This window comes from Flavobacterium branchiarum (assembly GCF_030409845.1).
Lineage (GTDB): Bacteria > Bacteroidota > Bacteroidia > Flavobacteriales > Flavobacteriaceae > Flavobacterium > Flavobacterium branchiarum.
Genome location: NZ_JAUFQQ010000005.1, coordinates 346,029 through 403,699, shown reverse-complemented (window position 1 = coordinate 403,699; position 57,671 = coordinate 346,029). Strand labels below are relative to the sequence as shown.

Genomic DNA, 57,671 nt, shown 5'->3' with positions numbered 1-57,671 from the left:
GTTTTATATAATGAAAAGTTCGAATTGGGAGCTGCTTACAGGGTAAATGATGCAGTTAGTGTTTTAATGAATGTAAATGTTACAAAAGCAATTCGAGTGGGTTATGCATATGATTATACTACAACCAATTTTGGTCAATTCAATTCGGGAACACATGAAATTATGCTTCTTTTTGATTTGGATTTATTAGGTAAGGGATATGATAAATCACCAAGATTCTTTTAAAATGAAAAATATGAAAAAATTACTAGTTATTATATTCGTATTTTCAATACAGTTTATAAATGCTCAAGCTCAAGATGTGGCTCGAGCAAAACGCTTCTTTGATAAGACATATTACAGTGAAGCTATTCCGTTATATGAAAAAATAGTCTCCGAAAAACCTTCGGCGGAAGCCATAAAAAACTTAGCCGACTCATATTATTACACTAATAACCTAAAGAAAGCCCAACAATATTATAGACTTCTGATTAAAAGTTACGATAAAGATTTAGATAGAAATTATTATTTTAAATATGCCCATACGCTTAAAGCAACCAATAGTAATGAGGAAGCAAATGAAGTGTTGAAGCAGTATTACTCTAAAAACAGTCAAGATTATTTAGATTTTCAAAATGCTACAAAAGAACTGGAGAATATTTCTGCAATTGGAGACAGATATACGATTAAAAATCTAGCCATAAATACTAAAAACTCAGAGTTTGGAGCGGTAAAATATGGAGATAGTTTGGTTTTTGCAGCAGTAAAAAAGAAGCCCGGATTATTTGATAAAATGTATAAATGGGATAATGAAACCTATCTTAATCTCGTTTCGGCACCAATAAATAAGATTAACGCAGGAGACTCTATTGCTTATTATTTTGCAAAAGAATTAAAAACTGGAATGCATGAGTCTAATGCGGTTTTTACAAAAGATGGTAAAACGATTTATTTTACGCGAAATAATTACAAAAATGGGCGAAGAGGAAAAAACGAAGACAAAATTTCGAATCTTCAGATTTTTAGAGCCGAGCTTATAAAAGGGAAATGGAAAAATGTAATATCACTTCCATTTAATAGTGATAATTATTCGGTAGAACATCCAGCATTGAGTTCAGACGAAAAAACATTGTATTTTGCATCAGATATGCCAGGAACATTAGGTTCATTCGATATCTTTTCGGTAGCCATAAATCAAGGTGCCTATGGAAATCCTAAAAATTTAGGAGCATTAATAAATACAGATAAAAGAGAGCAGTTTCCGTTTGTTTCAAAAGATAATAAACTCTATTTCTCATCAGATGGGCATTTGGGTTACGGCTCACTTGATGTTTTTGTTTCCGAAATTAAAGATGGAACGTATTCAAAACCTGTAAATGTAGGTTTACCATTAAATTCAAATTTTGATGATTTCTCTTTTACTATAGATTCAGATACCAAAGAAGGGTATTTTGCATCAAATAGAGTAGGAGGAAAAGGAAGTGACGATATTTATCAATTTAACGAAATCAAACCATTAGTAATAGAGGATTGCAAGCAACTTATTACAGGAATAATTACAGATGTTGATACGGAATTACCGCTAGAAAATGCCGTGGTTATACTTCAACAGGAAGAAAGTAAGCAATTGCGAACGATTGTAACTTCGGTAGATGGTAAATTTAATTTTAATGTAGCTTGTGAGTTAACCTATACAATTTCGGCTTCAAAAGAAAATTACACAACTAATTCGAGAACCTTAGTTCTTGATAAAACTAGAGGTAAAAGCAATGATGCTTCGATGGCACTTAAATCTATAGCGGCTATAAAGCAAGAAGAGAAAAAACTGGCTGAAGAGAACAAGAAAAAAGAAGCCTTAGAATTGGTTGCTTTAAAGGCGAATGAAGCTAAAGCCAAAGCAAATGAAATAGCACAAGTCGAAATTAAGAAAAAAGAAAAAGTAGCGCAGGCAGTTGCAGACCAAAAAGAAAAGGTAGAGAAGATTATTGCACAAGAAAAGGATGTAATAAGAGACAAAGACCGATTAATTATCAAAACCGATCCTATTTACTTTGATTACGATTTGTGGTATATAAGAAAAGAATCTAAGGTTATTTTAAACAGGGTTTATGAATTAATGAAGAAATATCCAGATATGGTAGTCGAGATTGGTTCGCATACTGATTCTAGAGGTAATGATAAATACAATGCCAATCTGTCTCAAAAAAGAGCGCAATCGACCAAAGAGTATTTGATAGATTCGGGTATCGATAAAAAAAGAATCATTGCAAAGGGATATGGTGAGTCGGTGCCAATAGTAAAATGTAAAACAGACGACGCTTGTAATGAAGAGCAACATGAATTAAATAGGCGCAGCGAATTTGTAATTAAGAATTTATAAATTGATCTGTCGTTGGAAAATAAAAAGGCTTTTAAATAAATGAAAATTTTGTTTGGAAGCCTTTTTTTTGGTCAGATTTTTATTTAATTTTATAAGATATATGAACTTAAAATATTTAATTATGAAGAATCTAGTCCTGCCTTTTTTGCTTGTGTCTTGTGTTATGCTTCAGAGCTGCAAAAAAAATGAAACTCAGAAGGAAGCTGCTAAATCGGAAACGGAAAGTATTGTAAGTGTTCAATGTTATAAAGCTCTTTATGAAAAAGACACTATAGATTTAAAATTGAATACTCTAAAAGACGGAAAAATTAATGGAGATTTAGTTATGAAAATCGATGGTGCGCCACCAAAAATTGGAGAAGTTATAGGAGAGTTTAAAGGAGATACTTTATTTGTAGATTATACTTTTATTGAGGGAACAAAGAAAGAAGTAAAGTTTAAGAACCCTATGGCATTTTTAAAAAGAGAAAAACAACTTATTTTAGGTAACGGAACTATGGAAACCTATTTAGGTAGAACCTACTTTGCTAAAGGTAAACCTATAGATTTTGATCGCGTAAAATATAAGTTTGAAACGACGGACTGCGATGCTAAATAAAAAAAAGTAAAAGCAAATCAATAAAAAATGGCTTCCTAAAATTTAGGAAGCCATTTTGTTTATGGGAATTTAATTTGAATGCTAATTAGATACTTCTCCTTTGATTTTTAAAGCGATACGGCCTTCAGGGTAATTTACAGCATTAGTTTCAACAGTAATCGTTTTTCTTATTGGCCCTGGAGCCATATTAAATTTTACTTCAATTTTTCCTGATTTTCCAGGCATAATTGCAGCACTTGGTTTAGATACAATACTAATACCTGCTGTAGACTGTACTGATGTGATCATAAGGGGGGAATCTCCAGTATTAGTGAATTCAAAGGCTTTCGCTCCGTTGTCACCTTTACTTACTGTACCATAATCAATCGTATTATCCTTGGCAGCAAAATCAATTTTTGGGCCGTTTTGAGCAAGACCAATGGTTGTAACCATTAAGATTGCTATAAATGAGGCTACTTTTTTCATTTGATATTGTTTTAAGTTATTAAGTAAATATACTTTCTTTTAATTAATACACAAATTATTAATTCGCTTTTTATAGTGTACTTAATTATTTACTTTTGTCATCTATAATAAATACAAAAATCAAACCAAAGTGTAAAAGTTCATTTGTTTTCCCCTTTAAGCGTTTATTTAATTGATAAAAAGACGATTAAAAAAGAGAGGCAAATTGATGTTCAAACAAATTAACGATTAAATATATCCTAGATAAAATGACAATTCCAGCACAATTTGACGCTAAATCAATCGAAAACAAATGGTACGACTATTGGATGAAAAATAATTATTTTCATTCGGAGCCTGATCATAGAACGCCTTATACAATTGTAATTCCTCCTCCTAATGTTACAGGAGTCTTGCATATGGGACATATGCTAAACAATACAATTCAAGACGTATTGATAAGAAGAGCACGTCTTAAAGGCTTTAACGCTTGTTGGGTTCCTGGAACAGATCACGCATCCATTGCCACAGAGGCTAAAGTTGTTGCTAAATTAAAAGCCGAAGGAATCAATAAAAATGATTTAACACGCGAAGAATTCTTAGCGCATGCTTGGGAATGGACAGATAAATATGGTGGTGTAATCTTAGATCAGTTAAAAAAATTAGGAGCTTCTTGCGATTGGGAACGTACTAAATTTACAATGGATCCAGATATGTCGGCTTCAGTAATTCGTTCGTTTGTTGATTTGTACAATAAAGGATTAATTTATAGAGGTTACCGAATGGTAAACTGGGATCCTGAAGCGAAAACTACTTTGTCTGACGAAGAAGTTATTTACGAAGAACAACAAGGAAAATTATTTTTCCTTAACTATAAGATTGAAGGAACAGAAGAGTTTTTGACTGTTGCTACAACACGTCCAGAAACTATTTTTGGAGATACAGCTATTTGTATCAATCCAAACGATGAGCGTTTTGCTCATTTAAAAGGTAAAAAAGCAATTGTGCCTATTTGCGGAAGAGTGATTCCTATTATTGAAGATGAATATGTAGATGTAGAATTCGGAACAGGATGTCTTAAAGTTACTCCTGCTCACGATATGAACGATAAAACGCTAGGAGAGAAGCACAATCTAGAAATTGTAGATATCTTTAATGAAGATGCTACACTTAATAGTTTCGGATTGCATTATCAAGGAAAAGACCGTTTTGTGGTTCGTACTGAGATTGCAAAAGAATTAGAAGAAATTGGTGCTTTGGCAAAAACGGAAATCCACTTAAATAAAGTTGGAACTTCAGAAAGAACAAAAGCAGTTATTGAACCAAGATTATCAGATCAATGGTTTTTGAAAATGGAAGAATTAGTAAAACCAGCAATCAAATCAGTATTGGTTGATGGAGATATTAAATTACATCCAAAACGTTTCGAAAATACGTATGCTCATTGGTTAAATAATATTCGTGACTGGAATATTTCACGTCAGTTATGGTGGGGACAACAAATTCCGGCTTATTTTTACGGAGATGGGAAAGAAGATTTTGTTGTAGCTGAAAATATTGAAGATGCATTAAAATTAGCACAGGAAAAAACGTCAAACGCTAAACTTGAAATAAAAGATCTTAGACAAGATGTAGATGCTTTGGATACTTGGTTTTCTTCTTGGCTTTGGCCAATGTCGGTTTTTGGTGGAATTATGGATCCAGAAAGCGAAGATTTTAAATACTATTACCCAACAAACGACTTGGTAACAGGTCCGGATATTCTGTTTTTCTGGGTAGCTAGAATGATTATTGCAGGATATGAATATGCAGGCGAAAAACCATTTACAAATGTGTATTTAACAGGTTTAGTGCGTGATAAACAACGTCGTAAAATGTCTAAATCATTAGGAAATTCTCCTGATCCTTTAGATTTAATTGATGCATTTGGTGCCGATGGTGTTCGTGTAGGATTGCTTTTAAGTGCTTCTGCAGGAAATGATATCATGTTTGATGAGGAATTATGTAATCAAGGAAAAGCATTTTCTAATAAGATATGGAATGCCTTTAAGTTGATAAAAGGATGGGAAGTTTCAGAAACAATTCCGCAACCAGAATCATCTAAAGTAGCTATCGAATGGTACGAAGCTAAATTGCAACAAACATTAGTTGATATTGAAGATAATTTTGAAAAATACAGAATTTCAGATGCTTTAATGGCAATTTATAAATTGGTTTGGGATGATTTCTGTTCTTGGTTCCTTGAAATGATTAAGCCAGCTTACCAACAACCAATTGATAAAGCAACGTTTGATAGCGCTATCGAAATGTTAGAGAATAACTTGAAATTGCTTCATCCGTTTATGCCTTTCTTAACAGAAGAAATTTGGCATATAATTGCTGAAAGAACTCCAGAAGAAGCATTGATTGTTTCAACTTGGCCAGAATTAAAACCATTTGATGCTAAATTAATTGCTGATTTTGAAAACACAAACGAAGTAATTTCTGGAATTAGAACAATTCGTAAAGACAAGAATATTCCGTTTAAAGATACTATCGAGTTAAAGATTGTAAATAACGATAAGGCATCAACTTATTTTGATTCGGTTGTAACCAAATTAGGAAATATTACATCATTAGAATATGTTTTAGAAAAAGTAGATGGAGCATTATCATTTAGAGTAAAATCGAATGAATACTTTATTCCAATAACTGGAAACATTGACGTTGCAGCTGAAATTGAAAAACTGAATGCAGAGTTAGTTTACATTCAAGGATTCTTAAAATCGGTTCAATCGAAATTGGCAAATGAAAAATTTGTTGCTGGAGCGCCAGAGAAAGTTTTGGCTAACGAAAGACAAAAAGAGGCAGATGCTTTATCTAAAATTGCTACAATAGAACAAAGTTTAGCTGGTTTGAAATAAAAGCTAGTTTTGTTTAAAAAAATAGACCCGACAGATTTTAAAAATTTGTCGGGTTTTTTATTTTAGAGTTTTTTACACTCTAGCTATTTTATATGATTTACTCTTTATTTGATTTTCGATTTAAAAATTTAAATATAGGATAAGATACCACAGTGATACTAACTATGATTATGAAGCTTTCGGGGTCACTATATATAAATCCGATGAGTAATGCTAATGAAACTAGAATCGCCAATATGGTTGTCCAAGGATACCAAAAAGAGCGATATGGCCTTGGTAAATCAGGCTCTGTGATTCGGAGTTTTATAAGCGAAAAATAAGCCAATCCCCAAACAATAATAGAGGTAAAGGCAGCAAAGGAGAATAACACTTCAAAGGAACCGATACAAATTAAGAACAAGCTAAATAAGGAGGAAACTAAAAGAGCGACAATTGGTGTTCCTCCTTTGTTTACAGTTGTTCCTTTTTCGATAAAAAAGCCATCACGACTTAATCCGTACAGGATTCTCGGTGGGATCATCATGAATGCATTTAGTATGCTTATTAAAGAAAAAATGGCGATTATAGTGACTACTATTGCTCCATTTTTGCCAAAAATAATATTGGCAACATCGGCAGCAGCTAGATTAGAATTTGCTATAGTTTCAATTGGTAAAACATAGAAAAAAGCAGCATTTAATAATACATAAATGGCAATTACTAGTAGTGCACCACTAAATAATGAACGCGGAATGTTTTTGCTTGGATTGTCGTTTTCTTCTGCAAAAAAGCAAACACTATTCCAACCATTGTAAGTTCCGATGATAAGCTGTAGGGATTTAAAAAGACCAAATAGAAGTCCGATTTCAAAAAAAGAACCATCTTTCTGTATTGGAGGTAATTTTACTCCCGAGTACATAAAACAAGCAATAACCAAGGCAACAAAACAGATAACTTTAATGAAACTGGTAATTTGTTGAATGACACTACCGTTTTTTACACCACTTAAATGTAGTAAGACAAATGCAATCAATAAGGAGATTGCCATTTCGGTTGAATAGTTTGCTAGACTTGGAAAAAGGATAATAAGGTATTCGCTAATAACGATACAGTAAAATGCGGGCGGAATTACATTAGTAATATAATCAAACCAACCAGATAAAAATCCAGCATAATTACCAAATGCTCTTTTGATGTAATTATAAGAGCCTCCTGCTTTAGGTAGCATAGTAGCTAGTTCGGCAAAAGAATTGGCTCCAATTAAGATAAATAGTCCCCCGAAAAGCCATGAAGCAATAATTAGCCAATAATTATCTAACATGTTTGCGATAGTTCCGGGTGTTCGTAAAATTCCAACACCTATTGTTCCTCCAATTAATACCGCAATATTAAAACTCAGTCCTAGACTTTTTTTTAATTGGTTTTTTTTGGAATCTGACATATTTAAATTTTTGTTTTTTTTTATTATTGAGGCTGCAAAAGTAGTCTAAATTTCTGTATGTTTTTTGAAACAAAAAACCTCGTTTAGAAATAAACGAGGTTTGGTGTGATTCTATAGTGTTTTGTTTAAAAAACTATAGTTTTTTTCTTAGAATTTATATCTTAAGCTTGTCATTACTTGACGAGGTGCAATTGGGTTTACACTATAGTTTTCGTGAACTGTATAATTAAGCTCATTAGTGATGTTAGATAACTTGCATAAGATTGAGAATTTGTTCCATTCGTAACCTGCAGATACATCAATTGTAGTGTATGCTTTTAAAGGAATGTCGCGATCTCTGATAGTCACAACATAAGGGAATGTACCTGGAGCTGGAGCTGGATTAATTGGAGTCCATAAGTAATCATCATTCCATCCACCTAAGCGATCACCAATATAGTTTGCGATTGCACCAAAAGTTATACCTTTCAATAATCCTGTAGGCTGTTTGTAAAAGAAACTTAAATTAGCTGTGTTTTGTGGAGTTCTTGCTACGCGATCTCCCTCGACGAAACTTCCGTTTGTTCCTGAGGTATTTGTATAACGCATATCATTATAACTATAACCAGCGATAATGTTAAGTCCCTCTATAGGTTTAGCGGTAATATCAATTTCAATTCCTTTACTTTTTGTTCCTCCACCTAATACTTTTAGTTGAGAATCGATATTTTGTGTAATTCCATCAGCTTTAAACTCTGCAGTTTGCGCCAAGTTACTATTGGTAATTTGATAAACTGTAACATTTGTACTGAACATTCCACTAAGGAAATCTGTTTTAACTCCCACTTCATATTGGTCAATAATTGAGGGATCTAATGGTTTTGAATCTACGGTTGTTCCTGTATTTGGTGTAAATGAGCTAGAGTAGCTACCAAATAAAGAGATTTCTTTTGTAGGTTGGTATATTAATCCAACTTTTGGAGAAAAAGCATTATCTAATTTTTTATTACCTACAATAGGTACTGCGTTTTCAGGAGCTACGGTTTGAACTGATTTAATATAAGTTTCTTTATAAGTAGTAGCTTCTGCTTCTTGCCAAGACCAACGAATACCTGCTAATACTTTGAATTTATCTGTAATCGAAATCAAGTCTTGAAAATAAACACCAAAACGATTTGTATCTGTTTTTGCAATTTGAGTGGTTCTAGCATCAGGAATGTCATTTCTTTGAGTAGAAGGATCAAAGTCAAAAAGGTTGATTCTGTCATAAGTGGCAGGACTAAATGCATAAGTGTAGGCTGTTGCAAATGAATTTTCCCAATCTGCACCAGCAAATATTTGGTGTTTTACAGATCCGGTATTAAAGTGTCCTTGTACGCTTAACTGGTCTCCAAGAATTTGCTCTAAGTTTTTACCTTGAGTTAATCCTCTGTTCCAGTAACCAGGAATTGGATATAATTTGATATCATCTAAACCAGATAATTGAGCTGTAGATTTTTGAGTTCTGTCATAATTTTGAAAAGAAGCATTGAAATTAAGTTTCCAATTTTTATTGAAATCATGATTCAATAATGCAGAAGCACTAGCTGATTTTGTATTACCATTTGACCAAAGAGATCCGTAAAAAGCATTACGAGGTAAGTCAAGAATTTGTTTTCCTATAATTCCTGTTCCAAAATCGGGAGTCCAATCGGCTGTTAGGTAATCTCCTTGTACAGTAATTTGAGTTTTTGGATTGATAACAAACAGTAACGAAGGATTTACATATAGACGCTCATTTTTTACAACATCTCTAAAGCTTTCTGAGTTTTCATAAGATCCATTAATTCTAAAAGCAATAGACTTGCTAAGAGGACCATAAAAATCAAATGAAGGTTTGTAGAAAGAATAGCTTCCCATTTGCATTGATATTTCACCACCACTTTTAAATAAAGGAGTTTTAGTTACAAGATTTAGGATACCTCCTGGAGCAACATTTCCGAATAATAAAGCTGAACCACCTTTAAGGAATTCAACTTTCTCTAATCCAGAAACATCAGGAATAGAACCCGCATTATAACGAAATCCATTTTTAAACATATTGTTTGCTGACATGTCGTAACCTCTTGAGAAAAAAGATTCTTGAGCACCTCCACGAGCAGAACCTACATAAATACCATTTGCATTTTTGATTACGTCACTTAATCTAACTGCTTGTTGTTGCTCGATTATATCGCTACCTATTATTTGTATATTTTGCGGATTGTCCATTGGTTTTAAACCAGAACGAACTGCAGTAACAGGTTTAGGTTCTTTATTAGTTGTAATAACGACTTCGTTAAGAGTTTCGCCTTTTTTATTTTTTACTGTGTCAGTAACTACTGTAGCAGTATCTTGGTTCTCGGTTCTGTTTGTTCTCCCTTGAGCAAAACCTGTTAGACCGAATAGTAAACTTAGTGTGGGTAATAATATATATTTCATATTTGTTTATTTAGAATAAAAAAAAATAACGCTGCAAAAGTAATAGCAAAGTTTTTATTTTCAAAACTTATTTAGATTAATTACAATTAGTTTTTAACATTTTTTTATAGTTTATTTAAGAGGTCAAAAAAAAGAAGGAAACCTTTGTTAATATCAACTAAGGTTTCCTTCTTTATGTTTGTTATGAGTAATTTTACTTATTTAACTTGTATAGAATAAGTTGCCATTTTCCAAATTTCATCATATTTTTTTCCATTATGTTCGCCAGCACTTTTATCGGTGTGTGCAAACTCTACCATATATTGACCTGACCATATTGGTGTAAATTCAAATTGCCCTTTTTCGTCAGTATATAATTCTTTTTCCCATCCATTTGGAGCGATTACTTTAATTTTTTGTTCTTTGGCAACAACACCGTCATATAAAGCAACTCCAGATAATTTTGTGTTTTTCGTTGCTATAGCTGCATTTTCAGAGAATACACTAATTGAATTTTTGTTTGCTGTAGCATTATTACCCGCCGTTTTGTTTCCAACAGCAACAGTAGCACTTGAGTTATAATCTAATTTCATTGTTCCGTATACGTCCTTTACCGTATGTTGCATCACTACTGTATAAACTCCATCTTCATCTGGAGTAAAGAATGCTTGGTATTTTTTTTCTAAAGCAGTAGGAGTTAATTTAATTTCTTTTTTTGAAGGACTTACTAATACCAATGAAAAGTCTTTTAAGTCAGAAAACCATTTAGCTGCAGGAGTAACATCATTGTCTGAAAATTCACCAAAGTAAACTGAAATTTCTTGTGGTTTTCCTTTTGTTCCTGTTGCTTTTGTTTCGATCCACAAAGCATGAGCAAATAATTGAGGGCTTAGCAATACTGTTAATAAAACTACTAGAGTCTTTAAGGGAGTTAATTTCATAATGAAAGTATTTAATTTTATTTTTATTAAAAATTTATAGTGATTTCGTTAATCTTGAAATCGTTACCAAAATTATAATTTAATATTTGTTTTACAATATTTATTTAGACTAATTATTAATAAAGTTTTAAGTTATTCTTTTATATGTTCATGATAAAAGAACATAGCGGTACGGTTTTAATTAAAATATATGTGCGAATCTGGATTATAGTTTTATAAAGACTTAATTTTGCAGGCTTAATAAATTAAATTATCTCCATGATTATACCTTATTTTAAGAAACTACAGCATTCGCCTAAAGGATTTAGATTGGCTAATACGGTTTTTTTCTTTGTTTCTGGATTTGGATATTCTTCTTGGGCATCTCGAATACCGCATATAAAAGCACAATTGCATTTAACCGAAGCCGAATTTGGAGCTGTTTTATTTGCATTTCCCATTGGTTTAATGTTTACAATGCCTTTTACAGGAAAGTTGTTAAACAAATATAGTAGTCGGTACTGTATGCTTTTGGGTGCTGTTTTATTTAATATCGTTTTGGCTCTACCCGGTTTTAGTGCTTATGTTTGGCAATTGGTTATTATCCTTTTGATATTTGGTGCTTCGCGGAACATCCTTAATTTATCAATGAACGCACAAGCGCTAGAAGTACAAAAACTATATCCGAAGTCTATAATGACTACTTTTCATGCCGTTTGGAGTTTGGCAGGATTTGCAGGAGCGGGTTTAGGATATGTAATGGTTGCTCATAATATTGCTCCATCTTATCATTTATTAGGAATTAGCGTTGCTATGATGGCAATTACAGCTTGTTTCTATCCAATGAGTATTCTTACTGAACCCGTACCAGTTAAAAAGAAGTTCTTTTCGATGCCTGATAATAATCTGATGAAGTTTGCACTAATTTGTTTTGTTTCGATGGCATGCGAAAATACGATGTACGATTGGAGTGGTATCTATTTTCAAAATGTTTTACACGCTTCTCCCAGACTTACAACCGCAGCTTTTGTGTTCTTTATGACAGCGGTGACTCTAGGACGTTTCTTTGGTGATTATGCTGTAATGAGATTCGGTGTAAAACGTATTTTATTCTACAGTGGTATTTTTATCACAATAGGTTTTTTAATTTGCTTTCTCTTGCCTTTTATTTATCCAACAATTTTTGGATATCTCTTAATCGGAATTGGGGTTTCTTGTGTCGTTCCTTTGGTTTTTAGTATTGCAGGACGATCTACGACCTTGAGTAGCGGTTCTGCCTTAACTTCTATTTCTACTATTGGTTATCTTGGTTTTTTAATTGTACCGCCAATGGTTGGTTTTATATCCGAATTCTTAAGTATGAAATGGGCGTTTTTAATCATGGCTTTCCTAGGAGGAATGATGATTTTGATGGTGAATAAAATTGGAGAGGAGGAGTGACAGAGGCTCAAAGGCTCAGAGGTTTTTTTAGAGTTGCTGAGGTTCTGAGTTGCTAAGATTCTAAGGTTTTCTTGGCTTTGAGGATGAATTTTTTTGGATGTAATACAAGCTAATTTATTGATGTTTTTTATTTTCAAAAACACCTAGCATTTCACTTAAATAGTTAAAATCTTCTTGTGTGATTCTATTTTCTTGTTTGGTAGCAACAATAATATCAGTCACGTAATTATATTCTATTTCATTTTTTATTTTTCCATGCTTCAAGATTTTCCGTAGTTTGTCTTTTCGTATATAATCTAGGTCTTGATTTTTTATTTCTTTCCAAAAATATTCAACAAATTCTCCTGTTCCTTCTTGAAAAATAGTAAAAACATCTTCGGCTGTATATTTTAAAGATGCTAATTTTTTATATTTTAATTCTGGATTAAGTATTTGATCTTTCCATTCAAAATAACAATTTTTTATTTGTGTAAGATTTTCTTCAGTCCAATCGTAGGGAACAAATTTTTCAAAACTTTCTATCGCAATATCAATTACTCTTGAAAGTTTTATAGCTTCAGTTTCATAATTTTTCATTTGCTCTATTAGATATTTTAAAGGGGTTGGTTTTCGCAAGTGCTAATAAGACAATCTCTTTAGCAAGAGATAATGTATAATTTCTATGATTATTCTATTTTACCTCACATCAAAGTTGTACATAAAGTCGTTTAATTGATTATTAGAGCTTTCAAGTCCAACAATATCCATAAGTTCTTCGAAATATAGGCAAATTCTTTCTCGATTTTCAGTGTCAATTTCTATATAAATTTCAGAGAATCTTTCCAGACTTTTTTTTATAGCATTTTGATAATCCTCATCAATTGGATTTTTTGTTTCCGCTACTTTTTTAAAGTCATCTGCAGCTAAATTAATCTTATCAGTTAAAATTGGTTTCAGTTTTTGATCACCAATTCCTGGATAAAAAATGGAATTGTCTTCTATAAACTTGTCTTTATTTTTGAATTTCTCAAATTTACTCATTGCATCTACAGGAGTTTTTATTTGGCTTTGTCCACAACATGTAAAAAGCAATACAAGCATTATTAAAAATATCTTTGTTACTTCTTTTGTCATGATTATTTCTTCGTCATAAGATATTTTTCAGAGCTTGGTTTTCCTAATTGGATACCTGATATTTCGGCTGTTAAGCTGTTGTTGGCTCCTTTAGTATAGCTGATTTTTTGTGGATAATCGTGTTTTGGATTTTCGAAAACTAATCCTTTTTCTGTTGAATTGGTCATTTCAAAAGCTACTGCTTCGTCATTGTTTTGTCCTTTTACAGTTGCATTGTAAGTTAAGATTTCTCCTTTTTGTTGCAATTTGATCGTTTCAAAATGAATAGTGTCTTTTCCTTTTATGAAAAAAGAACTTCCTTGAAAAGTACTATCGTTTACTTTACTCCATGTTTCGGTTAATATTCCTTGTGGAGTAACATTCTCCCATTTTCCAATAAGCCAATCGGCAGCTTTTATTTTATCTTTCTCTGGAGTTTCTGCGTTCTTGCATGAAACAACCGCTAATAAAAGAAATGTAAGGGTAGTTTTTTGAAACATTCGCGTAATTATTTGATGTTGTTTAGAAGTGCTAAATTATAAAAAAATAGAATAGGTGGATGATGTTAAAAGTAAAATGTATAAATGTGAAATGAGAGATGTGAATTGTAAAAAGTAATTTGGGAAAGGTAGCATCTTTTATTACTCCATATTTCCAAACCTCTGCTACTTTGAACCTCAGTAATTCAAAAGCTTTTTTCGGCCACAGATTAAAAGGATTAAAAGGATTAAACTGTTTTATCAAAAAAATTGAATGCTTTTACCTTAGTAACTCAGAACCTCAAAAGAAGGACCATTGCTACTTTGAGCCTTCGAAGCTTATCAACTCATAACCTCAGTATCTCAGTACCTTTTTCAAAAACTTTTGCAACTTTGAGTCTTTGTTGCTCTGAACCTTTGAACCTTAGCAACTCAGAACCTCTCCTCTAAACACTTTCATTCAAAATAGAATAAACGAGTTCTTTGGTTGGTTTTTGATCTTTTAATTTTTCTCTAACCGTATCAAAAGTCACTTTAAAATCGCAACCCAATTTATAATTTCCACAACCATAAGCCGTTTTACCTTTCATTACTGTTCCTTTTTTACATTTAGGACACAGTAAAGTATCTGACGTTGATGCATCTTTTGTGGTTTTCGGGCTAGTTTTTTTCGGTTCTAATTTAAGTTTGTAATTTTCTTCAAAGCGAATTAAACCTTCTACAGTTCCTGCATCGGTTTTAAAATCTTTTAAATTTACTGTAGATCCTTTTTGAAGCAAACGCAAGTATTGGTTTTCTGATAATTTTTTCCCCTCAAAAACATAAGGTAATACAAAATCGCATCCCACTTTATAATTGCCACATCCATAAGCAGACTTTCCTTTTATAAGTGTTGCTTTTTTACATTTCGGACAGGTTTCTGCCAAAATTCCTGCAGCTTTCTTTTTCTCAACACTAGCAACTTGTTTTTGAACGCTTCCTGCGTGAGAGATATTAGCATGTCTGGTTTCGCTTCGTACTTCGTATACTAAAGCTTCAACCATGCGTTTCATGTTGATAATAAATGAACCAGCAGTATAAGTACCTTTTTCAATATCTTTCAATTGCTTTTCCCATGAACCAGTAAGTTCTGCCGATTTGATCAATTCGTTTTGAATAGTTTCGATAAGCTGAATTCCGGTTGGAGTTGGCAATACTTGTTTTTTATTTCGGACGATGTATTGGCGTTTAAAAAGCGTTTCGATAATATTTGCTCGTGTAGACGGGCGTCCAATACCGTTTTCTTTCATTAGTTCGCGTAAATCCTCATCATCTACCTGTTTACCTGCTGTCTCCATGGCACGAAGCAAGGTTGCCTCTGTGAACTGATTGGGTGGTTTGGTTTCTTTTTCTAAAAACGAAGGTTCGTGCGGCCCTTTTTCTCCCACAACAAAATTGGGTAATAAATCGGCTTCTTTTTCTTTTGCATTCGGATCTTCAAAAACAACACGGAATCCCTTTTTCAGGATTACTTTCCCAGTGGTTTTAAAACTCACATCGGCTGCTTTTCCTATAACTGTTGTGTTGGCAACCAAACAATCGTCATAAAACACTGCAATAAAACGCTTTGTAATTATATCGTAGACTTGCTGCTGATTGTATTGTAGGTTTGATTGTATTCCTGTTGGAATAATCGCGTGGTGATCGGTTACTTTTTTATCGTTGAATACTTTAGGCGATTTCTTTATTTTTTTCTCTAAAAGCGGTTGGGTAAGTGTAGCATAATTGGTTAAATTTTGCAAAATACCTGGTACTTTGGGATAGATATCGTTTGGTAAAAAAGTGGTATCTACTCTAGGGTAGGTAACTACTTTTTGTTCGTATAATGTTTGAACAATTTTGAGGGTTTCATCTGCCGAGAATCCAAATTTTGTATTGCAATATACTTGTAATCCTGTTAAGTCAAATAGTTTTGGCGCATATTCATTTCCGTTCTTTTTATCGATAGAAACAATTTCAAAATCGCTTTCTTTGACTTTATTAGCCAAAAGTTCTCCATCTTCTTTTTTCAGGAAGCGGCCTTCTTCATAACTAAAAAGTGTTTCTCTGTATAATGTTTGTAGTTCCCAGTAGGGTTGTGGTTTAAAGTTTTCAATTTCTTTAAATCGATCTACTACCATTGCCAATGTTGGAGTTTGTACTCTCCCAATAGATAATACTTGTTTGTAACCTCCGTGTTTTACGGTGTACAAACGGGTAGCATTCATTCCAAGTAACCAATCGCCAATGGCTCTGGAAAAACCGGCATAGAATAAATTATCGTAGTTGGCTGATGGTTTTAAGTTTTCAAAACCTTCTTTTATTGCTTCGGTGGTTAGGGATGAAATCCATAACCGTTGTACTTCTCCTTTATATTGGGCTTCGTTCATTACCCAACGCTGAATGAGCTCTCCTTCTTGTCCAGCATCCCCACAGTTTATAACTAGGTCGGCTTTGTCAAATAAGGTTTTTATGATTTTAAATTGCTTCTGAATTCCTGAATTTTCTACCACTTTGGTTTCGAATTTTTCAGGTAACATGGGAAGGTTATTCAAATCCCAACTTTTCCAATGGGGTTTGTAATCGTTTGGTTCTTTTAAGGTGCATAAATGCCCAAATGTGTAGGTTACTGCATAACCATTGCCTTCATAATACCCATCGTGTTTGGTATTGGCTCCTAAAACGGATGCGATTTCTCGTGCTACACTTGGCTTTTCGGCAATACAAACCTTCATTTTCTCCTTCTTTTTTGAACTCGCAAATTTACTAATTTTGAAGTTGGTATCGAAATTATAAACGACAAAGATGTTATGGTGCTGAGGTTTTTTAGGAAGGTGCTGAGTTGCTTAGGTACTAAGATTCTGAGGTTCAAAGCTACAAAGGTTTTTTGAAAAGGTACTGAGTTGCTGAGTTGCAAAGTTGCAAAGGTTTTTGAGGAAGGTTCTGAGATACTGAGGCTCTGAGTTACTGAGGTTCAAGCATTCAAATTTTGAGCAAAACAGTTATAATCCTTCTAATCCTTTTAATCTGTGGCTGGAAAAAGCTTTTGAGTTGCAAAGGTGCAAAGGAACAGAGGTTTTGAAAATGTACTTAGGTTCAGAAGCAAAATAGATATAATTCTTCTAATCCTTTTAATCTGTGGCTGGAAAAAGCTTTTGAGTTGCAAAGGTACAAAGGCAGTGTGCTACAGAGGATTTTAAATAAATATTCTGATGATTACATTAGCTCTAGCCCTGATGGAAACGGCATCCTTTTTCTGGCTTCTTTAGCCAGAAAAAGATACAGTGGACAGCAGGAAATTGCTCCTCGATATTTTGGAAATTGTGATTAATCGGTTTTTGACTAAGCTTTCTTTCTTCTGTTGGTTAGGTACTTTCGGATTGGAATGTCATAATAAACCATTGTTAGGTACGCAAAACCGACTAAAAGGATTGTTCCTATTGTGGTAATTAAAACGAATTGTGTTGTGTCGGGTTTGTAGGTGTTGTAATAATTGGCAAATATCCACATTACGGCATAGTGCGTCATGTATAAGGGATAGGATATTTTTCCGGAGAAGATGCACAGTTTTTTGAATCCTTGTTTTAATGTGGCTCCGGCTCCTAATGCAACTAATAATGGGAAATAGAGCAAGACGATTATTGGTTCGGTGAGCCAGTTCCAATCGGAAAATGGAGTGACAAAAGCCAACAAGAGCAATACTGATAGTCCTAGAAAACCTATTCGGGACTTTATAATCCAATTACAACGATAAATTAGCATTCCTGCTAAAAAGGAATACGAAATACGAGCAAAGCCATCCCAAAAGGTTTCTCCGCTCCATCCGCCCAATAGGGAACCTCCTGCGCGATTACTAACAAAACAAATTCCTACTGCGGCTAACAAGGTTAGTATAAACAGGCTAAGACGGTTTAGTTTATGAAGGAAAAGTACATAAAGGATATTGGCTACATATTCCCAAAACAACGACCATGCGGGTGCGTTTAAACCAAATAGATTGAAATATCGATCTGGCATTACTGGTTAGGTTTTCTGGATTCATAATGTTAGTTATTTTTGAATAGTTATAGTTTTAGTTTTCAGTCTCAGTTTTCAGTCTCAGTTTGCAGTTTAGCAGTTTAGCAGTTTGTCGCCAATCTTGAGCGCGTTTTCAATTTCAGTTTTTCGCCAACCGGGGTAGCGCGGATTTGCAATCCGTGCCCACAATTTTTACTTTATTTTGTCCAATCTTTGCGGGCACGGATTACAAATCCGCGCTACCGACACGCATATTGAAATGTGTATAAAATCAATTTTGTCGCCAATCGTGAATCAGTAATCAGTCTCAGTTTGCAGTTTGTCGCCAACCAGTAGCGCGGATTTGCAATCCGTGTTCGTGCCTGCAATTTATATTTCGTCAGCATAGATTTTCAGTTCCAGTTATGTTTACCAATTTTCAAAATAAATCCAACAAAACAACTTCTAAATCATTTTCTAAACCCGAATAATTTCTTGCTGAGCTATAATAATATTCTTCTGGAGAGCTTACTGTGTTGTTTACTAAAGGATTATTATGAATGTAGTTTATTTTTTGTTTAATAAACTTATTGCTATAAATATGTACTGCATGATAACCGTTTTGCCAAACTTTGTAGGTTTGATTTCTTTTTAAATGTTCTGATGCTTTTTTAAAATACTCCAACATCCATTCTCTTCTGCTTTCTGGTTCCTCTATTATAGTCTGAATAATTTTTTTAGATGTATATTTCTTGAAATCTCTAATAATATCAGATAATATATAACCATTGGTTCCTTTGCAAAGTAAATGGATATGATTACTCATTATACAATAGGAATAAATTTCTAATCCCTTATTAGTTTGACAATATCGTAAAGCATTTATTAAATTCTTTTTTTGATTTAATCTTGTAAAAATATCTATCCAACCTACGACAGTAATAGTTATGTAATAGGCTTCTTCTGTTGTTGTTGCTTTATATTTTGTTGACATAAAATAGTTTTATTCTTACAAATATATAATTTTTTACTCTACTTTGTTATTGTTTTAGTAGTTAATGACAATCTTTGCGATCACGGTTACAGTTTACAGTCTTCAGTCACAGTGACAGTCTCAGTTTACAGTTTGTCGCCAATCGGTAGCGCGGATTTGCAATCGTGCCCACAATTTTTACATTATTGTGTTCAATCTTTATGGGCACGGATTGTAAATCCGCGCTACCGACATGCATATTGAAATGTGTTATAGTTTACAGTTTACAGTCTCAGTTTACAGTTTAGCAGTTTGTCGCCAATCGTGAGCGCGGATTTGCAATCGTGCCCACAATTTTTATTTTATTGTGTTCAATCTTTATGGGCACGGATTGTAAATCCGTGCTACCTGCTTATTGAAAGGTGTTATAGTTTACAGTTTTCAGTCTCAGTTTGCCGCCAATCGTGAGCGCGGATTTGCAATCCGTGCCCACAATTTTTACTTTATTGTGTTCAATCTTTATGGGCACGGATTGTAAATCCGCGCTACCGACATGTATATTGCAACGTGTTTAAATTTGCTTTTTTTACAAATCTTTTATTAAATCACTTGGATTATGCACAGCAAAACGCACAGGTAAGCATGATAATTACACTTTAAAAAAATCGATTTTTTGCATCCAAGGGATTTCTGACGCTAGAAACTGAAGCTTTGTCTTAACTACTTTGGTTGTTTTGTCTCTTGGATTTTTAGTTACAAATCGGGCTTTAGAATTATTAAAGTCTAAAGTGTATTTTTCGTCAAAGTCTTCTTTTTTATCAGAAGAAAAAGTAATTAGATTGTCTTTTGCGCTCCATTTTCCTTTTCCGTATTTATTTACTTCAGGCGGAATTCCTCCTTGTATTTTAGAATAGGAATGAAACAGAAATGTACCATCTTGATTTAAGATCAATTTATATTCAATAATATGTTTTCCTTCTTCACTAAGCGAACGCGTATAATCGCCAGTGAAATTGTTCGTTTGTGCGAATACAGTTAGGTTGAAAATTAAAAGAAAGCTGGTAATTAATAATTTCATTTATCTGTTGTATTTGGATTATTATAATTGCGTAGAAGTTGGTTTTTTGTTGATTATAAACTGTTTGTATTGATTTTTTTTATATCAGTTGAATACAACCGATTGTATACAATCACACAAATATAGACTATTACTTGTAGTTTTGGTTCGATAAAAATAACAAGAAAAAGAATAAAATAAAATCATGGAAACACAACCTAAAGAATCAGCCAAAGCACTTTTAGAATTAATAAATAGAGGATGCTATTTTACTAAACTAAAGCAAGAGAATAATAACGATTCGTTTGACGTAACGTTAAAAGTATCTTGTTATAACGAATTGAATTTAATGGTTTCAGATTTGTTGAAAGCAAGTATTATTCTGCTTAACGATGATGCTCGAAATCTCTCTAATTCGACAATTGTTTCGGATTTTAATGTTATGACTTTGCTTGAAATCGCTGTACAGCTCTTACCTGATGAAGAATTGGTGTTATTGGACGATTTGCATAAGCTTCATTTGAAATCTGAAACTACATTCTCTAAATAGAAAAAGGTACAGCTTGATGCTGTACCTTTTTTTGTTTTGCTGTGCGAAGTTTTCCCACCGCATCGTTATATTCGGTCGTAATTATTTCAACACATAGAAACATAGTTTGACTAAATCTAAAAAAGGCGTTTCACTTAAAATAAATCAGATAAGACTATGTGGAAAAAACTATTTTTCTTGAATCTTCTTTATTAATGAATTCTATTCTGATGGCTATCGGAACTATGTCTCTATGTGTTAAAAAACATTTTCACGACTCGAGCGAATTTCGTACTGCAAACCTAGTTTGAATCAAATTATTTCGGAAGATGCGCAATCAATTCAACTTCTAATTTTGCGCTCTCCATGTATAATCGTTGTACTTGTACCCATGTAGCGGCAGGGAAATCTCCATTGTAGAATTTTTTTCTAGCTGAATTATATTTTTTCACTGCCTCAATATCTGTTGTGTATAAATTTTCTTTTACAACATTTTCGAATGTAGCACCATAACTCGCTAGTGAAGCTTTTAAATCGTTATAGACAGCTGTGATTCCTTGTGGAGTTATTTCGCTTGTTACAGCACCCGAAATGTAAAGTACATTGCCAATTTTTAAAACTTGTGCGTAACCAATAGCAGTGTCTTGTTTTGTCTCATTGTTCCAATGCCATTTTTCCTTTTTTATTTTGGCTTCTTGTGCGAAACTCTTACTGAAAATAAATAAAAATGAAAGTAAAAGTAAGTACTTCATAATTGGTTGGTTTTTAATTGGTTGTTGAATGTTTAATTGGTTATGTGCAAAGATATTTAAGTTTTAATATCCTTGTTGTGAATGATTTGTAAATCAGTTGTTAATATTAATGAGGTGGACTTTGGATAGTAGGTTTTTAGCTGAGCGAGGGTATAATGTAATGGCTTTGCTTAAGATTTCATTGCAGCTCTTGCCTGATGAAGAAATGGTGTTATTCGATGATTTGCGCAAATTTCACTACATTTTCTAAATAGAACAAGGTACAGCATCAAGCTGTACCTTGTTGTTCACATGATAGTGTGGAACTATTAGTTTTTTTATACTTTGAGCCGAGATTTATCCAATAAAAAGGTAAAACTCAAATTAATATTAACTTTATACAATTGAATTAGTTTTAATAAAACTTTTTATAAAATCTGTGATGTCGTCTACTCTTTTTGATAATTTAGAGTTTTTAGTTGAATTATCGAATCTTTCCCAATGATTGACGCCGATGGAATTATTTATCGGAAAGACTTTAATATTATAATGATTTGCAGTTAGAAATGCTATTGTACTTGCATGATGTCGTCCACTTGTTTGTTCTGCTAATATTATCATTTCCGGAAGGTATTCCCACTCTTCAAACCTTTTACTTAAAGGAATATCAGTTTCTGTAGGAGAAGCTGGTATACAGTAAAAAGATATTCTCAAACTTTTAAAAATTGGATTCAAAAATATTTGCTGCCATCCAGCTTTCATTTGTTTTAAATTTTTAAATCCAAATAGTTTAATCAGTTCTTTAATTGTTGAAGTTTTTCCTGAATTTTGTGTTCCTTCAATAATAATTGCTAATCTCATTTCTTTATGTTTTTTATTTAGTTAGATCAGAATAACTTCGCAGTACAAAGTCGGGTAACGGTTGTTATGTGTAGTTCTTTTAGTTAAGTTGTTTTATTACTTTATCATTACCTAAATTTATTAAATGATAAGAATCATTATCTAAATCTTCAACTAATTCATCTAAATCAATTTTTTCATCTTCATTCAATTGCTTGTCAATTGATGTAAAAATAATTGTTTGCTTATCCTTAATTTGTGAAGCCTTTTTAAAAAGAGCTTGTAAACTGCTTAATTTTGTTCTATGCTGTCCGGGTTCATCAAACATAATTAATCCAGGATGATTGACCCCATTATCACGTAAGGCTAAAGTATATGCCCAAATGTTTCTTACAAAGTCAGAGGCAGAAGAATTTATCCTTATTGATTGCGGATTTGTATCTTCTTTACCTCGTTTGTAAACAGGAAAATATTTAAATGGTTCATTTCTGTTAATTGAAATTTGATACTTCTGGTTACTGTCGTATTCGAATGCAAAAAGTAAATTTTTATAATTTTCTTCAAAAGAGATTAAAATGCCTTCATCATCAGATTTTTCTAGACCATCTAAAGCTAATGTTATATTATGGTATTTATTTGCTAATTCAATTAAATTATTTTTTAAATCATTTAACTGAACTTCAAATTGTTTTAAATTTTCTACTTCCTGTTGTAATTGTATTTTTTTCACAACTTCAGATTCAGATAATGCTCTATCGTCGGCAATTAAGTCTCTCGAAAGTGACTTGATAATATTTTCTTGTTTTCTTAGAGAGTTTCTGAAATATATTAGTAATGTATTTTTCTCATCAATTGTGTCACTTAAACTTTTAAGAGATGTTTGGATAATTTTTTTCTGACTAACTAAAAAACTCTTGTTTTCTTCAAGGGATAATTGAGGAATTGTAATGCTAACAGAAGAAAGAATATCTGCATCTACACTTTGTGTGCAAGTTGGGCATTTAGCGTGATTATTATTATTAAACAAATTATTATTGAATACTTTAATTAAATTGTTGTGTTCTCTAATTTCTTTTTCGATAGTATTCAGTTGACTGTTAATGTTTTGATGTTGTAGTTTTTCAATACTTAATCTACCTTCAAAATCACTAATGTATTTTTTTAATTCACCGTATTTGTTTTTATTTTCTTCGTATTCAATAAGCGTTTCTTCTCTGTTATTTTCAATAGTAACAAATGGCTTATTTTCTAATTCAGAAATTAAGGCTAATTTTATATCAATATATTCCGCATATGTTATTATTTCTTCTTCTCCAGTTTGAAAGTTTGAGTATATTTTTTCTATTTCTCTTTTTTCAGTGGTAATATTTTCTGGTACAGAAGTTATATTGGCATTATTTTGTTTTTCTAAATAAGAAAAAGCTTTAATTGTTTTATTCCAATTATCGATAATTCTGTTCTTTTCTTGATTAAAAACATCTCTTTTAGTAGAATTGTTAATTTCATCTAGGCCAAGAACAAATTCAACTACTTTTTCTTTAGGTCTGGTTACACCAAAAAATGGCATAGTTGCTACAAAATCTGACCATCCTTTTGTTTGTTCAATAAAAACAGAGGAAAAAATCATTTGAAGATATAGTAGACTATAATTTGAAGTTCTAGAACTATTAACTACCTCTGGCAAAGTAATACCTATAAAATTTGAAAACCATGCATAAAAACCATTTGAGTCATCATTATTACCTTGACCATTTACATAAAGAACTCCTTTATCTATATTCGAATTGATATCGTCTAGTTTTGATAGGTAAACCGTGATATTTGATGATTTTTCATCTCCATCAGAACCTTTTATTATACGTTCCAAACTAACAACATTACCTTCTTTATTTTCAATTTCTATAAAAACTTTTGACCTTTTAATTTCATGTGAAATTCCTTTTTCTTCTTCAGAGTCAACATTGTTTTCAGTTTTGATTATAAAGCTATCTTTTAAAGCTTTATCTAAGGCTTTACTATTATGTCCGCCCAACAATTCTTCCATACCTAATACATAAAAAATACAAGAATTAATAGTAGTTTTACCTCTTGAATTTTCTCCTGCAACAATATTCAAACCTTGATTGAAAGTAAATTCAAACCCATATAAATCATCTATGGTTTCACTTCTATTGGTTAAAATTTCTGTTTTTAATTTATTGATTTTAAGCATGTTGGTTATATTAGTTTCCAGTTGTTATTAGCTCTTTCTAAACGTGTTTTGGGTATTCTTCCGATGGTCTCAATCTTTTCTATTTCCTCTTTAAACAACTCATTTTCATTTATAGAATTTAATATTTCAAGACCTTCTGTCGTTAACACAATTTCTAATTGATTAGTTACAATTTTTTTATCAATATATTTTTCAATATAACCCAACGCTAGTACTTTTTCAAGTCCAAATTCAAATGACCAAGGAATTAACGTATTACGGTTTCCTTTTTTTAAATCATAAAGGACTTGATAATTTCTTTCATCTCTTAATGCCCAAAAAAGCAAATGAATTAATTGTAGATTTACTATATTCTTACTTCCACATTTATTAATAATTGTAAGCAGTAAAACAAGTTTATAATATGCATTATATCTTATAGATACTGAGGTTTTCTTTTCGTCTAGTATTATACTAATCATTATTTGTAAAATTTAAAGTGCAAACTCCCAACCATTCGATTATTTGAAAATCTGAAAAATCTATATCCATATTATTTGGAAGAAAATCTAAATCTTCTTTTAGTCTTTGCTGTAATTCATTTTTTTTATCAATAGCTTCGTTGTTATTATTAACAACTCTAGTATAATCATCTTCTACTTGATCAACATATCTTTTTACTATTTCTTTGAATTTTATGTACAAATTAGGGGCTTCATTATCAAGTTGTCTGATGTTGTTTAACATTGATAAATATTTTTTAATTTGCTTTGTTGTGACACGATTTGCTTTTTCAATTTCAGGATAAAGAACATTGTTTTTTCGATGTAATTTCTTAAAAAAATCACTTTCAGTACTTTCAAAGGCTTTAACTTCAAGCTCTGTATATGCTCTATCCAGATTCTCTGTCCAACTTCTTAATTCGGCTAAATCTGATAAATCAATATAATTTTTAAAATAGTTTCGAATATGATGAACGGAACAACAATCAATGTCACTGTTCCAAGCTTTTTCAGTAATAACAGAATTTAAAATCCCAATAAGAAAAGGAGTTTTATGTCTATAGACAAAGACGCCACTTCCTGAAAGTCCACCTGCAATATAATCTCCGTCTTCTCCTCCTTGCTGAAAAGTATCACTATCTGTCAAGGTAATTTTAAAACTATGAAAAGAATCGCTTCTTGTTATTACTTTGCTAGTAAAAGGCCTATACTCATCATTATTAACACCTTGATATCCACAAAATTTAACGTTTGTATCCGATAAAAAGCTATGTGCTAATTTATACTGTAATAATAGTTGATCTTCACCTTGAAAATCAATCTCTAAAAGTGCGTAGTCTTTTTCATAATCAAATTCTTTAATTGAGATAACTGATATGTCTTTAAATTCAGATTTGTAATCAGACTGTTTTTGAATTTTAATATTTTCAATGTTTGGTCTTTCTTCTCCTAAGCAATGTGCTGCTGTAAAAATATAAAATGAAGTTTCTCCTGCTATTAATACTCCACTTCCTTTTTTATCATTACATGTTATACGGACACAGTATTTTTCAGGTTCGTTATTTATCATCTTTTGTGAAAGTATTTTTATGTTCAATATTCCAATTTCCTTTTTCTAAATCTTGTTGTGTTATAAATTCTCCAATTTTATTTTTTATTTTATCAACTTCATAATTGGTGTAAATATTTAAAGTACTATCTGTTCTGTTGGTTTTATACACAATTCTGGCAATGGTTTCTCTGGAGGGGTGTTTATGATTTGAAGAACCACCATTTGTTGAAATTATATAGTTGTTAGATTTAATTAGAGATAATAATTCTTGAGAAGTATTATTTAAACTGCCGTGATGTGAAATTTTTACAAAATCTACTTCAAGAGGTTTGGTTTCATTATAGAGTTCTTTTAAATTATTACTAATAATTTCTGCTCTTGCATCTGCTAAAAGAAGGATGCTTAAATCTGGACACTTTAATATAAATGCAATTGATGATGAATTGTAAATGTCACTATTAATAGTTTTTTTTGGTTTAAAATCAATTTTACTAAGTTCTTCAAGAGATTTTGAATAACTTTTCATACTTGCACAAATTTGAGCTTTTACGGAGTGTACTTTATTTCTTTCTTTTAACCAGACTTCATACAGTTTGTTTTTAACTTCTAGAGTAGGTGATAATATTGTAAATTCTAAACCTTTAATATTTATCAATTTAGTTTCTGTAGTAATTTCTTTAATTATTACACTTTGCTTTTTTTGTTTTATTAAGGTTTTCCAATCTTCTGCTTGTGGTACATTAATCATTGCTTTTTTAGTCTTTTTCTGATAGAATTCAATATCTGGCTGATTGTACCAAATTTCTCCAATTTCAATTTTTTCTGATATACTATTTTTGAAAAAATTAATTAATCCTCCTATGTGATCATTATCTATATGGGTTAGTACAAGAATATCAATCTTAACGATATCTTTTAGATTTTTCTTTAAAGTATATTCAAATGTAGCTGGTGTTCCTCCGTCTATAAGAATTATAATTTCTTTATTGTTTTCATCATACGTTTTGATAAATATTGAGTCACCATTAAAAGATGGTAAGATGTTTAATTCAGTTTGAGTTCTAGTCATTGATAGAGGTGGTTATTAGAATTACAGATAATTAGTACATAAGCCTGATAAAACTAGATTTATTTGCCTTAATTTGGATAGATAGGTCTGATAAAGTAAGGTTTTAGTTTGATGGTAATATATAATTGTTTAATGTTAATTTTATTGTTGTCTGATTTGTATTTAATTATCTTTTTTTTTTCATAATCCCAACCTAAAAACAAACATCGTCTTTAATTTAAATTAACCACCCCGTATAAATACCTGATTTTATAATTATGCTTTGGTGAGTTATGATTTACATCAATTATAAATTAACTATGATAATGTTGATTAGGTTTTATATTAATAGGCAAACGTAATTGCTTATAATTCATAAACTTTACTGAAAACCGTAAACGCGCTTAATTTTTTTAGCCCTGTCCCGATACCTATCGGGAGAAGTGAATAACCTTTTTTTGTCATCCTGACAGAGGAAGGATCAATAAAACATTGTAACGGATAGCAGGACACCGAAGATTCAACGGAGTTAAACAGATCTTAAAAAAGGCTATAATTCCAATAAAATTAAGGTTGGGAGGGCAGTTGAAAAACTTGAAAGTTGAATGATAGAATTTTAAACAAAAATTTCGTAATTTTGCACTCCATAAAAGGATACACAAAATGTTAGATAGACTTCAAATAGTAAAACAACGTTTCGACGAGATTTCTGATTTAATCATCCAACCGGATGTTATTTCGGATCAGAAGCGTTATGTGCAATTGAATCAAGAGTACAAGAGCTTAAAAGCATTGGCAGAAAAACGCGACGAATACGTGCTTTTGTTGGCTAATATAGAAGAGGCTAATGAGATAATTGCTGATGGTAGCGATGCCGATATGGTTGAAATGGCCAAAATGCAATTGGACGAAGCCAAACAGCGTTTACCAGAACTAGAGGATGAAATTAAATTTATGTTGATTCCTAAAGATCCAGAGGATGCTAAAAACGTAATGGTTGAGATTCGTGCTGGTACGGGTGGAGATGAGGCAAGTATTTTTGCTGGAGATCTTTTCCGTATGTACACAAAATACTGTGAGAATCGTGGATGGAGAACTTCGGTTGTAGATATGAACGAGGGAACTTCGGGAGGATTTAAAGAGGTGATTTTTGAAGTTACTGGTGAGGATGTTTACGGTACATTGAAGTTTGAAGCTGGTGTTCACCGTGTACAACGTGTTCCTCAAACAGAAACTCAAGGTCGTGTGCATACATCGGCTGCTACGGTTATGGTTCTTCCTGAAGCTGAGGAGTTTGATGTGCAAATCGATATGAACGATGTACGTGTTGACTTTTTCTGTTCGTCAGGACCTGGTGGACAATCGGTAAATACAACTAAATCGGCAGTACGTTTAACGCACATTCCAACTGGTTTGGTGGCACAATGTCAGGATCAAAAATCGCAACACAAGAATAAAGATAAGGCATTAAACGTTTTACGTTCTCGTTTATACGAACAAGAATTGGCTAAGAAAGAAGCTGAGGATGCTACTAAGCGTACTTCTCAGGTAAGCTCAGGTGACCGTTCGGCTAAGATTCGTACGTATAACTATGCGCAAGGGCGTGTTACAGATCACCGTGTTGGACTTACTTTATATGATTTGGGTAACATCATGAATGGTGATATTCAGAAAATTGTAGATGAGTTACAATTGGTAAACAATACTGAGAAATTAAAAGAAGCTAGCGAAGTATTCTAATTCTAGAAGCTACTTTTTAAGATTATATAATGCCTGACTAATTTTAGTTAGGCATTTTTTTATGGTTTTAAATCTTAAACAAAAAAAAAGCTAAGTACCAGCATACTTAGCTTTTTTGGCAATATTATTTATTGTAGGTAAAAAATATATAGTGAGAGCATTTACTCAATTAATCGTTATAATGTAAAAACGTATAAAGAAGCAATATGCTGAATATTTTTTTTAGGTTTCAAGTTGCTAAGTTTCTGAGGCTTTAAGGCTGAAAGCTTTGCGACTTTTTTGATTAATTACTTTATTGTTAATCTTTACTATGGCTTGTAGTTTTTCTCGAAATAAAATTGGTTACTGCCAATTGAAACATCGAACCAAAAAAGCTTGTTACCTTATTGCGAGTACTTCCTATAAGTATCTTTTTGGATAAATATCCAGCTCCGATACTAAAAAGAGATTTCAATAGATTGCTTTTTATATCAATGCCCTCATCAATCTCCGCTAAGGTATTTTTAATTAAGTTTAGGGGTTTTAAACCTTCTTTTAGATCATGAAATATATCTTTCAAATCAATCCATTCGGCTTCTTGCTGATTTTTTAATTGCAAAATCATTTCATTCAAATCATCTGTAGCGTTATTGGTTCTCATAAGAAATTGGTTTTAAGATTAATTTCAAATCATTTAATTCCTCTTTTTTAATAAAAGCGAAATGATAATATTTCCTATTGGTCCCTTAATCCATTTCTCTTGTTTTTTGTACAATACAATGGCAAGGATTAAATAAGCAAAAGCTATTATGAAAAAACCATAATAATATTCGCCTAGGAGTTTACCAATAAGCAAACTCAATCCAACGTTGAAGAATAAACTAAAAAAAGCAACAACAATAGCTACAATAATTTGCGATGTTAATGATGAGAGTACATCTGCGGATACCGATACCGACTTCAGTTTTAGTAATTCAAAACTTGTTTTGGTATAATTCTCTGCTTTTTCAAAAAGTGTATCTGTTGTTGATGCTTTAGTTTCCATAGTTCGGTGCTTTAATGTTGAAAAAAAACAAAATTATTTTAGTTAGTTACATGCTCGATTCCGTCGCTAACTTCTTCTTTTGCTCTATTGTATTTGTTTTTTCCTTGATCCATAAGTTCTTTTCCATTTGCAGAAATCGTACTTACAATATGGTCTAGTTTACCTTTAAAGTCATCTTTATAATCTTTGCTTTTATCAGCTATTTTTTGTCTCGTTTTTGATCCTTTATCTGGTGCAAACAATACTCCTAATAATGCTCCAGCAGCTGCTGCTCCAATAATTCCTAAAATGGTGTTACTCGTTTTCATAATATTTGTATTTAATGTTTAATAAAATAATTTGTTTCTAAACTTCTCTGCCTTTAATTAATCTTAAAAGAACTGCAATAATTGCAATGATTAATAAGATGTGGATAATGCTCCCTAAGCTGTAAACAAAGAAACCTAAGGCCCACAGTATAACTAAAATAATGGCAACGGTGTATAATAAATTTGACATGACATTTGTATTTAAGGGTTAATAATGGGGAATGCTTAATTTAATTTTTAGCAAGTGCGAAATAAGTTTTTTGTATATTGACCTTCTAAGGTTAATTTAGTTTATATGAAACGTATAAACTTAAATTGCTGTTTTTTGCATCTGGAAAAGTATATGAAGTTCCTGCGAAACTACGTTCTTTTCCTACGGTTGTTAATCCGTAATTGTAACGTAATCCGATGCTAAGCGGGTCAAAATCTACACCAACACCAGCAGATAAACCAGCATCGAATCGGTTAAAGTCATCGGCACTTACGTTTTCTTCAAAATCGAATGCGCCACCTGCGCTAGATTCGTTGGTTACTTTACCATCGACCAAGTAAGAGGCGTAACCACCTACATGAATATTGAAGTTTTGTGTTAATTTGAATTTCACCAATAACGGAACTTCGATATAATTCAGTCTAAATTTACCAACTCCGCTTACAAAGGCGTTATTGTATTCCAGTTCAGCTCCCTTCGTGGTATATAGTATTTCGGGCTGTATGAAAATGTTATCTGATATTGGAAATGCGGCGTAAAAACCAGCATTGAATCCATATGTAGCATTTTTGTCATCGACATTACCAGAATATAGATTGGACATATTTACTCCTCCTTTAATTCCGAATTCGGCTCCTACGGGAGTGCTTTGTGCATTTGCAATTCCAAAAGAGGCTGAGATAAATACGGTAAGTGCGTATAATAATTGGGCTTTGTTTTTCATAGTTTTTAATTTTTATGGCTTAGACATTAATTATTGGGGTACTATTTAAAAAATCTTAATTCATTTGATTAAAGGCTATACTATCGTAATGGCATTAAACGGCTTGTTGTTCGTTTTTTTTTGTTTATTAAAAATAGTTTGACAAAACTTTTAAAAGACTTTTGACTTAAAATAAAGCACTATAAAGCCATGTCCCAAAAAATGTAATTTTTCTTGAAACGATTTTGATTAATAATCTTATTCCGAATTATCGGAACTATGTTTTTATGTATTCAAACAGGCTATACAAATTACACACAAGGAGTAAAATGTTATTCTTTTTTAAGTGCTTTCGATTCGTCTAGAAAGCGGTACTGTGTGGGCAAATATTTAATCGATAGTTTTATAATATCGGTATCATTTGTCTCTCTTGTAATTGATTTTAGCAATTCAATCTGGTCACTAATAGATTCGATTATTAAGTCAATATAAGCTTTGTCAAAATCGGCTTTGTTAGTGCCTATCAATGTGTATAAATCATCGTTAGACTGTTTTTCATCTGTGTTTAAAATAATGACGAGTTTCTTGCTGGCCATTGTTGTTATCTCACGAAGCAATTCATTTTGATTTGTTTCAATTTTACTGCTTAACCTTTTAATCCTTACATCTTGACATTTTTGTTGTGCAATTTGACTTTTTGATATTATAGCCTTACTAATATTTGCTGTTGCGACTAAAAAATAAGCATCTATTTCTTCCGAATTATTTTTTGAAAAAATATCTTTATCAGCTGTTTTCTCAAAAGCTTCATTTTTTTTGCATGACAGCATAGTAGTCAAAATTGCAAAGACAAAAAATGCTTTAATAAGCAAATATTTAGTGGGTAACACAGTGTGGATTTTCACTTGCTAAAAGTTTATATTACAAAGATGCAACCGATATACTGTTTTTACCTTACAGCATAAAAAAGAATAGTTATATAATTCCCATAAAAGGGATTATAGGACTTAAAATGATGGTTTTAAAGATGAGATTCGGGAAGAAAAATGGTAAAAACAGAGCCTTTATCTGGTGTGCTGTCTGCAGTGATATGTCCTTTGTGGTTTTCGACAATTTTTTTGCAAATGGCCAATCCAATTCCAGTTCCAGGATATTCATCGGTTTTAGAGTGCAAACGCTGGAATAATACAAATATAGTTTCCTTAAACTGAGGGTCAAACCCCATTCCGTTATCAGAGAAAGTAATCTTGTAATATTTCTTAATAGACTGTTCTAGTAAATCAGGAAACTCTTTAGAAGCTATTTTTTCGCATGAGATGTTGATTTCAGGAGCGCTATCTGGCTTTCTATATTTTATAGAATTACTTATTAAGTTAATAAATAGCTGTTCTATCTGATAAGGAATAACTTTTAGTTTAGGTAGTTTATCAGATGTTATAATTGCATTTTCTTCTTGAATAATTTCAGATAATTCTAATTTAGCTTTTTCGAGCAAATCATTCAAATTCATTTTAATGAATTCCTTTTTGGTTGTATTTGTTCTAGAAAAAAGTAATAGATCATCAATTAAAATACGCATTCTCTTTGCAGAAGCTTCAATTTTTATGATGTAACTTCTTCCGCTCTCAGATAGCGCATTCATATCGTCTTCAGAAATTCTAGAGATAAATGTTTGTATTTTTCTAAGGGGTTCCTGTAAGTCATGACTCGCAACATGATTGAAAGAAGCTAGTTCTTTATTGCTTTTTTCAAGTTCTTTATTACGATCGTATATTGCTAAATTTTGAAAATGTTCTTCGGTGATGTCAAAAGTGATTCCTAATATTATTTTACTACCTTGTTCATCTATCAATAGTTTTCCGATAGACTTAAAGTGTCTGATATCTCCATTTTTGCGAATAACTTTATAGTAAATAAGAGGTAGTTGCTTGTGATTGATAATAGCCTGCATTGAGTTTGCTATTGCTCTTTTGTCTTCAGGGTGTACAAATTCTAAAAAGCTTTCTTTTTCAGGAACAAATGAGTTAGGAGGATAACCTAATAAACGGTATTGATTATCAGAGTATACAATTTTGTCGGTTCCTAAATCCCATTGCCAAGTACTAAAAGCACCAATTATCTCAGATTCTGCCATAAGCTTACTAGAGATTAAAAGCTTTTTATTGAAAATCTTTAGACGATCAATGTCATTACTAATTTGTCTGTAAGACAATAAAATAAATAAAAGGGCTACTAAGAATAAGGAAATCGAAAAGATTGGAGTTAATGAGATTTCGTTCTGATAAATTTTTTGTCTTTTTTGCAGAATTTCTTTTTCAACATCATTCATCTCATCAATCTGGAAACGAATGTTCTCCATTACAATTCGACCACCAAACATATAATTGTCTACTTTTCTTTTGTCATAAGTTTTATCATTGCTGTACTTTAAAGAACCTTCAAGATAGGTATAGCGCTGAATGATTAAATCGAAAAGATTTTTAAGATTTTGTTGTTGTTCGGGATTGTCGGATACTAAATTTTTAAGTTTGATAAATGATCTATTGACTTTATCTCTAGAAAAAAGGTAAGGTGACAAAAAGCGGCTATTTTTGGTTATTATATAGCCTCTTTGTCCAGTTTCAGCATCTTTTACAAACGATAGTAATCGTTCTAGTTGGATGTTTATTTCATAGGTATGCATCATTAACTTACTCGAGTTTTGCAAATCACGATTGTGTTTGTAAGATACCGATGTAATGAATAATAAAATAAATATCGATATTGCAAAAATAATCCTCAACGTAAGTGGTGAATTAAAATTTGGTATCAATTTCATCCGATTTTAATTATTTTAAGCGTAACAAAAAGGTTTCACGATTCAATCCAGAAGTGTGATAATGCCAGTTTAGTGTTACAACTTCATTAATAATTTTTTTTAGAGCATCAAAGCTACTTGGTTTTTTAATGTAAATATTTGCTCCTTGTATAAAGGTATCCTCAATGTCTTCTTCAGACGAAGAAGTAGAGTAAATAGCAACAATTAAATGTTTAAGATGATCTGTTTTTTTTATTTCCATCAAGCATTCTTTACCTGTTTTTTTAGGCATGTTTAAATCCAGAAATAAAATGTCGGGTAAGACCGTTTCAGGATGCATTAAATGCTCCATTAACTCCATACCATCGTGTGCAAATTGTACTTTTGTTTGAATTTTTACTTCTTCAAAGGCGTCTTTGAAAAAAAGGCGATCGTCCTCATCATCATCGGCTAGTAAAATGTGTAATGCGTTTTTTTGCATTTATCTATAGTTATTTTAAATTTTCACGTCTTTTTTTAATAATTCTCTGAAATGCCGAAGGATTTATTCCTGTGGTGTTTTTGAACTGAGTACTTAAGTGTGCTACACTTGAATAATTAAGTAAAAACGCAATTTCAGTCAAACTCATTTCATTAATAATAATGAGGTGTTTGGCTCTTTCAATTTTTTGTAAAATGATGAAATTCTCTATAGAGGAATAGGTTACTTCCGAAAAAACATTCGATAAATAACCATAGCTATGATTTAATTTCTCGGCCAAATAAACAGAGCTTTTTAAATTACTTCCGTTTTCGTCCATAAAAACCATCTCAATAATAGCATCTTTTATTTTTTGTACAAGAACACTCTTTTGGTTCTCTACAATTTCTAGACCAAAAGGTCCTAAATCATTCTTTATAGAGTCTAACTCTTCCGATGTTAGGTTTTTATCTAATTCAATTTCTCCAAAACCTAAAGGGGTATAATTAATCTGTCTTTCACTCAGTTTCTCTTTCAAAAATTGAGAACAAACAGTATTAATATCAAACTTAATAAATAACTTCATTGCTTTAAAAATATTGCTAAAGATATATAAAAAAACATTGATAAATAGGGCGGTAAATAGTGTTAAAATTAAAATATTTTTAATGTGTTTTAGTCCATGTTTCTTTATTACTAAAAAAAATAATGCCGTCTAATTAAAAAATTAGACGGCATTATAATTGAGATAAATTGGTTTACAAATCTGAAATAATTTTATGTATTTCTTCTTTTGATTCCGTTCTTAGTTTTCAGTCTCAGTTTTCAGTCTCAGCGTCATCGAAGGGTCGTCTCAGTGTTGAAGTGCAGTTTCTTAGCACCTCAGTAACTCAGAACCTTTCTTAAAACTAAACTTAACTCAAATAACGACGTAGTATCCAAGACATTTTTTCGTGTTGTTCTAGTAATCCTGTTATAAAATCGGCAGAACCTATATCGTGATTTTGATTTTCAAATTCTGGAATGTACTTTCTAAGTTCAACGATAACATGTTCGTGATTGTCTAGTAATTCACTTAGCATTTCCTTTTGAGACGGGTACATATTAGGGAATTCTTTTAATGTCGAATTACCAATAAATTCGGTCATAGTTCCTATAGTTTTTTCGCCAAGCTGATTAATTCTTTCTGCGACTTCATCAATAATTGTTTCTAAAACGCCGTATTGGTCTTCAAATAACTTATGTAACTCCATAAAACTGTTTCCAGATATGTTCCAATGAAATTTTCTTGTTTTTACATATAATATCATTTCATTTGATAAAATTGATGTCAAAATGTCGGCGCTTTTCTTTAAATCTTTGGGGGATATTCCAATATGGGGTTTCATGTAATATGTTTTTTTAAGGTATTTCTCAAAGTTAAAAGGATATTTGTTGTTCGTTTTGTATAATTTGTAATAAAAGTTGCATAAATTCAATGTAAGGTGCTGTTTTTTTGAATCTATTATTGTAGTTTTGCGACCGATTTAATTTTTAAACCCAATTTGAATGAAAAAACAATTACTTATTTTATTACTTTTTATTACTTCTTTCGCATCCAAAGCCCAATCTTATATGGGGTATTTCCATGATAATTATGCGGGTGTACAAAGCGTACTTTTTAATCCAGCTTCTATAGCTGATTCTCGTTTTAAAACCGATATTAATTTATTTTCTATTAGCGGTTCGGTTCAAAATGATTTATATGGAGTTCGTCTTTTTGATGTTTATAAAGATGGATATGATTTCGATAGCCAGTCAAAATCAAGTTTCTCAAGTTCAAATAACGCTCTCGTTAATTTTGATATCATGGGGCCCTCGTTTATGTTTAATATTGCTCCAAAACATACATTGGCAGTATTTACAAGAGCAAGATCAGTAAGTAATATCAGAAACATTAACGGATATCTTGTAGATCAGGTTAAAGATGGTTTAGATGAATCAAGTGATTTCAACTTTAATCTAGGTAATTTAAATGGAGCTTCAAACTCTTGGGGAGAATTAGGTGTTTCTTATGCCGCTGTTTTGTATCAAAAGAACCAACATTTCTTAAAAGGAGGTTTAACTGCTAAGTATTTACAAGGAGGTGTAAATGGTTATGCTCATGCAAATAATGTTAATGTTGCCTATGTCGAAAATGTAGCTGATCCTAAAGCAGGAGTTCTAGCTTCTACAGGAGAGATTACAATAGGAGCAAGTCAGGATTTTGAAGCTAACTCAAAATATGATTTTGATGCTAATTCAAAAGGTTTTGGTTTAGATCTTGGACTTGTTTACGAATGGAGACCTGATTATGATAAATATGATGTAAACAAAGCAAAACCAGCAGATAATAATTTTAGAGATTTAAACAAGTATAAAGTACGTTTTGGATTGTCTGTTACAGATATAGGATCTATAAATTACAGAAATGCAAAACAAGATACTTATAATGTTACCGGAGTAGTTACGCAGGAAATGATTGATGATATGGGGAATATCTATGATTTTTTAAATGATAATTACACTAAAACGTCTAGTACAAAAGGAAGAAAAACAAATTTACCTACTGCAATTCATGCCGATGTAGATTGGAATATGTTTAGAAAATTCTACCTTAATCTTAATGGAGACATTAATATGGTTAATACCGATAAGATTAATGCAGTTACTATTGGTAATAGAGTAAGTTTAACACCTCGTTACGAAAGTAGATGGTTTAGTTTTTATGTTCCAATGACTTGGATGGAATATAGCGGTATGCAAGTAGGTTCGGGAATTCGATTGGGAGCTTTCTTTATTGGATCAGGTTCAGTAGTTACTAATTTAGTTTCAAAAGAATCAAAAGCAGTTGATTTTCACCTTGGGATGAAAATTCCAGTTTACCAAAAGAAATTTAAAGATACCGATGAAGACGGAGTTATAGACAAGAATGATGCTTGCAGAAAAATAGCAGGCCCAGCAGAGAACAATGGTTGCCCTTGGCCAGATACAGATAAAGATGGTGTTTTTGATAAAGACGATGCTTGTCCAAACGTAGCAGGTCCAATCGAAAATAAAGGTTGTCCTTGGCAAGATACAGACGGAGATACCTTATTAGATAATGTTGATGCTTGCCCAACTGTTGCAGGTCCAGTAGAAAATAAAGGATGTCCTTGGCCAGATACAGACGGAGACGGAGTCTTAGATAAAGATGATGCTTGCCCAGATGTTGCAGGTCCAGTAGAAAACAAAGGATGCCCAGTTCTAGATGCAGACAAAGATGGTATTCCAGATAGCGAAGATGATTGCCCTTTAATACCAGGACCGATTGAAAATAAAGGTTGTCCTAAAGTTTCTAAAGCGGTATTAGAACAATTAAAAATAGAAGCGAAGTCAATCTTTTTCGAAACAGGAAAGGCTACATTAAGCGAAGCTAAAAAAGCAGAAACATCTAAAAGATTAGATGCTATCAAAGAAATTTTAAAAAACTATCCAAATGCTAAGTTTGCAATTAATGGGCATACTGATAATGTAGGAAACCCTAAATTCAATCAAAAATTATCAGAAGCTAGAGCAAAAGCAGTTATGGATTTCTTAATTGCTAAAGGAGTAAATCCAGACAATTTAACTTCTCAAGGATTTGGAGCTACAAAACCAGTTAAATCTAACAAAACAGCGGCAGGAAGAGCTGAAAACAGAAGAACAGAAATTGTTTATCTAGGCAATTTGTAAACCAACCTGAATATAATAGTAAAAAGCCATTCTTAATTGAGTGGCTTTTTTTATTTTTGCATACTTTCTAAAAAGAATTATTTATTATGAATTAGAAGGCTAAACAAACAAGCATGACTACACAACAACTACACGAACAAATTCTTTTAAAAAAATCATTTTTATGCGTCGGTTTAGATGTCGATTTAACTAAAATTCCAGAACATCTTTTAGAAACAGAAGATCCGATTTTTGAATTTAATAAAGTTATAATCGATGCCACACACGACCTAGCCGTTGCCTACAAACCCAATACTGCTTTTTTTGAAGCCTACGGAATAAAAGGATGGTTGTCGCTGCAAAAAACAATCAACTATATAAACGAGAAGCATCCAGATATTTTTACCATTGCCGATGCTAAACGTGGCGATATTGGGAATACATCGAGTATGTATGCTAAAGCCTTTTTTGAAGATTTAAATTTCGATAGTGTAACAGTAGCACCATATATGGGGAAAGACTCCGTAGAGCCTTTCTTAGCATTCGAAAATAAACACACTATAATGTTAGCGTTAACATCTAATGAAGGCGCATTCGATTTTCAAACATTACTTACCAATGGTACCGAATTATACAAGCAAGTTCTTGAAACTTCTAAAACATGGAAGAATAGCGAGAACTTAATGTATGTTGTAGGAGCTACCAAAGCCGAATATTTTACAGAAATCCGTAAGATAGTTCCAGATAGCTTTTTGCTTGTTCCAGGAGTAGGCGCTCAAGGCGGAAGCTTATCAGAAGTATGTAAATACGGAATGAATGACAAAATAGGATTACTAATTAATTCGTCTCGTGCTATTATATACGCATCTAAAGGAACTGACTTTGCAGAGAAAGCAAGAGAAGAAGCCCTAAAAATGCAACAAGAAATGGCTTTGATTATAAACAATAAATTTTAGTCTCAGTCTCAGTATTCAGTTTACAGTCTCAGTCTTTATATTGAGTATATATTCTCAGTTTACAGTCTCAGTGCTAACTGTGACTGAATACTGAATACTGAATACTGAGACTGAGACTGAGAAACTGAGACTGAGAAACTGAGACTGAGAAACTGAGACTGAAAACTGAAAACCGCGACTGAGAACTGCAAACATGAAACAACTAACAGATCAAATCGGTACATTACATACTTTTGAAACTGCTCCAAAACGAATTATCTCGCTTGTTCCTTCGCAAACCGAATTGCTTTATGATTTAGGCCTCGAAGATAAAATTGTTGGGATAACTAAGTTTTGCGTGCATCCGTATCACTTAAAATCAACCAAAAAAATGGTTGGTGGAACTAAAAAAGTGCATTACGAGAAAATCCGATTGCTGAATCCAGATATTATCATTTGTAATAAAGAAGAGAACACAAAAGAAATTGTAGAGAAGCTATCCGAAATTTGTCCAGTTTGGGTAACCAATATACTAACTGTAGAAGACAACCTTCAGATGATTACCGATTTCGGACAATTGTTTAATTGCAGAACCGAAGCGCAAAAATGGAATGATAAATTGGCTTTTGGATTGCAAGATTTTAAAACCTACATAAAAGACAAGCCATTTAAAAAAGCAGCTTATTTTATCTGGAAGAACCCTTTTATGGTAGCAGGATCAGATAATTATATTGATGAGTTACTAAAACTGAATCATTTTACAAACATATATTCAGATAAAGGACGCTATCCCGAAATAGAACTTAAGAAAATGCGCTTAGAGGGCGATCCTGATGTTGTTTTGTTATCTTCAGAACCCTATCCTTTTAAAGAAGAAGATGCATTCGAGATTGGACGATTTACACATCATGCCAAAACTGTTTTTGTAGATGGTGAAATGTTTTCGTGGTATGGAACCCGATTGCTAAAAGCTTTCTCCTATTTTAAACAAATGCACGAACGCCTGCAATAAGTTACTTTTAAAATTCAATTCAAAAGCTGTATTAGATTTCTAATGCGGCTTTTTGATTTAAATAAAGATTCCCTAATATTTAAGTAGAAGACTAAATTTGGTGTGTTTTTAGAAAAAAAGGCAAAAAAAAGCCGGCATCTAACCAAGATGCCGACAATCATTTAACTAACCAAAACCAAAATAATAAATAACCAGTTTATTACATTGCAAAGGTCGGACATAAGCCAATGTTATGTTGTTAAGGTTTTGTTATTACTTTGTTGTACATAAGTTAACTTTTTTTAATTACTTTTAAGGATGTATAAAATGTAGTAAATTAATACTATTAAATAGTGTAAATCTATTATAATATAAAAACAATCAATTTTGTTTATAAACACAAGTGCGTTACCTTTGAATATAATCATTAAAATTTGTTACTTATGGAATCGAAAGACAAACTTACCACGGCAACAGGAACACCTGTACCAGACAATCAAAACATAATGACTGCAGGGCCTCGTGGTCCAGTATTATTACAGGATTTTTGGTTTTTAGAAAAAATGGCACACTTTGACCGAGAGGTAATTCCCGAAAGAAGAATGCACGCTAAAGGATCTGCTGCTTATGGAACATTTACTGTAACGCATGATATTACTCAATATACTAAAGCTGATATCTTTTCAGAGATAGGAAAAAAAACAGACATGTTTGTTCGTTTTTCAACTGTTGCAGGAGAAAGAGGTGCTGCCGATGCAGAAAGAGATATTCGTGGTTTTGCGATGAAATTCTACACCAATCAAGGAAATTGGGATTTAGTAGGTAACAATACTCCGGTATTCTTTTTCCGTGATCCAATGAAATTCCCAGACTTAAATCATGCTGTAAAAAGGGATCCACAAACAAATTTAAGAAGTGCCGATAACAATTGGGATTTCTGGACATTACTTCCTGAGGCTTTACATCAAGTAACAATTGTAATGAGTGATAGAGGTATTCCAAAATCATATCGTCAGATGCATGGATTTGGAAGTCATACGTTTAGTTTTATCAATGATAAAAACGAAAGACATTGGGTTAAGTTTCACTTTGTAACACAACAAGGAATCGAAAACCTATCTGATGAAGAAGCTGCAAAACTTGTTGGAAACGACCGTGAAAGCCACCAAAGAGATTTGTTTGAAGCAATTGAAAGAAAAGATTTTCCAAAATGGAAATTGTCTGTTCAAATCATGGCTGAGGAGCAAGCTAAAACCTATAAATACCATCCTTTTGATTTAACTAAAGTTTGGTTAAAAGGAGATTTTCCACTTATTCCAGTAGGAGAATTTGAATTAAATAGAAATCCAGATAACTATTTTGCCGAAGTAGAGCAAGCAGCATTTAATCCTGCTAACATTGTTCCAGGAATCGGATACTCACCAGATAAAATGTTACAAGCGCGTTTGTTTTCTTATGGTGATGCACACCGTTATCGCTTAGGAGTAAACAATGCACAAATTCCTGTAAACGCAGCAAAATGTCCCGTAAATAGTTTTCATAGAGATGGAGCAATGCGCGTAGATGGAAATTACGGAAGTAAAAAACACTACGAGCCTAATAGTTTTGGACAATGGCAAGAGCAACCTGAACACAAAGAGCCACCACTATCAATTCATGGTGATGCATACGCACATAACTTTAGAGAAGATGATAACGATTATTTCTCTCAACCAGGAAAACTATTCCGCTTAATGACCGAAGATAAAAAGCAATTCTTATTCAAGAATACAGCGGCACAAGTAGGGGGAGCGCAAAAGTTTATTCAAGTAAGACACATTCGTAACTGCTTTAAAGCCGATCCAGCTTATGGAGCAGGTGTAGCAAATGCATTAGGAATGACAATGGATGAAGTAGACAACTTTAGCGACCCAAGATTATTGATTGAAGTAAGGTAATTTTTTTAGTTGCAGAGGTTCAAAGCTTCAAAGGAAAGGTTCTGAGGTACTAAGTTGCTAAGGTTCTGAGATTTTTTAGATACAAAGTTGCAAAGGTTCAAAGTTGCAAAGGTTCAAAGGAGCAGAGGTTTAAATTTTCAAAGAGTTTAAAGTTGCTATTTAGTTTTTATTTAGAACTTTTAATCAATAGCTTCCAGCTTTAGCTGGAAGAAAGGAATTCAGATAGTAAAGGCTTTAGCCGAATTATTTTCAAATTTTTGCCTCTTTGTGTCTTTGCGAGAAAAACTAATTTGTTCAATCAGCGTTATAAAAGTTTTTTTTTAAAGAGGCTGAGGTTCTGAGTTGCTAAGATTCTAAGTTTTGAGTTATTGAAACTTCTGCTTATTGAGACTAATACTGAGACTGTTTTCAATCCGTTCAGGATGAGACTGAGACTGATTTTAGCGTCTTTGTGTCTTTGCGAGAAAAACTACTCTGTTCAATCAGCGTTATAAAAGTTTTTTTTAAAAGAGGCTGAGGTTCTGAGTTACTAAGATTTAAATGCAGGGACTGAAAACTGAAAACCAGGATTTGTAAGGTTTGTCAAGCTGAGCGGAGTCGAAGCTATTTACTAAGGTGCTAAGAAACTGAAAACTAGTTTACAACTGAGAATTATAAAACAAAACCCGACAGTTTTTTGAAAGCTGTCGGGTTTGTTGTTTTATTAGAAGGTACTAAGATTAAAAATTTCAAAGTCTTTAGTAGAAATGACTTCAATTTTTAGCGTCTTTGCGAGAAAAACTGCTCAATTAGTGTGGTAAAATGTTTTTTAGTTCCAGAGGTTCAAAGGAACAAAGATTCAGAGGGATTCAGATTTTTAAGAACCGTCCTTCGACTCCGCTCAGGATGACACTGCAACTGAATAGTACTTTTTTGGAAAGTTACAAAGGCACAGTGCCACAAAGAAGCAAAACTTCGGAGTCATTAAGAAACTTGAAACTTTTTTTAAGAAAAAACCACAGTTTTATTACTATAAACCATTGTTTTGCGTTCGGCATGTAATTTTATAGCTCTTGCTAATACGATACGTTCTAGATCACGTCCTTTCATGATAAAATCATCTACCGAATGAATATGTGAAACACGAGCAATATCTTGTTCAATAATCGGACCTTCATCTAATTCTTCGGTTACATAATGGCTTGTGGCTCCAATAATTTTAACCCCTCTTTTAAAAGCCGAATGGTATGGTTTAGCACCAGGAAATGCGGGTAAAAAAGAGTGATGAATATTAATGATTTTGTTTTCGTAAAGTGCAATTAATCTAGGAGTAATAATTTGCATATAACGCGCTAAGACAATAAAGTTAATCTCGTATTTTTTCAGCAAAGCAATCTGAAGTTTCTCCCCTTCCTCTTTAGTGTCTTTAGTAAACGGAACACAGTGAAACGGAATATCAAAACGTTCTGCAATCGCCCTTAAATCATTATGATTACTAATAATAACAGGAATATCAACTCCTAATTCATCGGCACTATAACGACCTAGAATATCAAATAAACAGTGGTCGTATTTAGAAACAAACAATGCCATTTTAGGCTTTTGCTCCTGATTGTATAATTCCCATGACATCTGAAAATCGGTAGCAATAGAATCGTTAAAATCAGATTTAATATCCTCAATAGCAATATTACGATTGGTTAGTTCGCATTCCAGTCGCATGAAGAACACATTTTGCTCCACATCAACATGTTGGTCAATGTAAGTAATGTTTCCTTCCACTTTTAGGATAAAATTAGTCACCGCTGCAATAATCCCTTTTTGGTCTTTGCAATGAATAAGAAAAGTTATTTTTTGCATTTTAGTTTTTTGGTTAGTCGGTTAGTAGTTTGTTATTTAGATTATTTTTTATCCTGCATAGCAAAAACTTTTTTCAGTAAAGGAGAAGTTCTTGCGCTTATATCGGTTCTAATCGTTTTTTCTTCTACGGCAATCATTTTAAATACACCAGCAAGCGCTTGGGTAGTAGTATAATCTGTTAAGTCAGTATTCACCTTTTTCACAAACGGAAGACCGTTGTATTTGGTAATAATATTTGACCAGATTTCATCGGCACCAACTTTGCTAAAAGATTCTTTAATAACAGGGTTAAATTTACTGTATAATGAAGTAGTAGTACTAGATTCTAAATAAGTAGTAGCTGCGTTTTCTTTACCTAATAAAATAGATTTAGCATCATTAATAGACATGTTTTTTACAGCCGAAACAAATATAGGAGTTGCTTCTTTCACAGCATCTTCGGCAGCACGATTCAATACCTTAATACCTTCGTCGGCAAGAGATCCAAGACCAAATTTTCTTAGAGTAGCATCTACTTTTTGTAATTCCTCAGGCATTAATATTTTTACAGCTTCATTTTTATAAAAACCATCAGTAGCCGTTAATTTAGTCACTTGTTTAGCTATTCCTTTATCTAAGGCTTCTTTTAACCCCGAAGCGATATCAACCCCACCAAGGCTTGATAATTTAGAAGATAATTTAGGTAATTTGTTAAGCGTTTCTTGCACCTGAGCATAAGATGTAATAGAAAATGCCAGTGTTAAAAGTAAAATCTTTTTCATTAAATAGTAATTTTATAAGTTTCAAAAATACTACTTATTCAAAAACAAAGCCACAATTTTATTTTAGGAGCACCAACATTTTGTTTTATTACTAACAATGTACCCGCTGTACACTAAATCCGCACCCCAAAAGTGCGGTATACCGTTTCCATCGGGGCTAGACTAGGAAAGATGGTTTTGTATTAGGAGTGTTAACTGAGCAATGTAATTAGCAATATACTTAAAGACAGTGTTAGTTATTTATTGGCATTTGGATATGTTTTTTCTTTGTTTTTAATATGAGAGATAACTTCCCCTGTAGTTGCATCAATTTCAAGTCTTTCTTCTAGAATACCATGAGGCATATGTTCGCGTGGAATACGGATATGATATTTCATTAATGCAGGATTTCTAGTAACAGATGACACACAATTATCATTTTTAACTTGATCTAATTTATCCATTAGGTCAATATCATACTCCATTTTCATTTTTTGCACCAAATCTTGCCAGCTAAACGTATAAGGTTTGTCGTTATTTATCTCTTTAATAAGGATTCCGTTTTCATCATATTCTTTTCGAAAGCCAATAATACAATCATAAAAGCTAGTTATTTTTTTTGTAATCTTCAATGTATTCTTATCGTACATATATCTTTCCTTAATAGGAGTATTTAAGGTAGTATTTGTTTCTTGATAAGAATCATTATTCTCAATAAGATAGGTTTCTACATTTTTACCATCATCATTCTTTTTAATATACCGACAATAGGTATTGTTTTCTTTTTTGCGTTCATTAAATGTTTTTAAATCAAATTTTTTCATGTGCGGTATTTTTGAAATTGCTATTTCAGTTATAGCAAGATATATTGGTTTTGTATTCTATAAATAATTTTTATTGTCCATAAAAGAATAGCAGATCTATTATTTAATAATAGGCTGATTTTTAAATTTCAGGAATAATTTTTTTAAATAATTATTGTAATACTGTTTTTAGTTTGGGTACCAAAAACAAGATTGTTGGGCCAGAATAGTACGTCAGGGGGAATAGGCGTATTATGTAAAAATTATTCTTAAGCCAAAATATTTTTTAACCCTTATAATAAGAGTAGCTATGTTTTATTTGTATTATTTCTATTTGTAATTTAAACATGTTATTGATGAATATTCTAGGTAATAAAATTCTCTTTTGCGTTATTTTTATAAAAACGATCTGTAATGATAGTCGATTGATACATTTATAAGCAAGTAGAATAAATACGAGACACTATGATGATTGTTGTTTTTTGTAGTACTATTACCGTTCTGTTAACTAGTTGATTTTAAAATCTGTACAAATATATAAGAAAAAAGATATAAAATGAAAAATTTGTTTGATGTTACCTATTTTAATATTTGTTTGCGAATATTTTTTTTGATAAGCTTTAAAACTAGATTCAAGATTAATTAAATTTTTTTGTAAATTGCTCTCCTAAAATTATCATATTCTCAAAATGGAACCACAAATACCTTATATTCCTAAAAATAAAGTAAGAATTGTTACCGCAGCATCACTTTTTGATGGACATGATGCGGCAATAAATATAATGCGTCGTATTATTCAGTCAACAGGAGTTGAGGTAATTCATTTAGGTCACGACCGAAGTGTTGAAGAAGTTGTAAATACAGCTATTCAAGAAGACGCAAACTCAATTGCGCTGACTTCTTACCAAGGTGGTCACAACGAATATTTTAAATACATGTATGATTTGCTTCATGAAAAAGGAGCGGGACATATTAAGATTTTCGGTGGTGGTGGTGGTGTAATTTTGCCAAGCGAAATTGCAGAATTACAGGAATACGGAATCACCAGAATATATTCTCCAGATGATGGACGTTCTTTAGGATTACAAGGAATGATAAATGATTTGGTACAACGTTCAGATTATCCTATTGGAGATAAACTTACAAACGAAATCGATCATATCGAAGATAAAAATCCAACGGCAATTGCGCGTTTGATATCGGCTGCAGAGAATTTTCCTGAAATTGCAAAGCCAGTTTTTGATAAAATACACAAAACCAATGCAAATTCTAAAATTCCTGTATTAGGGATTACAGGAACTGGAGGAGCAGGAAAATCATCATTGGTAGACGAATTGGTACGTCGTTTTTTAATTGATTTTCCAACAAAAACTATCGGAATAGTATCAGTTGATCCATCCAAACGTAAAACAGGAGGAGCACTTTTAGGAGATAGAATCCGAATGAATGCAATTAACAACTCAAGAGTTTATATGCGTTCGTTGGCAACTCGTCAATCAAATTTGGCTTTATCTAAATATGTTGCCGAAGCCATTCAGGTTCTTAAAGCAGCTAAATATGATATTATCATTCTAGAAACTTCAGGAATTGGTCAGTCAGATACAGAAATTATGGATCACTCCGATGTTTCATTATATGTAATGACACCAGAGTTTGGAGCAGCGACACAATTGGAAAAAATCGACATGCTTGATTTTGCCGATTTAGTAGCGCTTAATAAATTTGACAAACGTGGTGCACTAGATGCAATACGTGATGTAAAAAAACAATACCAACGCAATCATAATTTATGGGATAAAAACCCAGATGATATGCCTGTTTTTGGAACAATTGCTTCGCAGTTTAATGATCCAGGGATGAATACATTGTATAAATCTATCATGGATAAAATTGTAGAAAAAACAGAGTCGGATTTAAAATCGACTTTCGAAATAACTCGTGAAATGAGCGAGAAGATATTCGTTATTCCACCGCACCGCACAAGATATTTATCTGAAATTGCCGAGAGTAACCGTAAGTACGATCAAACAGCTTTGTCACAACAGCAAGTAGCTCAAAAATTATACGGAATCTTTAAAACCCTAGAATCAGTTTCGGGTAAAATTCCAGTAATTACAAAAACGGGAATCGATGATTTAGGTGCAACAGACGAACAAAATGAAAATCGTGTTTTCTTAAACCTTTTACACAATCAATTTGATAAAGTAAAAATGGATTTAGACCCCTACAACTGGGAGATGATTCTCACGTGGGATGAGAAAGTAAACAAATACAAAAATCCAGTTTACAGCTTTAAAGTTCGTGATAAGGAAATAAAAATAGCAACACATACAGAGAGTTTATCGCACCAACAAATTCCGAAAATAGCTTTGCCTAAATACGAAGCTTGGGGAGATATCTTGCGTTGGTGTTTACAGGAAAATGTTCCAGGAGAATTTCCATTTGCATCAGGATTATATCCTTTTAAACGTGAAGGTGAAGATCCGTCGCGTATGTTTGCAGGAGAAGGAGGGCCAGAAAGAACCAACAAGCGTTTTCATTATGTAAGTGCAGGATTGCCAGCCAAACGTTTATCAACCGCTTTTGATAGTGTGACCTTATACGGTAATGATCCCGATGTACGACCAGATATTTATGGTAAAATCGGAAATGCTGGAGTTTCTATTTGTTGTCTTGATGATGCTAAAAAATTATATTCAGGTTTCGACTTAGTTCATGCTTTAACATCAGTGAGTATGACTATTAATGGTCCAGCACCAATGTTACTTGGATTCTTTATGAATGCAGCAATCGATCAGCAATGTGAGTATTACATTAAAGCCAACGATTTAGAGAAAGAAGTAGAACAAAAAATCACCAAATTATATAAAGAAAAAGGAATCACAAGACCTAAATACCAAGGCGATTTGCCAGCTGGGAATAATGGTTTAGGGTTAATGCTTCTTGGAGTTACAGGAGATGAGGTTTTGCCTTTGGACGTTTATAACGAGATAAAAGCAAAAACACTTTCGCAAGTACGAGGAACTGTACAAGCAGATATTCTTAAAGAAGATCAAGCACAAAACACGTGTATTTTCTCTACCGAATTTGCTTTGCGATTAATGGGAGATGTTCAGGAATATTTTATCACACAAAACGTTCGTAATTTTTATTCGGTTTCTATCTCAGGATATCATATTGCCGAGGCAGGAGCAAATCCAATTACGCAATTGGCATTTACGCTTTCTAATGGTTTCACTTATGTAGAATACTATTTGAGTCGCGGAATGAGTATTAATGATTTTGGTCCCAACTTATCATTCTTTTTCTCGAATGGAGTAGATCCAGAATATGCAGTTATTGGTCGTGTAGCGCGTAAGATTTGGGCAAAAGCCATGAAAATTAAATATGGTGCTAACGAAAGAGCGCAAATGCTTAAATACCATATTCAAACATCAGGACGTTCATTGCACGCACAAGAAATAGATTTTAACGATATCCGTACAACGTTGCAAGCATTGTACGCTATTTATGACAACTGTAATTCGTTGCATACCAATGCGTATGATGAGGCAATTACAACACCAACCGAAGAATCAGTTCGCCGAGCTATGGCAATCCAATTGATTATTAATAAAGAGTTAGGTTTAGCCAAAAACGAAAATCCAATTCAAGGCTCATTTATAATCGAAGAATTAACCGACTTAGTAGAAGCAGCAGTTTTACAAGAATTTGATCGTATTACAGAGCGTGGAGGAGTTCTTGGCGCAATGGAAACTATGTACCAACGTTCAAAAATTCAAGAAGAAAGTTTGTATTACGAAACCTTGAAACACAACGGAGATTTCCCAATTGTAGGAGTAAATACATTCTTGAGTTCAAAAGGATCTCCAACAGTTATTCCTGCAGAGGTTATTCGTGCAACCGAAGAAGAAAAACAATATCAGATAGACATGTTAAACAACCTGCATGAGTTTCATAAAGAATCGGTAAAAGATCATTTAAATACGTTGCAAGAAGCAGCTATTAAAAACGAAAACTTATTCACGCACTTAATGGAGGCTACAAAAGTTTGTTCGCTTGGTCAAATCACTTCAGCCTTGTTTGAAGTAGGAGGACAGTACAGAAGAAATATGTAGATTTTACAATTTTATAGATTTAGAAAACCTCTCAGAAATGAGAGGTTTTTTTGTTCTAAAATTAATTCTTTAAATAATCATACCATTTAAAGAATTAATATAAATTGCTTAATTAAATATTTCAATACTTTAGCAAATCAAAATAGCTGTTAAAATATTACAATGCCTTTTAGTATGGATAAACAAGAAATCATTATTTATAATACAATTGATGGAAAATCTTCTGTGGCACTTTTTGCCAGAGATGGTGATGCATGGTTGAACCAAAATCAATTAGCAGAACTTTTTGACACCTCTAAACAAAATATTAGTTTACATGTTATAAATATATTAAAAGAGAGAGAGTTAGATGAGTTTTCAGTTGTCAAGGATTACTTGACAACTGCCTCAGATGGCAAAAAATATACGGTTACTTTTTATTCTTTAGCAATGGTTTTGGCGATAGGTTTTAGAGTACGAAGTAAAAGAGGAATTCAATTTCGTCAATGGGCAAATCAAAATTTGCAAGAATTTATGATTAAGGGTTTTGTCATGGATGACGAGCGTCTTAAGAATCCTAACGGAAGAATGGACTATTTTGATGAGTTACTCGATCGGATACGTGATGTTCGAGCCTCAGAGAAAAGGTTTTATCAAAAAGTTAGGGACTTATTTTCTTTAAGCAGTGATTATGATAAAACAGATAAAGCAACTCAGATGTTTTTTGCCGAAACACAAAATAAAATTTTATATGCTATTACTGATAAAACTGCGACTGAAATAATCGTTTCTCGAGCTAATCCAGACGAGCCTAATATGGCTTTAACCAGTTGGAAAGGTAGCTTAGTAAGGAAACAAGATATTTATATTGCTAAAAATTATCTTACCAGTGATGAAATTGACAGTCTGAATCGCTTTGTGGTTGTATTTCTTGAAACGGCAGAGTTAAGAGCAAAAAATAGACAAGACATCACTATGAGTTTTTGGAAAACCAATATAGATCGTATTATTGAATTTAATGATAAAAAAGTATTGGATCATAAAGGAAGTATAAGTCACGTAGAAATGGAAAAAAAAGTTGACCTTATTTACGAAAAGTTTAACACGCAACGAAAGAGCTTAGATGCTCAAAAAGCTGATGAACAAGATTTGGAAGATTTGAAACAATTAGAAGATAAAATAAAAAACAAATCGAATTAATGTCCACACTTACATGAGTTTCATAAAGAATCGGTAAAAGATCATTTAAATACCTTGCAAGAAGCAGCGATTAAAAATGAAAACTTATATGCTCACTTAATGGAAGCTACAAAGTTTTGTTCATTGGGTCAGATTACTTCAGCTTTGTTTGAAGTAGGAGGACAGTACAGAAGAAATATGTAGATTTTACAATTTTATAGATTTAGAAAACCTCTCTAGAAATGAGAGGTTTTTTTGTTTCACAACAAGAGAACTGAATATAAGTTTTTTCTTAATTTTTTTTTAGTTTTATTGAAAATAAATATCTTAAATTTGAAATATAGAATTTATTACAAATTACAGTATTATGAGTCAGTTAGGAAACATCCAATTATTCGAAGAAAAGAAAGTAAGAACTATTTGGAGTCAAGAAGAAGAGAAATGGTATTTTTCTATTGTTGATGTTATTGAAGTATTAACGAATTCTGATAGATCAAGAAAGTATTGGAATGATTTAAAAGTTAAGTTACAGAAAGAAGGAAGTGAAGTGTCCGCAAAAATCGGACGTTTGAAATTACAAGCATCTGATGGTAAAATGCGTTTGACTGATGTAGCGGATACGGAACAATTATTTCGTTTGATACAGTCAATTCCGTCACCAAAAGCTGAACCATTTAAATTATGGCTGGCTCAAATTGCAAATGAAAGATTAGACGAAATGCAAGATCCGGAACTTTCCATTGATCGCGCTTTAGAGCAATATTTGCAAATGGGGTATTCAGAAAGCTGGATAAACCAACGACTTAAAAGTATTGAAATTCGTAATGAATTAACTAAAGAATGGAAAAATAAAGGAATTAAAGAAGGAGTTCAATTTGCTGTATTGACCGATATTATTTCGAAAACGTGGTCTGGTAATACCACTAAAGAGTACAAAATACTTAAAGGACTAAAAAAAGAGAATTTGAGAGATAATATGAGTAATACTGAGCTTATTTTGAATATGCTCGCTGAAGCTTCTACTAAAGATATTTCAACTGCTGTTAATCCTGATGGTTTTGAAAAAAGCAAAGAAATTGCTCAACAAGGTGGTAATGTAGCTAAAGTAGCATTGACAGAATTAGAATCAAAAACGGGTCAAAAAGTGGTATCTTCATTAAATGCTAAAGATACTTTTAAGTCATTAAAAAAATGAAATATTTCTTTATAAATTGTTTTTTTGATGCGATCAAAAATGAAAACTTATTTACTCACTTAATGGAAGCTACCAAAGTTTGTTCATTGGGTTCATTTTGTTTTATGTAAAAATATACGAATAGAAATAAATAATTGATTTAGCTTAGATGCACGAGCAAGATATATGCACTAGAAAAGGATTACTTTGTCTATTTGCTATCGCTGAGGTTTTTATTACTTAAAAGCACAAGTTTGCGTGTTTTCTTTGCTCAGTCTTGTCTTTCTGAGGAACGAAGAAACTCCGCTGGGAACTAACATAAAGTATTGTTAAATTGTCGAGTTACAAGATGTGGTTACTTCGTCTATTCGCTATCGCTGAGGTTTTTGTTACTTAAAAGCACAAGTTTTCGTATATCTTCCTTTTTTTTTATTAAACATGAAGATTTGTAGGTAAATTAGCCTACGTAAACAAAATAAATCTTGCCAATTTTGGAATATGAATATTTCAGAAGAATCTTTTATTGTAAATTTTGGAATTCACATTAGACAGCTACGTGATAAAAAGGGAATTTCTCAACAAGATCTAGCCAATTATTGTGGCGTTACCAAATCTCAAATATCCAGAATAGAAGTTGCAAAATTAAACACAGGTATAAGAACTCTTGTGAAAATTGCTAACGCTTTAGATATTGAACCTAAAGAGTTATTAGATTTCTCAATGAAAAGAGAAGTCTAGGATTTAGCTTAGGTGCTCGACCAAGAAGCTCGCTTTAGCGAAGTGAGAAAGAAATAGATTTTATTGTAAAAACAAATATGTTTTTTACATATTGGCTTATATTATACTTAATTATTATCTTTGAATTATGAGCAGACTAACAAAACCAAATCATATAGGGCGAAAAATTAGCCGTATTCGTGAAATTCGTGATATGAAGCAGGAAGCTTTGGCGCAGGCCATGGGAACAAACCAACAAGCTGTATCTATTATTGAGAATAGTGAAACGGTAGATGAAGATAAACTAATTGAAGTAGCAAAAGCACTTGGTGTCACTGTTGAAGCAATTAAGAATTTTTCTGATGAAAGTGTCTTTAACTATTTCAATACTTTCAATGATTCAGATAATAATTTTAATAATTACAACACTTGTACTTTCAATCCATTAGATAAGTTAATGGAATCTGTAGATGAAAATAAAAAATTGTACGAGCGTTTACTTCAAGCCGAAAAAGATAAAGTTGAATATTTAGAGAAATTACTAAAAGAAAAATAAAAATCTTTTGGCTTTTTAAATTTTAATCTAATGGAAAATAAAATGTCAAAATCGCTCTCCAATGGTCTTCAAGATTCTATTGATGATAATGTTTTAAACCTTTTAAGGAATGAAATTCAAAAAGGAATTAATAGTGGTCAAGTGGAAGATTTTAATCCTATAGAATATTTAAAAAAGATAAAGACTCAAAGAGAAACAAAATCTTAAAACATAAAAAAAGACAGTCTAAATTTTTAGACTGTCTTTCTCATTTATAATAAAAACGGTAATTAACGACGAAAAGCGGGGTTTTTATTCACGGTTTCGTCAGTCTTTTTATTTGTTTTAGAAGATTTTACAAGAATCTCATGTTTTACAGTCTTAGCATTGACTTGTACTTCAAGATAGTAAGTTCCTGCTGGGAATTCTTCAAGGCTTAATGTTTTTGAAATCTCAACTTCATTAGTTGCAGTTCCTTTGTATATCAAATGTTTCTCGTTATCAAAAATAGAGAAATTCGATTTTTGTTCCCCATTCAAGGTAAAACTAACCACTTTGCCATTTCCGGTTTTTATATTCAAAATATAATCACCTCTTCCATCAATTGCATAAGTACTCATTGTTGTCAAAAAAATAACCAATACTAAGCTTAATCCTAAAATCTTCTTCATGTCTTTGTTTTTGTTTTAATTTTCAAAATCGTGGTGCGCAAAACTACAAATAGTTTGCTAACAGAAATATTTATATTATGTTAAATTTCAGATCTAAGTTGCTGATTTAAAGTTGCTTCTTTGCGATCTGTTGCTATATACGGATTTAGAGAAGTTTTGGTTTTTATTTTAGCACTTTTTTTAATCAGTATTTTGCATTTTTATGGTAATTGATATGTAAAAAATGATTTTAAAGTAAAAAGCAACTAGTTGAATGTCGCATTTTTGATGATTTCCTATTCTGTAAAATCAAAAGAATAGCTCTTTTAACTAATCTTTTTTGGCATTGTTAAAACATGTTTCTTCTATGCGTTAAAATATTTGTGCCAATAAAAGTTAAATACTTTCATTAAGTAATGACTTAGAAGTAAGCGGTTAATTGTAAAATGATTCATTTTGTATGTTAGAAAAATTTATATTTACATACTTGTTTTTTAGAATTTTGTAACAAACAAGCAGTAGATCGTTAGATTTAATCAAAACAACCAAAAAGATAACTTAATGAATTTATTTAGAACACTTTTCGTATTTGCTCTAACAGGAATAATGGTCACAAGTTGTGGTAAAAAAGAGCAAACTGTATTTCCAGATCCTTTAATAACAAACAGAGATACAACTGTAAATCCTGCAGATGATTTCTTCAATTATGCCAATAACGGATGGTTTAAGAAAAATCCAATTCCGAGTACCGATAGCAATAACGGAATCATGAGAATTATTATGGATACGATTAATAAGCAAATAAAAACTATTTGCGAAAAATCGGCTACAGATAAATCGGCTGTAAAAGGAAGTAATAAGCAGAAAATTGGAGATTTTTATGGCTCTGGTATGGATACAATTGCCATTGAAAAAGCGGGATTGTCTCCGCTTAATAACGAAATCAAAAAAATTGAAGCTATAAAAGACATTCCTGCTTTGGTGAGTTCTATAGCGCATTTACAAACAATAGGAGCTAGTCCTGCTTTTTCATTTTATGTATCGCAAGACGATAAAATAAGTACAAAATATGCGTTGTTTTTTAGTCAAGGCGGATTAGGTATGGGACAAAGAGATTTTTATCTTGATACCGATAAGCGCAATGATTCTATTCGTAAGCAGTATTTAATTCATCTTAAAACAATGATGAAATTTATGGGCGAAGATGAAGCTACAGCTTCTAAAAGTGCTGCAAGTATTATGAAACTTGAAACTGCCCTTGCAAAATCATCTCGTAAGTTGGAGTTGCTAAGAGATCCAATAAATAACTACAATAAACTTACAGTAGAACAATTTAATAAAACAACGTCGAATATTGATTGGAAAAAAGTTTTACCAGTTTTAGGAATTGCCAAAGCAGATTCTGTAATTGTGGGGCAACCAGAATTTTTTACAGCATTAAATGGGTTACTAAAAACGCATCCTGTTGAAGAATGGAAAACATATCTTAAATGGAATTTGGTAAATTCTTATGCTGATTACTTAAATGCAGCGGTTGAGAAGCAAAACTTTAAATTCTTTTCTACAGTAATGAATGGAGTTAGCGCTCAAAAACCAAGATGGAAAAGAGTAGTTGGTCAGACAGATAATTATTTAGGAGATTTAGTAGGACAGGTTTACGTAGCTGAATATATGCCTAAGGGAGTTAAAGAAAAATTACTAGAGATAGGTAATAATATACGTGATGTATTTGCTTTGCACATTAAGAAATTAGATTGGATGAGCGATACCACAAAACAGAAAGCGCTTCAAAAACTGAATAAGATTGTTATGAAAGTTGGATATCCAGATAAATGGAAAGACATGAGTAAACTAACTATCGATAGAAACTCTTACTGTGGTAATGCGATACGAGCTAATTCTTGGCATTATACAGATATGGTTAATAAATACGGTAAGGCTGTAGATAGAAACGAATGGGTTATGCAACCACAAACATACAATGCATATTATAACCCAAGTAATAACGAAATTGTAATTCCTGCTTGTAATATTATCGTTCCTGGTTATGAAGGAAGAATGCCAGATGATGCCATCTTATACGGAATTCTTGGAGGTTCATTCTTTGGGCATGAAATTACACATGGTTTTGACGATCAAGGAAGCCAATATGACGAAAAAGGGAATTTAAATAATTGGTGGACAGCTGAAGATTTGAAAAAATTTAAAGAGAAAACCAAACTGATTGTTTCGCAGTATAATAAGTTTACTGTACTTGGAAAACATGTTAATGGCGAAGCAACTCAAGGAGAAAATATTGCTGATTTAGGTGGTGTTGTAGTAGGTTACGAAGCATTTAAGAAAACGGCACAGTATAAAAATAATGAAAAAATTAGCGGTTTAACGCCAGATCAACGTTATTTCCTTTCGTATGCTTACTCATGGATGGTAAATAGGAGAGACGAGTCGAAGATTAACCAAATCATGACCGATGTACACGCTCCAGAACAATTTAGAGTAAATGGTCCATTAAGCAATATGCCAGAGTTTTATAAAGCATTTAATGTGAAAAAAGGAGATAAAATGTATCAACCAGATAGCTTACGAGTAGTTATTTGGTAGGTTTGTTTTTAGAGGTACTAAGGTTCTAAGTTGCTGAGATTCTAAGTTTTTTAGGTTCAGAGGTTCAGAGGGGCAAAGGTTTAATTTAAGCGTAAAATATTCGCAAAGTTGTCATGCCGAGGCATGAGGTATCACACAAGTAGCTCATGATTTTGTGTGTTCAATCTAGATAAAACCTCTGTCCCTTTGATTCTGAGAACCTCAGTACCTTTTTTCAAAGCGTAAAATATTTGCAAAGTTGTCATGCCGATGCATGAGGCATCACGCAAGAAGCTCGACAATTTGGGAGTTCAATCTAGATTAAAACTCTGTCCCTTTGAGCCTAAGTACGTCAGTACTTTTTTTAACCTTTGTCCCTTTGTTTCTGACAACCTCAGTACCTTTTTTCAAAGCGTAAAATATTTGCAAAGTTGTCATGCCGAGGTATGAGGCATCACGCAAGAAGCTCGACAATTTGGGAGTTCAATCTAGATAAAACCTCTGTCCCTTTGAGCCTTTTTTCAAACCTTAGAACCTTAGCAACTCAGAACCTCAGACCCTTTCAAAAAAACCTTTGTTCCTAAGTATGTAAGTACTTTTAAAGATCTTAGTGCCTCAGAACCTTTAGAAAAAACCTTTGTCCCTTTGAGCCTAAGTACGTAAGTACTTTTTTTAACCTTTGCTCCTTTGAGCCTTTTTTCAAACCTTAGAACCTTAGCAACTTAGAACCTCAGAACCTTAAAAAGAATGAAAAACATTAAAATTATATTGATAACTGCTTTTTTATGCAGTTCGCTTTTGACTTATGGAGCCAAAGTAGATACGTTGCAAATAGCGAGCGTAGCAATGGGGAAGACATACAAAGCGGCCGTAGTATTGCCAAATTCGTATTCCAAAAGCAAAGCTTCGTTTCCGGTATTGTATTTATTACATGGTGCTTATGGGCATTTTGGGGATTGGTTAAAAAGTACACCAGATAAAAAATTAGTGCAAAATCTATCCGATCAATACAATTTGATTATTGTAATGCCAGAAGGAGAGAAATTTAGTTTTTACTTGGATAGCCCAGTAAACAAAGAAAGTCAGTTTGAAACGTTTATAACCAAAGAAGTAATTGAGAAGATAGACAAAACCTACCGAACGATTAGCGATAGAAAAGGAAGAGTAATTTCTGGGCTTTCTATGGGAGGACACGGAGCATTGTCATTATCGGCGAAGCATCCAGATTTATTTTGTGCTGCCGGAAGTATGAGTGGCGCAGTAGATATGGGAGGAATGTTAAATCGAGATTCGGCTGCTGAGGTTGTAAAGCTAATGCAACCCGTTTTTGGAGATAAAAGCAATGATGTAGAGCTGTACAAACAAAATGCAGTTTTAGGAATGGTAGATAAAATAAAAGCCAATAAGCTAGCTTTAATAATAGATTGTGGCGTAGATGATTTCTTAATCGAGCCGAATCGTGAATTGCACCGAAGATTGTTATACAATAAAGTAGCTCATGACTACACCGAAAGACCAGGGGCGCACACA

50 protein-coding genes (2 of these 50 cut by a window edge) are annotated in these 57,671 nt (G+C 32.4%); 19 read left to right on the top strand and 31 right to left on the bottom strand.

Features of this window, described 5'->3' with window-relative positions:
- The 3 genes from QWY99_RS13770 to QWY99_RS13760 form a co-directional block, all read left to right on the top strand.
- Window positions 1-225, top strand: partial view of a PorP/SprF family type IX secretion system membrane protein gene (locus QWY99_RS13770; protein WP_290266067.1) — the final stretch only. Its footprint begins 711 nt before the window's first position; only the last 225 of its 936 coding nucleotides appear in the window; its start codon lies off the left edge, out of view; its stop codon occupies window positions 223-225.
- 10 nt (window positions 226-235) lie between these two features.
- Window positions 236-2,359, top strand: a complete 2,124-nt coding sequence (locus QWY99_RS13765; RefSeq protein ID WP_290266066.1) for an OmpA family protein — start codon at window positions 236-238, stop codon at window positions 2,357-2,359.
- Between the two features lie 121 nt (window positions 2,360-2,480).
- Window positions 2,481-2,957, top strand: a complete 477-nt coding sequence (locus QWY99_RS13760; protein ID WP_290266065.1) for a hypothetical protein — start codon at window positions 2,481-2,483, stop codon at window positions 2,955-2,957.
- 81 nt (window positions 2,958-3,038) lie between these two features.
- Here the strand turns inward: QWY99_RS13760 and QWY99_RS13755 are convergent, their stop codons facing one another.
- Window positions 3,039-3,422, bottom strand: a complete 384-nt coding sequence (locus tag QWY99_RS13755) for a DUF1573 domain-containing protein (RefSeq protein WP_290266064.1) — start codon at window positions 3,420-3,422, stop codon at window positions 3,039-3,041.
- Between the two features lie 248 nt (window positions 3,423-3,670).
- Here QWY99_RS13755 and QWY99_RS13750 point away from each other — a divergent pair, with 248 nt between their 5' ends.
- Entirely contained in the window at window positions 3,671-6,304 is a 2,634-nt protein-coding gene (locus tag QWY99_RS13750) for a valine--tRNA ligase (RefSeq protein ID WP_290266063.1), read from the top strand.
- 97 nt (window positions 6,305-6,401) lie between these two features.
- Here the strand turns inward: QWY99_RS13750 and QWY99_RS13745 are convergent, their stop codons facing one another.
- The 3 genes from QWY99_RS13745 to QWY99_RS13735 all read right to left on the bottom strand — a co-directional run bounded on the left by QWY99_RS13745 (window position 6,402) and on the right by QWY99_RS13735 (window position 11,083).
- Window positions 6,402-7,724 (bottom strand): APC family permease, encoded by a 1,323-nt coding sequence (locus tag QWY99_RS13745; RefSeq protein ID WP_290266062.1) that lies wholly within the window; start codon window positions 7,722-7,724, stop codon window positions 6,402-6,404.
- A 147-nt stretch (window positions 7,725-7,871) separates the two neighbouring features.
- Window positions 7,872-10,163, bottom strand: a complete 2,292-nt coding sequence (locus QWY99_RS13740) for a TonB-dependent siderophore receptor (protein ID WP_290266061.1) — start codon at window positions 10,161-10,163, stop codon at window positions 7,872-7,874.
- A gap of 197 nt (window positions 10,164-10,360) precedes the next feature.
- Window positions 10,361-11,083, bottom strand: a complete 723-nt coding sequence (locus QWY99_RS13735) for a DUF4198 domain-containing protein (protein WP_290266060.1) — start codon at window positions 11,081-11,083, stop codon at window positions 10,361-10,363.
- A gap of 258 nt (window positions 11,084-11,341) precedes the next feature.
- Here QWY99_RS13735 and QWY99_RS13730 point away from each other — a divergent pair, with 258 nt between their 5' ends.
- Window positions 11,342-12,502 carry an MFS transporter gene (locus tag QWY99_RS13730; protein ID WP_290266059.1) on the top strand — a complete coding sequence of 387 codons (1,161 nt, stop codon included), beginning with the start codon at window positions 11,342-11,344 and terminating at the stop codon, window positions 12,500-12,502.
- A 114-nt stretch (window positions 12,503-12,616) separates the two neighbouring features.
- Here QWY99_RS13730 and QWY99_RS13725 read toward each other — a convergent pair whose 3' ends face one another.
- The 7 genes from QWY99_RS13725 to QWY99_RS13695 form a co-directional block, all read right to left on the bottom strand.
- A complete protein-coding gene (locus QWY99_RS13725; protein WP_290266058.1) occupies window positions 12,617-13,078 on the bottom strand; it encodes a hypothetical protein in 462 nt (153 codons plus the stop codon).
- 99 nt (window positions 13,079-13,177) lie between these two features.
- Window positions 13,178-13,615, bottom strand: coding sequence for a DUF4844 domain-containing protein (locus QWY99_RS13720; protein WP_290266057.1), 438 nt, complete (start codon window positions 13,613-13,615; stop codon window positions 13,178-13,180).
- A 2-nt stretch (window positions 13,616-13,617) separates the two neighbouring features.
- The gene (locus QWY99_RS13715; protein ID WP_290266056.1) at window positions 13,618-14,094 is read right to left on the bottom strand and encodes a DUF6265 family protein; all 477 of its coding nucleotides are present in this window, start codon (window positions 14,092-14,094) and stop codon (window positions 13,618-13,620) included.
- Between the two features lie 425 nt (window positions 14,095-14,519).
- The gene (locus QWY99_RS13710) at window positions 14,520-16,826 is read right to left on the bottom strand and encodes a DNA topoisomerase 3 (RefSeq protein ID WP_290266055.1); all 2,307 of its coding nucleotides are present in this window, start codon (window positions 16,824-16,826) and stop codon (window positions 14,520-14,522) included.
- A gap of 607 nt (window positions 16,827-17,433) precedes the next feature.
- Window positions 17,434-18,108 (bottom strand): acyltransferase family protein, encoded by a 675-nt coding sequence (locus QWY99_RS13705; RefSeq protein ID WP_290266054.1) that lies wholly within the window; start codon window positions 18,106-18,108, stop codon window positions 17,434-17,436.
- A gap of 418 nt (window positions 18,109-18,526) precedes the next feature.
- Window positions 18,527-19,081 (bottom strand): REP-associated tyrosine transposase, encoded by a 555-nt coding sequence (locus tag QWY99_RS13700; protein ID WP_290266053.1) that lies wholly within the window; start codon window positions 19,079-19,081, stop codon window positions 18,527-18,529.
- Between the two features lie 628 nt (window positions 19,082-19,709).
- Window positions 19,710-20,138 (bottom strand): hypothetical protein, encoded by a 429-nt coding sequence (locus QWY99_RS13695; RefSeq protein ID WP_290266052.1) that lies wholly within the window; start codon window positions 20,136-20,138, stop codon window positions 19,710-19,712.
- Between the two features lie 184 nt (window positions 20,139-20,322).
- On the opposite strand from QWY99_RS13695, the gene QWY99_RS13690 reads away from it, so the two are divergent.
- Window positions 20,323-20,667: a hypothetical protein gene (locus QWY99_RS13690; protein ID WP_290266050.1), complete on the top strand. Its 345-nt coding sequence runs from the start codon at window positions 20,323-20,325 to the stop codon at window positions 20,665-20,667.
- Window positions 20,668-20,963: 296 nt separating this feature from the next.
- Here the strand turns inward: QWY99_RS13690 and QWY99_RS13685 are convergent, their stop codons facing one another.
- The 6 genes from QWY99_RS13685 to QWY99_RS13660 form a co-directional block, all read right to left on the bottom strand.
- Window positions 20,964-21,398 (bottom strand): RidA family protein, encoded by a 435-nt coding sequence (locus tag QWY99_RS13685; protein ID WP_290266049.1) that lies wholly within the window; start codon window positions 21,396-21,398, stop codon window positions 20,964-20,966.
- 375 nt (window positions 21,399-21,773) lie between these two features.
- Window positions 21,774-22,238 (bottom strand): hypothetical protein, encoded by a 465-nt coding sequence (locus QWY99_RS13680; protein ID WP_290266048.1) that lies wholly within the window; start codon window positions 22,236-22,238, stop codon window positions 21,774-21,776.
- Window positions 22,239-22,317: 79 nt separating this feature from the next.
- Entirely contained in the window at window positions 22,318-24,429 is a 2,112-nt protein-coding gene (locus tag QWY99_RS13675; protein WP_290266047.1) for an AAA family ATPase, read from the bottom strand.
- 5 nt (window positions 24,430-24,434) lie between these two features.
- On the bottom strand, window positions 24,435-24,890 hold the full coding sequence (locus QWY99_RS13670) for a hypothetical protein (RefSeq protein ID WP_290266046.1): 456 nt from the start codon (window positions 24,888-24,890) through the stop codon (window positions 24,435-24,437).
- Window positions 24,883-25,980: a trypsin-like serine protease gene (locus tag QWY99_RS13665; RefSeq protein WP_290266045.1), complete on the bottom strand. Its 1,098-nt coding sequence runs from the start codon at window positions 25,978-25,980 to the stop codon at window positions 24,883-24,885. Before QWY99_RS13665 ends, QWY99_RS13670 begins: the two co-directional genes overlap by 8 nt.
- Window positions 25,970-27,031, bottom strand: coding sequence for a ComEC/Rec2 family competence protein (locus tag QWY99_RS13660; protein WP_290266043.1), 1,062 nt, complete (start codon window positions 27,029-27,031; stop codon window positions 25,970-25,972). The genes QWY99_RS13665 and QWY99_RS13660 overlap by 11 nt, the downstream gene beginning before the upstream one ends.
- Window positions 27,032-27,673: 642 nt before the next feature.
- Here QWY99_RS13660 and prfA point away from each other — a divergent pair.
- On the top strand, window positions 27,674-28,750 hold the full coding sequence (prfA, locus tag QWY99_RS13655) for a peptide chain release factor 1 (protein ID WP_290266042.1): 1,077 nt from the start codon (window positions 27,674-27,676) through the stop codon (window positions 28,748-28,750).
- 298 nt (window positions 28,751-29,048) lie between these two features.
- Here prfA and QWY99_RS13650 read toward each other — a convergent pair whose 3' ends face one another.
- The 10 genes from QWY99_RS13650 to QWY99_RS13605 form a co-directional block, all read right to left on the bottom strand.
- Entirely contained in the window at window positions 29,049-29,390 is a 342-nt protein-coding gene (locus QWY99_RS13650) for a hypothetical protein (RefSeq protein ID WP_290266041.1), read from the bottom strand.
- 33 nt (window positions 29,391-29,423) lie between these two features.
- Entirely contained in the window at window positions 29,424-29,774 is a 351-nt protein-coding gene (locus tag QWY99_RS13645) for a hypothetical protein (protein WP_290266039.1), read from the bottom strand.
- 38 nt (window positions 29,775-29,812) lie between these two features.
- Window positions 29,813-30,082, bottom strand: coding sequence for a YtxH domain-containing protein (locus QWY99_RS13640; protein WP_290266038.1), 270 nt, complete (start codon window positions 30,080-30,082; stop codon window positions 29,813-29,815).
- A gap of 37 nt (window positions 30,083-30,119) precedes the next feature.
- Entirely contained in the window at window positions 30,120-30,272 is a 153-nt protein-coding gene (locus QWY99_RS13635; RefSeq protein ID WP_290266037.1) for a lmo0937 family membrane protein, read from the bottom strand.
- 91 nt (window positions 30,273-30,363) lie between these two features.
- On the bottom strand, window positions 30,364-31,017 hold the full coding sequence (locus QWY99_RS13630) for a porin family protein (RefSeq protein WP_290266035.1): 654 nt from the start codon (window positions 31,015-31,017) through the stop codon (window positions 30,364-30,366).
- A 311-nt stretch (window positions 31,018-31,328) separates the two neighbouring features.
- The gene (locus QWY99_RS13625) at window positions 31,329-31,901 is read right to left on the bottom strand and encodes a DUF4142 domain-containing protein (RefSeq protein WP_290266034.1); all 573 of its coding nucleotides are present in this window, start codon (window positions 31,899-31,901) and stop codon (window positions 31,329-31,331) included.
- A 116-nt stretch (window positions 31,902-32,017) separates the two neighbouring features.
- Complete coding sequence (locus QWY99_RS13620) at window positions 32,018-33,814, bottom strand: sensor histidine kinase (protein ID WP_290266033.1); 1,797 nt, start codon at window positions 33,812-33,814, stop codon at window positions 32,018-32,020.
- A gap of 10 nt (window positions 33,815-33,824) precedes the next feature.
- Window positions 33,825-34,274 (bottom strand): response regulator, encoded by a 450-nt coding sequence (locus tag QWY99_RS13615; protein WP_290266032.1) that lies wholly within the window; start codon window positions 34,272-34,274, stop codon window positions 33,825-33,827.
- A gap of 10 nt (window positions 34,275-34,284) precedes the next feature.
- Window positions 34,285-34,839 carry a helix-turn-helix domain-containing protein gene (locus QWY99_RS13610; protein ID WP_290266031.1) on the bottom strand — a complete coding sequence of 185 codons (555 nt, stop codon included), beginning with the start codon at window positions 34,837-34,839 and terminating at the stop codon, window positions 34,285-34,287.
- Window positions 34,840-35,167: 328 nt separating this feature from the next.
- A complete protein-coding gene (locus QWY99_RS13605; protein WP_290266030.1) occupies window positions 35,168-35,641 on the bottom strand; it encodes a Dps family protein in 474 nt (157 codons plus the stop codon).
- A 160-nt stretch (window positions 35,642-35,801) separates the two neighbouring features.
- On the opposite strand from QWY99_RS13605, the gene QWY99_RS13600 reads away from it, so the two are divergent.
- The 4 genes from QWY99_RS13600 (at window position 35,802) to QWY99_RS13585 (ending at window position 41,827) form a co-directional block, all read left to right on the top strand.
- Window positions 35,802-37,985 (top strand): DUF5723 family protein, encoded by a 2,184-nt coding sequence (locus QWY99_RS13600; RefSeq protein ID WP_290266028.1) that lies wholly within the window; start codon window positions 35,802-35,804, stop codon window positions 37,983-37,985.
- 113 nt (window positions 37,986-38,098) lie between these two features.
- Complete coding sequence (pyrF, locus tag QWY99_RS13595; protein WP_290266027.1) at window positions 38,099-38,920, top strand: orotidine-5'-phosphate decarboxylase; 822 nt, start codon at window positions 38,099-38,101, stop codon at window positions 38,918-38,920.
- A gap of 193 nt (window positions 38,921-39,113) precedes the next feature.
- The gene (locus tag QWY99_RS13590) at window positions 39,114-39,911 is read left to right on the top strand and encodes an ABC transporter substrate-binding protein (RefSeq protein WP_290266026.1); all 798 of its coding nucleotides are present in this window, start codon (window positions 39,114-39,116) and stop codon (window positions 39,909-39,911) included.
- Window positions 39,912-40,333: 422 nt separating this feature from the next.
- A complete protein-coding gene (locus tag QWY99_RS13585; protein ID WP_290266024.1) occupies window positions 40,334-41,827 on the top strand; it encodes a catalase in 1,494 nt (497 codons plus the stop codon).
- 984 nt (window positions 41,828-42,811) lie between these two features.
- Here the strand turns inward: QWY99_RS13585 and purU are convergent.
- The 3 genes from purU to QWY99_RS13570 all read right to left on the bottom strand — a co-directional run bounded on the left by purU (window position 42,812) and on the right by QWY99_RS13570 (window position 45,230).
- Window positions 42,812-43,666, bottom strand: a complete 855-nt coding sequence (gene purU, locus QWY99_RS13580) for a formyltetrahydrofolate deformylase (protein ID WP_290266023.1) — start codon at window positions 43,664-43,666, stop codon at window positions 42,812-42,814.
- 41 nt (window positions 43,667-43,707) lie between these two features.
- Window positions 43,708-44,427: a DUF4197 domain-containing protein gene (locus tag QWY99_RS13575; RefSeq protein ID WP_290266022.1), complete on the bottom strand. Its 720-nt coding sequence runs from the start codon at window positions 44,425-44,427 to the stop codon at window positions 43,708-43,710.
- Window positions 44,428-44,663: 236 nt separating this feature from the next.
- A complete protein-coding gene (locus QWY99_RS13570) occupies window positions 44,664-45,230 on the bottom strand; it encodes a hypothetical protein (RefSeq protein WP_290266021.1) in 567 nt (188 codons plus the stop codon).
- A gap of 668 nt (window positions 45,231-45,898) precedes the next feature.
- On the opposite strand from QWY99_RS13570, the gene QWY99_RS13565 reads away from it, so the two are divergent.
- From QWY99_RS13565 to QWY99_RS13540, 6 genes are all read left to right on the top strand, one after another.
- Entirely contained in the window at window positions 45,899-49,327 is a 3,429-nt protein-coding gene (locus QWY99_RS13565; RefSeq protein ID WP_290266020.1) for a methylmalonyl-CoA mutase family protein, read from the top strand.
- 174 nt (window positions 49,328-49,501) lie between these two features.
- Entirely contained in the window at window positions 49,502-50,506 is a 1,005-nt protein-coding gene (locus tag QWY99_RS13560; RefSeq protein WP_290266019.1) for a virulence RhuM family protein, read from the top strand.
- Between the two features lie 346 nt (window positions 50,507-50,852).
- Window positions 50,853-51,680, top strand: coding sequence for a BRO-N domain-containing protein (locus QWY99_RS13555; RefSeq protein ID WP_290266018.1), 828 nt, complete (start codon window positions 50,853-50,855; stop codon window positions 51,678-51,680).
- Window positions 51,681-52,157: 477 nt separating this feature from the next.
- Complete coding sequence (locus QWY99_RS13550) at window positions 52,158-52,397, top strand: helix-turn-helix domain-containing protein (RefSeq protein ID WP_290266017.1); 240 nt, start codon at window positions 52,158-52,160, stop codon at window positions 52,395-52,397.
- 127 nt (window positions 52,398-52,524) lie between these two features.
- On the top strand, window positions 52,525-52,932 hold the full coding sequence (locus tag QWY99_RS13545; RefSeq protein WP_290266016.1) for a helix-turn-helix domain-containing protein: 408 nt from the start codon (window positions 52,525-52,527) through the stop codon (window positions 52,930-52,932).
- A 30-nt stretch (window positions 52,933-52,962) separates the two neighbouring features.
- Window positions 52,963-53,139, top strand: coding sequence for a hypothetical protein (locus QWY99_RS13540; protein WP_290266015.1), 177 nt, complete (start codon window positions 52,963-52,965; stop codon window positions 53,137-53,139).
- Window positions 53,140-53,201: 62 nt separating this feature from the next.
- On the opposite strand, the gene QWY99_RS13535 is transcribed toward QWY99_RS13540, so the two are convergent.
- On the bottom strand, window positions 53,202-53,582 hold the full coding sequence (locus QWY99_RS13535) for a T9SS type A sorting domain-containing protein (RefSeq protein ID WP_290266014.1): 381 nt from the start codon (window positions 53,580-53,582) through the stop codon (window positions 53,202-53,204).
- Window positions 53,583-54,122: 540 nt separating this feature from the next.
- On the opposite strand from QWY99_RS13535, the gene QWY99_RS13530 reads away from it, so the two are divergent.
- Together QWY99_RS13530 and QWY99_RS13525 are read left to right on the top strand one after the other, a co-directional pair.
- Window positions 54,123-56,162, top strand: a complete 2,040-nt coding sequence (locus QWY99_RS13530; protein ID WP_290266013.1) for a M13 family metallopeptidase — start codon at window positions 54,123-54,125, stop codon at window positions 56,160-56,162.
- 726 nt (window positions 56,163-56,888) lie between these two features.
- Window positions 56,889-57,671, top strand: partial view of an alpha/beta hydrolase gene (locus tag QWY99_RS13525; protein ID WP_290266012.1) — the 5' portion only. The gene runs 84 nt beyond the window's last position; the window shows 783 of its 867 coding nt (coding positions 1-783); it begins with the start codon at window positions 56,889-56,891; the stop codon falls past the right edge of the window.

What these genes read in the sequence shown, in the direction of transcription:
- QWY99_RS13765 (WP_290266066.1), top strand. Translation starts at nt 236, where the DNA reads ATGAAAAAATTACTAGTTATTATATTCGTATTTTCAATACAGTTTATA.
- QWY99_RS13760 (WP_290266065.1), top strand. Translation starts at nt 2,481, where the DNA reads ATGAAGAATCTAGTCCTGCCTTTTTTGCTTGTGTCTTGTGTTATGCTT.
- QWY99_RS13755 (WP_290266064.1), bottom strand. Translation starts at nt 3,422, where the DNA reads ATGAAAAAAGTAGCCTCATTTATAGCAATCTTAATGGTTACAACCATT.
- QWY99_RS13750 (WP_290266063.1), top strand. Translation starts at nt 3,671, where the DNA reads ATGACAATTCCAGCACAATTTGACGCTAAATCAATCGAAAACAAATGG.
- QWY99_RS13745 (WP_290266062.1), bottom strand. Translation starts at nt 7,724, where the DNA reads ATGTCAGATTCCAAAAAAAACCAATTAAAAAAAAGTCTAGGACTGAGT.
- QWY99_RS13740 (WP_290266061.1), bottom strand. Translation starts at nt 10,163, where the DNA reads ATGAAATATATATTATTACCCACACTAAGTTTACTATTCGGTCTAACA.
- QWY99_RS13735 (WP_290266060.1), bottom strand. Translation starts at nt 11,083, where the DNA reads ATGAAATTAACTCCCTTAAAGACTCTAGTAGTTTTATTAACAGTATTG.
- QWY99_RS13730 (WP_290266059.1), top strand. Translation starts at nt 11,342, where the DNA reads ATGATTATACCTTATTTTAAGAAACTACAGCATTCGCCTAAAGGATTT.
- QWY99_RS13725 (WP_290266058.1), bottom strand. Translation starts at nt 13,078, where the DNA reads ATGAAAAATTATGAAACTGAAGCTATAAAACTTTCAAGAGTAATTGAT.
- QWY99_RS13720 (WP_290266057.1), bottom strand. Translation starts at nt 13,615, where the DNA reads ATGACAAAAGAAGTAACAAAGATATTTTTAATAATGCTTGTATTGCTT.
- QWY99_RS13715 (WP_290266056.1), bottom strand. Translation starts at nt 14,094, where the DNA reads ATGTTTCAAAAAACTACCCTTACATTTCTTTTATTAGCGGTTGTTTCA.
- QWY99_RS13710 (WP_290266055.1), bottom strand. Translation starts at nt 16,826, where the DNA reads ATGAAGGTTTGTATTGCCGAAAAGCCAAGTGTAGCACGAGAAATCGCA.
- QWY99_RS13705 (WP_290266054.1), bottom strand. Translation starts at nt 18,108, where the DNA reads ATGCCAGATCGATATTTCAATCTATTTGGTTTAAACGCACCCGCATGG.
- QWY99_RS13700 (WP_290266053.1), bottom strand. Translation starts at nt 19,081, where the DNA reads ATGTCAACAAAATATAAAGCAACAACAACAGAAGAAGCCTATTACATA.
- QWY99_RS13695 (WP_290266052.1), bottom strand. Translation starts at nt 20,138, where the DNA reads ATGAAATTATTAATTACCAGCTTTCTTTTAATTTTCAACCTAACTGTA.
- QWY99_RS13690 (WP_290266050.1), top strand. Translation starts at nt 20,323, where the DNA reads ATGGAAACACAACCTAAAGAATCAGCCAAAGCACTTTTAGAATTAATA.
- QWY99_RS13685 (WP_290266049.1), bottom strand. Translation starts at nt 21,398, where the DNA reads ATGAAGTACTTACTTTTACTTTCATTTTTATTTATTTTCAGTAAGAGT.
- QWY99_RS13680 (WP_290266048.1), bottom strand. Translation starts at nt 22,238, where the DNA reads ATGAGATTAGCAATTATTATTGAAGGAACACAAAATTCAGGAAAAACT.
- QWY99_RS13675 (WP_290266047.1), bottom strand. Translation starts at nt 24,429, where the DNA reads ATGCTTAAAATCAATAAATTAAAAACAGAAATTTTAACCAATAGAAGT.
- QWY99_RS13670 (WP_290266046.1), bottom strand. Translation starts at nt 24,890, where the DNA reads ATGATTAGTATAATACTAGACGAAAAGAAAACCTCAGTATCTATAAGA.
- QWY99_RS13665 (WP_290266045.1), bottom strand. Translation starts at nt 25,980, where the DNA reads ATGATAAATAACGAACCTGAAAAATACTGTGTCCGTATAACATGTAAT.
- QWY99_RS13660 (WP_290266043.1), bottom strand. Translation starts at nt 27,031, where the DNA reads ATGACTAGAACTCAAACTGAATTAAACATCTTACCATCTTTTAATGGT.
- prfA (WP_290266042.1), top strand. Translation starts at nt 27,674, where the DNA reads ATGTTAGATAGACTTCAAATAGTAAAACAACGTTTCGACGAGATTTCT.
- QWY99_RS13650 (WP_290266041.1), bottom strand. Translation starts at nt 29,390, where the DNA reads ATGAGAACCAATAACGCTACAGATGATTTGAATGAAATGATTTTGCAA.
- QWY99_RS13645 (WP_290266039.1), bottom strand. Translation starts at nt 29,774, where the DNA reads ATGGAAACTAAAGCATCAACAACAGATACACTTTTTGAAAAAGCAGAG.
- QWY99_RS13640 (WP_290266038.1), bottom strand. Translation starts at nt 30,082, where the DNA reads ATGAAAACGAGTAACACCATTTTAGGAATTATTGGAGCAGCAGCTGCT.
- QWY99_RS13635 (WP_290266037.1), bottom strand. Translation starts at nt 30,272, where the DNA reads ATGTCAAATTTATTATACACCGTTGCCATTATTTTAGTTATACTGTGG.
- QWY99_RS13630 (WP_290266035.1), bottom strand. Translation starts at nt 31,017, where the DNA reads ATGAAAAACAAAGCCCAATTATTATACGCACTTACCGTATTTATCTCA.
- QWY99_RS13620 (WP_290266033.1), bottom strand. Translation starts at nt 33,814, where the DNA reads ATGAAATTGATACCAAATTTTAATTCACCACTTACGTTGAGGATTATT.
- QWY99_RS13615 (WP_290266032.1), bottom strand. Translation starts at nt 34,274, where the DNA reads ATGCAAAAAAACGCATTACACATTTTACTAGCCGATGATGATGAGGAC.
- QWY99_RS13610 (WP_290266031.1), bottom strand. Translation starts at nt 34,839, where the DNA reads ATGAAGTTATTTATTAAGTTTGATATTAATACTGTTTGTTCTCAATTT.
- QWY99_RS13605 (WP_290266030.1), bottom strand. Translation starts at nt 35,641, where the DNA reads ATGAAACCCCATATTGGAATATCCCCCAAAGATTTAAAGAAAAGCGCC.
- QWY99_RS13600 (WP_290266028.1), top strand. Translation starts at nt 35,802, where the DNA reads ATGAAAAAACAATTACTTATTTTATTACTTTTTATTACTTCTTTCGCA.
- pyrF (WP_290266027.1), top strand. Translation starts at nt 38,099, where the DNA reads ATGACTACACAACAACTACACGAACAAATTCTTTTAAAAAAATCATTT.
- QWY99_RS13590 (WP_290266026.1), top strand. Translation starts at nt 39,114, where the DNA reads ATGAAACAACTAACAGATCAAATCGGTACATTACATACTTTTGAAACT.
- QWY99_RS13585 (WP_290266024.1), top strand. Translation starts at nt 40,334, where the DNA reads ATGGAATCGAAAGACAAACTTACCACGGCAACAGGAACACCTGTACCA.
- purU (WP_290266023.1), bottom strand. Translation starts at nt 43,666, where the DNA reads ATGCAAAAAATAACTTTTCTTATTCATTGCAAAGACCAAAAAGGGATT.
- QWY99_RS13575 (WP_290266022.1), bottom strand. Translation starts at nt 44,427, where the DNA reads ATGAAAAAGATTTTACTTTTAACACTGGCATTTTCTATTACATCTTAT.
- QWY99_RS13570 (WP_290266021.1), bottom strand. Translation starts at nt 45,230, where the DNA reads ATGAAAAAATTTGATTTAAAAACATTTAATGAACGCAAAAAAGAAAAC.
- QWY99_RS13565 (WP_290266020.1), top strand. Translation starts at nt 45,899, where the DNA reads ATGGAACCACAAATACCTTATATTCCTAAAAATAAAGTAAGAATTGTT.
- QWY99_RS13560 (WP_290266019.1), top strand. Translation starts at nt 49,502, where the DNA reads ATGGATAAACAAGAAATCATTATTTATAATACAATTGATGGAAAATCT.
- QWY99_RS13555 (WP_290266018.1), top strand. Translation starts at nt 50,853, where the DNA reads ATGAGTCAGTTAGGAAACATCCAATTATTCGAAGAAAAGAAAGTAAGA.
- QWY99_RS13550 (WP_290266017.1), top strand. Translation starts at nt 52,158, where the DNA reads ATGAATATTTCAGAAGAATCTTTTATTGTAAATTTTGGAATTCACATT.
- QWY99_RS13545 (WP_290266016.1), top strand. Translation starts at nt 52,525, where the DNA reads ATGAGCAGACTAACAAAACCAAATCATATAGGGCGAAAAATTAGCCGT.
- QWY99_RS13540 (WP_290266015.1), top strand. Translation starts at nt 52,963, where the DNA reads ATGGAAAATAAAATGTCAAAATCGCTCTCCAATGGTCTTCAAGATTCT.
- QWY99_RS13535 (WP_290266014.1), bottom strand. Translation starts at nt 53,582, where the DNA reads ATGAAGAAGATTTTAGGATTAAGCTTAGTATTGGTTATTTTTTTGACA.
- QWY99_RS13530 (WP_290266013.1), top strand. Translation starts at nt 54,123, where the DNA reads ATGAATTTATTTAGAACACTTTTCGTATTTGCTCTAACAGGAATAATG.